Source organism: Streptomyces sp. WAC07094, from assembly GCF_036320405.1.
Classification (GTDB): domain Bacteria; phylum Actinomycetota; class Actinomycetes; order Streptomycetales; family Streptomycetaceae; genus Streptomyces; species Streptomyces lannensis.
Genome location: NZ_JAVMJZ010000004.1, coordinates 286,897 through 329,400 on the forward strand (window position 1 = coordinate 286,897; position 42,504 = coordinate 329,400).

38 protein-coding genes and 2 pseudogenes (1 of these 40 only partly in view) are annotated in these 42,504 nt (G+C 68.0%); 17 read left to right on the forward strand and 23 right to left on the reverse strand.

The window, feature by feature from the left end:
* The 7 genes from RCR19_RS43110 to RCR19_RS43140 all read left to right on the forward strand — a co-directional run.
* Window positions 1-3,845 carry the 3' portion of a HEAT repeat domain-containing protein gene (locus RCR19_RS43110; RefSeq protein WP_331270553.1) on the forward strand. It extends 373 nt beyond the left edge of the window, so the window shows 3,845 of its 4,218 coding nt (coding positions 374-4,218); its start codon lies off the left edge, out of view; it ends in the stop codon at window positions 3,843-3,845.
* Window positions 3,846-3,998: 153 nt separating this feature from the next.
* Window positions 3,999-4,919, forward strand: a complete 921-nt coding sequence (locus tag RCR19_RS43115; protein ID WP_331270554.1) for a hypothetical protein — start codon at window positions 3,999-4,001, stop codon at window positions 4,917-4,919.
* A gap of 205 nt (window positions 4,920-5,124) precedes the next feature.
* Window positions 5,125-5,634, forward strand: a complete 510-nt coding sequence (locus tag RCR19_RS43120; RefSeq protein ID WP_331270555.1) for a hypothetical protein — start codon at window positions 5,125-5,127, stop codon at window positions 5,632-5,634.
* Window positions 5,635-6,223: 589 nt separating this feature from the next.
* Window positions 6,224-7,939, forward strand: coding sequence for a hypothetical protein (locus RCR19_RS43125; protein WP_331270556.1), 1,716 nt, complete (start codon window positions 6,224-6,226; stop codon window positions 7,937-7,939).
* The gene (locus tag RCR19_RS43130) at window positions 7,939-8,340 is read left to right on the forward strand and encodes a hypothetical protein (RefSeq protein ID WP_220297212.1); all 402 of its coding nucleotides are present in this window, start codon (window positions 7,939-7,941) and stop codon (window positions 8,338-8,340) included. Before RCR19_RS43125 ends, RCR19_RS43130 begins: the two co-directional genes overlap by 1 nt.
* A 149-nt stretch (window positions 8,341-8,489) precedes the next feature.
* Window positions 8,490-9,671 (forward strand): bifunctional class I SAM-dependent methyltransferase/NUDIX hydrolase, encoded by a 1,182-nt coding sequence (locus RCR19_RS43135; RefSeq protein ID WP_331270557.1) that lies wholly within the window; start codon window positions 8,490-8,492, stop codon window positions 9,669-9,671.
* A gap of 203 nt (window positions 9,672-9,874) precedes the next feature.
* The gene (locus tag RCR19_RS43140; protein ID WP_331270558.1) at window positions 9,875-10,354 is read left to right on the forward strand and encodes a hypothetical protein; all 480 of its coding nucleotides are present in this window, start codon (window positions 9,875-9,877) and stop codon (window positions 10,352-10,354) included.
* Here the strand turns inward: RCR19_RS43140 and RCR19_RS43145 are convergent, their stop codons facing one another.
* From RCR19_RS43145 to RCR19_RS43165, 5 genes are all read right to left on the reverse strand, one after another.
* Complete coding sequence (locus RCR19_RS43145) at window positions 10,355-12,274, reverse strand: DUF2075 domain-containing protein (protein ID WP_331270559.1); 1,920 nt, start codon at window positions 12,272-12,274, stop codon at window positions 10,355-10,357.
* 275 nt (window positions 12,275-12,549) lie between these two features.
* Complete coding sequence (locus RCR19_RS43150) at window positions 12,550-14,421, reverse strand: TerD family protein (protein ID WP_331270560.1); 1,872 nt, start codon at window positions 14,419-14,421, stop codon at window positions 12,550-12,552.
* 209 nt (window positions 14,422-14,630) lie between these two features.
* Window positions 14,631-15,071 (reverse strand): DUF3761 domain-containing protein, encoded by a 441-nt coding sequence (locus tag RCR19_RS43155; RefSeq protein WP_331270561.1) that lies wholly within the window; start codon window positions 15,069-15,071, stop codon window positions 14,631-14,633.
* Between the two features lie 517 nt (window positions 15,072-15,588).
* A complete protein-coding gene (locus RCR19_RS43160; RefSeq protein ID WP_331270562.1) occupies window positions 15,589-16,257 on the reverse strand; it encodes a hypothetical protein in 669 nt (222 codons plus the stop codon).
* A 657-nt stretch (window positions 16,258-16,914) separates the two neighbouring features.
* Window positions 16,915-17,514: a hypothetical protein gene (locus RCR19_RS43165; protein WP_331270563.1), complete on the reverse strand. Its 600-nt coding sequence runs from the start codon at window positions 17,512-17,514 to the stop codon at window positions 16,915-16,917.
* Window positions 17,515-17,637: 123 nt separating this feature from the next.
* Here RCR19_RS43165 and RCR19_RS43170 point away from each other — a divergent pair, with 123 nt between their 5' ends.
* The gene (locus RCR19_RS43170) at window positions 17,638-18,963 is read left to right on the forward strand and encodes a helix-turn-helix transcriptional regulator (protein WP_331270564.1); all 1,326 of its coding nucleotides are present in this window, start codon (window positions 17,638-17,640) and stop codon (window positions 18,961-18,963) included.
* 13 nt (window positions 18,964-18,976) lie between these two features.
* Here RCR19_RS43170 and RCR19_RS43175 read toward each other — a convergent pair whose 3' ends face one another.
* The 3 genes from RCR19_RS43175 to RCR19_RS43185 all read right to left on the reverse strand — a co-directional run bounded on the left by RCR19_RS43175 (window position 18,977) and on the right by RCR19_RS43185 (window position 20,956).
* Window positions 18,977-19,510, reverse strand: coding sequence for an NUDIX hydrolase (locus RCR19_RS43175; RefSeq protein WP_331270565.1), 534 nt, complete (start codon window positions 19,508-19,510; stop codon window positions 18,977-18,979).
* Window positions 19,511-19,808: 298 nt separating this feature from the next.
* Window positions 19,809-20,501, reverse strand: coding sequence for a hypothetical protein (locus tag RCR19_RS43180; RefSeq protein ID WP_331270566.1), 693 nt, complete (start codon window positions 20,499-20,501; stop codon window positions 19,809-19,811).
* A 113-nt stretch (window positions 20,502-20,614) separates the two neighbouring features.
* On the reverse strand, window positions 20,615-20,956 hold the full coding sequence (locus tag RCR19_RS43185; protein WP_331270567.1) for a hypothetical protein: 342 nt from the start codon (window positions 20,954-20,956) through the stop codon (window positions 20,615-20,617).
* A 667-nt stretch (window positions 20,957-21,623) separates the two neighbouring features.
* Here RCR19_RS43185 and RCR19_RS43190 point away from each other — a divergent pair.
* Together RCR19_RS43190 and RCR19_RS43195 are read left to right on the forward strand one after the other, a co-directional pair.
* Window positions 21,624-22,283, forward strand: a complete 660-nt coding sequence (locus tag RCR19_RS43190; RefSeq protein ID WP_331270568.1) for a hypothetical protein — start codon at window positions 21,624-21,626, stop codon at window positions 22,281-22,283.
* A 524-nt stretch (window positions 22,284-22,807) separates the two neighbouring features.
* A complete protein-coding gene (locus tag RCR19_RS43195) occupies window positions 22,808-23,935 on the forward strand; it encodes an NADAR family protein (RefSeq protein WP_331270569.1) in 1,128 nt (375 codons plus the stop codon).
* A 215-nt stretch (window positions 23,936-24,150) separates the two neighbouring features.
* Here RCR19_RS43195 and RCR19_RS43200 read toward each other — a convergent pair whose 3' ends face one another.
* From RCR19_RS43200 to RCR19_RS43210, 3 genes and pseudogenes are all read right to left on the reverse strand, one after another.
* Window positions 24,151-24,408, reverse strand: coding sequence for a hypothetical protein (locus RCR19_RS43200; RefSeq protein WP_331270570.1), 258 nt, complete (start codon window positions 24,406-24,408; stop codon window positions 24,151-24,153).
* Between the two features lie 446 nt (window positions 24,409-24,854).
* A pseudogene (locus RCR19_RS43205) lies at window positions 24,855-25,682 on the reverse strand (IS5 family transposase).
* A 54-nt stretch (window positions 25,683-25,736) separates the two neighbouring features.
* On the reverse strand, window positions 25,737-26,519 hold the full coding sequence (locus RCR19_RS43210; RefSeq protein WP_331270571.1) for a phosphotransferase: 783 nt from the start codon (window positions 26,517-26,519) through the stop codon (window positions 25,737-25,739).
* Between the two features lie 543 nt (window positions 26,520-27,062).
* Here RCR19_RS43210 and RCR19_RS43215 point away from each other — a divergent pair.
* On the forward strand, window positions 27,063-27,305 hold the full coding sequence (locus RCR19_RS43215) for a hypothetical protein (RefSeq protein WP_331270572.1): 243 nt from the start codon (window positions 27,063-27,065) through the stop codon (window positions 27,303-27,305).
* Window positions 27,306-27,378: 73 nt separating this feature from the next.
* The gene (locus RCR19_RS43220) at window positions 27,379-27,756 is read left to right on the forward strand and encodes a VOC family protein (protein WP_331270573.1); all 378 of its coding nucleotides are present in this window, start codon (window positions 27,379-27,381) and stop codon (window positions 27,754-27,756) included.
* Between the two features lie 400 nt (window positions 27,757-28,156).
* Here the strand turns inward: RCR19_RS43220 and RCR19_RS43225 are convergent, their stop codons facing one another.
* The 3 genes from RCR19_RS43225 to RCR19_RS43235 all read right to left on the reverse strand — a co-directional run bounded on the left by RCR19_RS43225 (window position 28,157) and on the right by RCR19_RS43235 (window position 29,359).
* Complete coding sequence (locus tag RCR19_RS43225; RefSeq protein ID WP_331270574.1) at window positions 28,157-28,468, reverse strand: hypothetical protein; 312 nt, start codon at window positions 28,466-28,468, stop codon at window positions 28,157-28,159.
* Between the two features lie 157 nt (window positions 28,469-28,625).
* Entirely contained in the window at window positions 28,626-28,937 is a 312-nt protein-coding gene (locus RCR19_RS43230; RefSeq protein ID WP_331270575.1) for a beta-Ig-H3/fasciclin, read from the reverse strand.
* Window positions 28,938-29,194: 257 nt separating this feature from the next.
* A complete protein-coding gene (locus tag RCR19_RS43235) occupies window positions 29,195-29,359 on the reverse strand; it encodes a hypothetical protein (protein ID WP_331270576.1) in 165 nt (54 codons plus the stop codon).
* Between the two features lie 799 nt (window positions 29,360-30,158).
* Between RCR19_RS43235 and RCR19_RS43240 the strand changes: the two genes are divergently transcribed.
* The 3 genes from RCR19_RS43240 to RCR19_RS43250 are packed head-to-tail and all read left to right on the forward strand — an operon-like array spanning window position 30,159 to window position 31,685.
* A complete protein-coding gene (locus tag RCR19_RS43240; protein ID WP_331270577.1) occupies window positions 30,159-30,356 on the forward strand; it encodes a hypothetical protein in 198 nt (65 codons plus the stop codon).
* The gene (locus tag RCR19_RS43245) at window positions 30,353-30,964 is read left to right on the forward strand and encodes a sigma factor-like helix-turn-helix DNA-binding protein (protein WP_331270578.1); all 612 of its coding nucleotides are present in this window, start codon (window positions 30,353-30,355) and stop codon (window positions 30,962-30,964) included. The genes RCR19_RS43240 and RCR19_RS43245 overlap by 4 nt, the downstream gene beginning before the upstream one ends.
* Window positions 30,965-30,971: 7 nt before the next feature.
* Entirely contained in the window at window positions 30,972-31,685 is a 714-nt protein-coding gene (locus tag RCR19_RS43250; protein WP_331270579.1) for a hypothetical protein, read from the forward strand.
* Between the two features lie 156 nt (window positions 31,686-31,841).
* Here RCR19_RS43250 and RCR19_RS43255 read toward each other — a convergent pair whose 3' ends face one another.
* The 3 genes from RCR19_RS43255 to RCR19_RS43265 form a co-directional block, all read right to left on the reverse strand.
* On the reverse strand, window positions 31,842-32,507 hold the full coding sequence (locus tag RCR19_RS43255; protein WP_331270580.1) for a hypothetical protein: 666 nt from the start codon (window positions 32,505-32,507) through the stop codon (window positions 31,842-31,844).
* 177 nt (window positions 32,508-32,684) lie between these two features.
* Window positions 32,685-33,170: a DUF6415 family natural product biosynthesis protein gene (locus RCR19_RS43260; protein ID WP_331270581.1), complete on the reverse strand. Its 486-nt coding sequence runs from the start codon at window positions 33,168-33,170 to the stop codon at window positions 32,685-32,687.
* A 291-nt stretch (window positions 33,171-33,461) separates the two neighbouring features.
* Entirely contained in the window at window positions 33,462-33,587 is a 126-nt protein-coding gene (locus RCR19_RS43265; RefSeq protein ID WP_331270582.1) for a hypothetical protein, read from the reverse strand.
* Between the two features lie 146 nt (window positions 33,588-33,733).
* On the opposite strand from RCR19_RS43265, the gene RCR19_RS43270 reads away from it, so the two are divergent.
* Window positions 33,734-34,960 carry a helix-turn-helix transcriptional regulator gene (locus RCR19_RS43270; RefSeq protein ID WP_331270583.1) on the forward strand — a complete coding sequence of 409 codons (1,227 nt, stop codon included), beginning with the start codon at window positions 33,734-33,736 and terminating at the stop codon, window positions 34,958-34,960.
* Here RCR19_RS43270 and RCR19_RS43275 read toward each other — a convergent pair.
* From RCR19_RS43275 to RCR19_RS43300, 6 genes are all read right to left on the reverse strand, one after another.
* Window positions 34,941-35,603 (reverse strand): HAD family hydrolase, encoded by a 663-nt coding sequence (locus RCR19_RS43275; protein WP_331270584.1) that lies wholly within the window; start codon window positions 35,601-35,603, stop codon window positions 34,941-34,943. The two genes, RCR19_RS43270 and RCR19_RS43275, sit on opposite strands and share 20 nt — an antisense overlap.
* 847 nt (window positions 35,604-36,450) lie before the next feature.
* On the reverse strand, window positions 36,451-37,350 hold the full coding sequence (locus tag RCR19_RS43280; RefSeq protein ID WP_331270585.1) for a hypothetical protein: 900 nt from the start codon (window positions 37,348-37,350) through the stop codon (window positions 36,451-36,453).
* Between the two features lie 110 nt (window positions 37,351-37,460).
* The gene (locus RCR19_RS43285) at window positions 37,461-37,814 is read right to left on the reverse strand and encodes a hypothetical protein (RefSeq protein WP_331270586.1); all 354 of its coding nucleotides are present in this window, start codon (window positions 37,812-37,814) and stop codon (window positions 37,461-37,463) included.
* A 964-nt stretch (window positions 37,815-38,778) separates the two neighbouring features.
* Entirely contained in the window at window positions 38,779-39,783 is a 1,005-nt protein-coding gene (locus RCR19_RS43290) for a DUF932 domain-containing protein (protein WP_331270587.1), read from the reverse strand.
* 146 nt (window positions 39,784-39,929) lie between these two features.
* Complete coding sequence (locus RCR19_RS43295) at window positions 39,930-40,082, reverse strand: hypothetical protein (protein ID WP_331270588.1); 153 nt, start codon at window positions 40,080-40,082, stop codon at window positions 39,930-39,932.
* 427 nt (window positions 40,083-40,509) lie between these two features.
* Entirely contained in the window at window positions 40,510-40,734 is a 225-nt protein-coding gene (locus tag RCR19_RS43300; RefSeq protein WP_331270589.1) for a hypothetical protein, read from the reverse strand.
* A gap of 102 nt (window positions 40,735-40,836) precedes the next feature.
* Between RCR19_RS43300 and RCR19_RS43305 the strand changes: the two are divergent.
* Window positions 40,837-41,655: pseudogene (locus RCR19_RS43305) on the forward strand (IS5 family transposase).
* Window positions 41,656-42,504 lie beyond the last annotated feature (849 nt).

Below are 42,504 nucleotides of genomic sequence, written 5' to 3' on the forward strand. Positions count from 1 at the left end.
TGTGCAACCAGGCACGGTCATTGCTGCAGGCCGCATTGGACGCGTCGACTACTACGCACGAGCCTGTGCCAGGCCCTCGCTCCGCTGTCCTGCAGCCGCAGCAGCCCGAGGAAACCGTCGCCGTCCTGCGGCTCGAGCGCGATCTCGCCCGCCATGCTGAGACCTTGGAGCGCGCCCGCCACACCGAGACCCGGCTGCGCTACGCCATGCGGGACGCCGAAATGCTGATGTCGACCTTGCTGCAGATCATCAGTACGCTCCGCGAGATCATCGCGGGTAACGACTTCCGTGAGCTACAGGCCCTGCACACAGCGGATCATGCGCGTCTTGCCCGCGTGCGTGAGGAGACCCGTCAGGCGCTGACACACAAGTCCACGGCACAGCAGGAAGCCGACCGGGTTGCGGCACGCATCGTTGTCCTGGAAGGCCTCTGGGGCCGGGCCCGCGTTGAGGTTCAGCGTTTGGCCGTGCACCCCGATGCGGCCGGGTTCCCCCTCACCGATGTCGGCCCTGAACAGCCCGCTCAGCCTCTCCTTGCCCGCGACCTGCTCACGCAGCCGGTGCTCGACGACATCGCAGTCGCCCTGGCCAAAGCACAGGACGTCAACAGCCGAGCAGAAGACACGGTTCAAGACTTGCACCACGCCATCGCCCAGGGACAGGGATTCCTCCCGCCCGAAGACGAACTTGCCGTGCTGCTGGCGTCAACCCGCCTCACCGACTCAGCCGCCCGTCACGCCGCGGTCACCCGGCTGAGCACCAACTGGTCTCACGTTCTCCAGGCGCAAGAGGCTGTCCTGCGCCTGGTCGACGACCCGGACGCGGACGTCCGCCGCTATGCCGTGGAGGCACTCACGGAGGGTTGGTCGGGCAACGCCGAAGCTCAAGAAGCCGTGCTGCGCTTGGCCGACGATCCCAATGCCAAGGTTCGTCGGGCCGTTCCTTCTGCTCTCAGCCAGGGCTGGCCGGGTGATCGCACAGCTCGTGACGCTGTTGTGCATCTGGCTGCTGACTACGACGCGGATGTTCGCCGTGATGCCGCCAATGCGCTGGCGCAGGGCTGGCCGGGCGATATCCAGGTGCGTGACGCCGTGCTGCACTTGGTCGACGATACTGAGCCGAACGTCCGCTACAGCGCCGTTGATGCGCTGGAAAAGGGTTGGCGGGGCGACCTCGCAGTTCGAGACGTCGTTCTGCGCCTGACGGCTGATCAGAGCGCGGATGTTCGCCGCTACACCGCCTCTGCGCTCGGCTACGGTTGGCCAGGCGACCTGCTCGTACGTGACGCGGCTCTGCGCCTGGTTGCCGATCACGACGCGGACGTGCGCCACTATGCCGCTGACGCGCTGGCGCAGGGCTGGCCGGGCGACCTCAAGGTACGCGAGACCGTCCTGCGTCTGGCCGACGACGTGAACGAGGACGTCCGCCGCTATGCCGCTGACACGCTGAGGCAGGGGTGGCCTGGCGATCCCGCCAGCCGGGACGCGTTCCTGCGCCTGGCCACCGATCACGCCGCAGATGTCCGCGAGTCCGCCAGCTCCGCGCTGGCGCAGGGATGGCCCGGCGATGTTGCCGCCCGGGACGCAATCCTGCGCCTGGCCACCGATCAGAACGCGGAGGTGCGCAGGTCCGTCATCCGTGGGCTGGTACAGGGGTGGCCAGGCGAGCTCGAGGCCCGGGACGCGCTCCTGCGTCTGGCCGGCGATCAGGAATCAGCAGTGCGCCGGTCCGTCGCTGATGGGCTGGCGCGGGGCTGGCCGGGCGATGCTGATGTATATGCCACGGTCGTGCGGCTGGCTGCGGATCAGAGCGTGGACGTCCGTGAGACTGCTGTCGACGGGCTTGCGAACGGCTGGCCAGGCGATCCCATCGCCCGGGACTGGGCTGTGCATCTGGCGGCGGATCAAAGTGCGGAGGTTCGCCGCTCCGCTGCCTCGGCGCTGGCGCAGGGCTGGCCGAGCGATGCCATCGCTCGGGATGCGGTCGTGCGTCTGGCGGCGGATCAAAGTGCGGAGGTTCGCCGCTCCGCTGCCTCGGCGCTGGCGCAGGGCTGGCCGGGCGAAGTCGAGGCTCGGGACGCGGCCACACGTCTGGCCGACGATCGGGAGTCGGCGGTTCGCCGTTCCGTCGCCGAACACCTGGGCCATGGATGGCCGGGCGACGCCATGGCCCGGAACGCGGCCGTGCGCCTGGCCGCGGATCAGAGCGCGGATGTCCGCTACGCCGCCGCCGACGGGCTGGCGCAGGGATGGCGAGGCGACCTTCCAGCCCGGGATGCGGTCATGTCGCTGGCTACGGATCAGAGCGCGGATGTCCGCCGCGCGGCCGCTTCCGCATCGGCGAAGGGGTGGCCGGGCGAGCCCGCGGCCCGGGATACGGTCGTGCGGCTCGCTGACGATCAAGAACCAAAGGTTCGCCGGTCCTCGGCCTCCGCGCTGGCGCAGGGCTGGCCGGGCGATGCCATCGCCCGGGATGCGGTCGTGCGTCTGGCCGCGGATCAGAGCGCGGAAGTCCGGCGCTCTGCTGCCTCCGGGTTGGCCCAGGGCTGGCCGGAGGACCTCACAACACGGGACGTCGTTCGAGGACTGGTCGGCGACGCCAGTGCCACAGTCAGGTCAGACGCAGCCCAAGGCCTATCGCAGGGCTGGCCAGGCGATCCTGCCGCCCGGGATGCGGTCGTGCGTCTGACGGAGGATCAAAGCGCGGACGTCCGCGACACTGCCGTCTACGGACTGGCGAAGGGCTGGCCGGACGATTCCATCGCCTGCGACGCGGTCATGCGCCTGGCAACCGATCAGAACCTGGACGTACGCCGCTCCGTCGTCTACGCCCTGGCGCACGGATGGCCGGGGCCCTTTGCCACACGGGACATCGCCCGTGGACTGCCCAACGCAGCCAGGACCGCACCCAAGGATGTGGCCCAGAGCCGGCCAGACCACGTTGAGGTACGTGAGGCGCTCGTGCGGCTGGCTGCGGATCAGAGTGCTGACGTCCGCGAGGTTGCTGTCGGGCAACTGGCGACGGGATGGCCGCGTGATTCCGTGGCTCGGGACGCAGTCGTACATGCGGCTACGGATCAGAGCGCAGACGTCCGTCGCTACGCGGCCTCCGCATTGCCGCAGGGCTGGCCGGGCGATGCCATCGCCCGGGATGCGCTCCTGCGTCTGGCAGCGGATCAGAGCGCGGACGTTCGCGACACCGCCGTCGACGGGCTGGCGAAGGGGTGGCCGGGCGATCCCGGCGCCCGCGATGCGGTCGTGCGGCTGGCTGCGGATCAGAGCACGGACATCCGCAACTCCGTTGCCTCCGCATTGGCGCAGGGGTGGCCGGGCGATTCCACGGCCCTGGAAGTTGTCCTCCGTCTGGCGGGTGCTCCGGCGATCCGGGGGGCTGCCGCCTCCGCCCTGGCACAGGGGTGGCCTGGTGATTCCGTGGCACAGGAGGCTGTCTTGCGGTTGACCGAAGCTCTGGACGCGGACGTACGAGGCAAGGCGGCTGCCGGGCTCGCGAGCGGTTGGCCGGGCCCTTTTGAGGTACGGGACGCTGTGCTGCGTCTTGCTACCGACCACAACGCGGACGTCCGCTGGGCCGTCGCCGGTGCGCTGGAGCGAGGTTGGGCCGACGACCTCGATATCCGTGGCGCCGTATTGCGCCTGGCTGCCGATCAGAACGCGGACGTCCGACGGGCTGCCGCCTCCGCCCTGGCGCGGGTGTGGCCGGGCGATCGCGTAGCTCGCGACGCGCTCGTACGTCTGACCGACGATCAATACGGCGTAGTCCGCCAGCATGCAGCGGAACTACTTGACCCCATGCCCGCACCGGAAACCGAGGCGCCACTGCGATAGCGCTTTTCTTGCCTTCTTGCCGTCTGTTGTGATGCTTGAAGCTGTGGTTCCGCATGTAGATGCCTCGTGCAGGTCACAGCTTCAGCAAGCGCCGAGCACGCCGGGGAGGTTGGGGCCACACTGTGGTCTCTGCAGGCTCATGGGGGGTTGAGGATGGCGGAGACGACGTCGGACAGCGCGGATCAGTCCGAGGGGGAGGACAGCGGGGAGCAGGCGCAGGCCGGGCATGCCCGGCGGATGAAGACGTGGGTGGCTGCCGCGGTGGCCGCTGGATTGGCGGCGGGCGTCAGCGGCGAGGCACAAGGCGTCTTCTCTGCGGTCGTGGACGAGGTAAAGAGCTGGTTCATCTCGCCGGCACCGGACGAGGACATGCCCCTGACCGCCGATGCATCGGTTGCGGATGCGTGGGATCCCTGTGAGGGCGGCTCGGGGATGGTCTTTCTGAAGCCTCCCACGCTGTCGGCCGTGAAACAGGAGTTCGGCAAGCGGTGGAGCGGAAGCGACCCCGACTACTACAAGAAGTCCACCTTCGACGCCCGCTATGAAGCGAAGCCGGCCAACTACACGATCGTGAACCTGCTGATCCAGGGCAAGTCATCGCAGGCGGTCGTCATCGAACGGGTCACCGTGAAGCCGGTCTCGGTCCAGGAAGCCCCGAAGGGGTTACGCCTTCGGACAGAAGGAGGATGCGGCGGCACTAACATGAGCCGTTTCCTCGTGGACCTGGACGCCCGGCAACCGCGGCTGAAGTTCAAGGACGGGACGGACGAGGACGGCAAACGACGCGTCAGCGGCTTTCCGTACCAGGTCACCAGCAGCGACCCGGAGACAGCAGTCATCGTCCCGGTAACCAACGAGCACTATGCCCGCTTCAAGCTCGTCGTTGAGTGGAAGAGCGGCAAGCAGTCAGGTGAACTGGAAGTCGGCGACAGCAACCGGGACAACGCCCCGTTCGAGGTCGCTTCCGGCTCCGCATCACGGAAATACCTGATCGACCAGAACCTTTCACCGCAGCCCATGGAAGAGCCGAAGGTCACTGACCCGCTCGCCGAGATCGATGCACAAGGACAGTAGGGGATCGGGGGCAGCAGTGAGCGCAGCACCGCTGAGGCAAGGCTTCTTGGTCTTATTGGCCGGGATACTGGCGGTCGCAGTTGGAGCCTTCGGCTACCGATGGCTCCATGACCGATTCCATACGCCCTCGACCGGAGTGGCTCCCCTCCCGGCCGCCTCACGGACGCCGCCACCGCGTACCGAGGCGCCGTCCTCGGCAGCCCCGATGGACCTGCATGCTCTGGACTGGGCCTCTTTCGCGATCCCGGGGTCGCTGTGCAGGTCGGACAAGCCGATCCGCCTGCATGACGGCACAGCCATCAACGTGCCGTCCGACTTCGACGGGCCGGAGGAGAACATGGCACAGGACGTGAGGGCCTCCACAGACAAGATCGTCTATGGCGATGTCACGGGCGACGGCCGCGACGAAGCTGCACTCCCGGTCCTGTGCGCGAACCACGACTCGACGGCCGCCGGGCAAACAGCCATGGGCATCATGGTCTTCGACGGCTCCAGTGGTCAGGCCGCGCTGCTTGCCACACTCACGAGCCGGCAGCCCCGGGTCGGCGAACCACCGAACTTCGTGGCCATCACAGAGATGGGCGCGGGCAAGGTCGCCGCAGTTGACATCTATTACCGGCAGGACGACCCCAACTGCTGCCCCTCCGGCAATGCCACAGAAACCTGGTCCTACCGCAACGGCACGCTGACGCCGGACCCTCCTGCAGCAGGCTGACGGCCTGAAAGCGCGGCGGGCGGCCGCCGCAACAGGGTTGGCGTCGGAGTCAGGGGGCCGGTTTCGGGTAATGAGCTTTCGATCGTGGACTTTCCGATGGTGATTCCGCGCTGGATTGGTATCCGCCCGGGTTGTGACGTTTGTCGGCCGGCTTGGAGCCAGGCCAGCAGTTGGCGCAGGCGTAGTCGCCGAGGGGCTGACGTTTTCGGAGCGTTGATGAGTGTTTCGAGGTGGTCTGCGGCCTCGGCGTCCAGTCCGGCGGCTTGCATGCCGATGAGTAGGGCGAGTTCCGAGCCCTCCGGGGGGTTTGGAAAACCAAGAGCATGTTTCCAGAGGCGTAGGGCCAACGCATCCCCGCTGGCCAGAAAACTGAACGCGCCACCCGCGAGGTACGGAGCTAGGGGTGGTATTCGGCCAAACCTTGCGTTACCCGGACTGTTGAGCGCATTGTCGCGTTTGCGCTCTGGTGGTTCTGCGAGTTCACCGTGAGGATGCCGGCCGTGTCTGCGAACGGGGGGCGGGGATGGGCTTCGGCCGGGGGCTGCGTGTTCGAGAACATGCTGCGGAAGGGATGGTCGAAGGGCCAGCCGTGCCGGTTCAGACCGGCCCTGCCGCCTCTGACGACGGCCGCACTGGCGAGGTCCAGTCGGCTTCGTCAGAGGTGACCAGGCTGCTGTGCGAAGCCGTCTATGCGCGCCCTGACCAGGTTCAAGCCGTCAAGGTGTGGTGGCGCAAGATCCGAGGTAAGGACAAGAAACCGAACAAGCTCCGGCGCAGCACCCGCAGACGCATCTACCTGGAGGGCAGCGACGACTGCCCGCCCCTGGGCGAGCCTATGGCGCAGTGGATTGTGGATCACGTCTTGCACGGACCGCCGGTGCCCGTCCCGTCGTACGGATTCGACCTCCTGCCCGTGGTCGCGCACAGTCTGCGCGCGCGGCGACGGCGGTGGTTGCGCCGGGTGCTGGTGCTGCTCTTGGCCGCTGCTGTGGCGTACATGGTGCCTTGGGCCGCCGTCGTGTGGGGCGGGATTGTCGTGCTGGCTCTCCTGATGCGGTGGGCCGCGCTGCGGGCGTCTCGCAAAGGGAAGACGTCAAAGCTGGCACCCTCACCCCGCGTGCCGTATCTCGTTCTGTCTGTGCCATGGCTGCTCGCCGTAGTGCCGTACGAGCCGGTACACGGCGAGGCGGTTTCCTTGCGTGTCGGGCTGGTTGTGTTGCCGTTCGCCCTGTTGGTCGCAGCGACACTGGTCTGCATGGGCGACCGGCTTACAGCGCGAGCAGCGCTGTCCCGGATTACCAGGGAAGGTATTGCGAGCGACCGCCTGCCGTGGGTGGCGGCTACGGCCGGGCACCGGATGGCGCGGATCAGCAGCGGACAGACGTGGCGGGAGCTGCCCTACGACCAACCGGAATGCTTCGTCGGAGCCGGGCGTGACGTATGGGGTGTGGCCGACATTGGCATCCCGCTCAAACCCAAGGACCCGGAGGAGTCGGTCAAGACCTTCGGCGAGGAGGAACTGCTACGGCGGCTGGGTACCGCCCTCAGGGAACTGGGGCGTGGCGCACGAGAGATCACCGATCCGTTGCCCGGCTTTTCCGTTGTGCAGGTCCATGGCCTGCCGTCCGCGTTGTGGCTGCAACGCACCCGCGCGGCGAAGCTGGAGACGCCGGACTTGCGTGGTCGAGGCCGCCGATCGCCGTCCAGCGTGCCCGTCCGGCTGTATCTGCGCGCGCAGTGCATCAGCTGGGACGGCCAAGTCGTGGTCAACGTGTTCGTGCACGCCGCTCTAGAGGCCCGTGAGCTGCGGCTGACCGTGCGCCCCCATGTGATGACGCCTCTCCACAACGAACTGCGGGTAACCGACACACCCGTCGCCAAGCGTGGGACGCGATTGCTGGGCTGGGTGGCGGTGCAGGCGCTGCTGGATGCCGTCAACGCACCGCTTACGTTGTGGCGGTTGGCGACCCGACTTGGACTCGGTGAGCAGGCAGACGACGGTCGTACTGAGGAAAAGGATCCCGTCAGCCTTCGCGACCGGTATTCCACCGAAGAGGTCACCGACATGCACCAGAGCGACGACGCCAAGCGACACGTCGTGTTGATGGAGACCTGCATCTTCCGGACGGTCTCCGAGTACCTCGACGAGAGGGGCGTCGACACCGCTCCGTACGAGCGCCAGGTGGCCGCGGTCATCACCAATATCCAGGTCTACGGCGACAACAACGCGCCCATCCAGAACATCTCCGGCCACGGCATCAGCAATGTTGGGCAGAGCAACACATCAGAAAAGGGAGCAAGTTGATGGTCGTGGGACGACGCCGCCCCGAACCGGAGCAGGGGCACGGCTCCGGTATCAGCATCGGCGGTAACAATAACGCTCCCGTGCATAACGTGGTGGGACAGAACATCTCACACGTCCACCAGTCCTCCTTTGTCGAGGGCTCCACCGTCGACCTCGAAACCGTGCGAGACCTCCTTGCCGCGTTCCGAACCGAGGTGGATCGCAACGGGGCGGGCCTGCAGGACGCACAGGTGCTTCGCGCCATGGCAGACTCCATCGACACCTCGCTGACGGCGCCCGACGCGCAGGCGGAGGGGACACTGCGCCGGGCCGTACAAGCACTCCCGGCCCTGGTGGCGGGAACCGTGGTGCAGCAAGGAGGCCAGGCGCTCGCCCACGCCCTTGCCGGATGGCTGGGTTAAGGCGCCGGCTGCACCGCGGGACCACCAGAGGCGCCCGGTCCGCGTCCGCCGCCTTTGAAGATTCCGGCCCAAACACCCAACGCGGCCACGACTGCCCGATGCAGCCTGAACCTGCCTGCTGCACAGCCGTGACGTCCTCAGGAGACCACGTGAGCGCGGAATCGATCAATGCCGAGGTGTGGTCGGCCTACGGCAGGCACCACATCCAGCGCGCCACCCCCCTGGCGGAGGTGGACCGGATCGACTGGGGGCCGGGCGGCACCGGGCCGGGAGACGCCGTCCTCGGTGACCTGGCGGGCCGCCGCGTGTTGGATCTCGGCTGCGGTCCGGGCCGGCATGCGGCTCACCTCGCACGCTGCTACGGGGCGATGGTGGATGCGGTCGACGCCTCGCCCAGCCAGATCGAACGCGCCCGCGCCCGCTACGCCGATGTGCCCGGCCTCCAATTGGTGGCGGCCGATGCCGTCGAGCACCTGCACACGGCCGCACCCTACGACGTGATCTACTCCCTCCACGCCTTCCCCTACCTCGACCCCAACCGGCTGCTGCCCGCTCTGGCTGCGGCACTGAAGCCCGGCGGAAGGCTGTGCTTCACCACATTGCACACCAACTCCCACGGCGACGGCCCCGCCATGGCCATCAAACCGCGGCCGGAGACCCTGCACCTGGCCGGCGGCGGGGAACTGACCGTGCAGATGTGGGTGCTCACCCCCAACCTGTGGCAGGGCCTGCTCGAACGGTACGGGCTGCATGTGGAGGACATCAGCGCCCTTGACGCGCCCGAGAAGGCCAACCACGCCTCCTACCGACTCTTCCAGGTCAAGCGGCCCGCACGCATCCCCTCCCGCCCGCGGACCACGACGCCGCCCGCCCCGCACGCGGCACTCGGCGTCGGCGCCCTCCTCCACGGCCCGCGCGGCCTGCTACTGGGTCGCCACCGCCGGGGCACATGGGAACTGCCCGGCGGGACCGTGGAGCCGGGCGAGTCCCTGCCCGAGGCGGTCGTGCGCGAACTGCGCGAGGAAACCGGCCTGATGGCCCGCCCGGCCGACGTGCGCCTGCTGGGCGCGCTCCACGACCATGTCGGCGAGGTCGTCCGCATCACCATCGCCGCCCACGTCACCGCCTGGAGCGGCGAGCCGGCCGACCAGAGCGGCGAGAGCGTGGGCGCCTGGCGCTACTGGCCCCTGGAATCCCTACCACCGGGCCTCTTCGAGTGCAGCGCGCAGGTCCTGACCGCCTGGCGTCCCGACCTGCCCATCGACCACCCGGCAGCCGGCTTCATCCCTTTCGCTGGCCCGCAGGCACCCCTGCTCAGCAGTCCTGCGTGACGGGGATCAAGGCTTGGCTGACGCCTGACACGACCGCAGTGCCCCTGCACCGCCCCGCTGTCAGCTGCTCGGGTTGCAGCGTTCGCTGACAGCAGCCCACCCGCCGATATCGCCCGCCGCACTCACCGACGGGCCTCCCACCGTGAATGGATCTCGGCCCGCCGAAGGCCGAGCTGTTCAAGAATCCGCACCAGGAGACTCGAGTGGACAACGTCCTTTCTCTGATCGTGACAGGCGTGGCTCTGCTGATATCGATCTTCAGTTCGTATGTGGCGTGGGCAAGCCTGAAGACCGCCAAGTCCGCCGGCCGGGCCGCGATCATGCAGAATCTCTTCACCGCCAACCAAGCAGCCCTCCAGTACCCGGAGCTGCTCATCGACGTACACGGCATCGACCCCGCCACGGACATCAGGGAAGCACGAGCACTGGTCTACATGAGCATCCTTCTCGATGGGTTCCAAGAGGTTCACGGACGCATTCACCGCGGGGATTTCGCAAGCATGGCTCGCCACATGAAGATTCACGGCGACTCGCTCCGCCGGTTCCTGGCCGTCCCTGCCAACAGGGCCCGTTGGCAGACTGTCAGGGGTCATTCCTACGGGGACTTCGAGCCAGGTTTCGTCGCCGCCGTGGACGACCTCATTGCCTTCGAGGAGAACCTGAGAACCAACCCGCATGAGTAGCTACCGTCGACCCGGGGCTCCTGCCGGGCCTACGACGGTGGCGGGCTCTGCGTCCAGGTGAGCGCCGACCAGTTGGCGCAGCCTTTCCTGGGTTTGGGGGTCAGTGGAGCACACGACGGTGCCGACCATGCCCCGGGTCAGCAGCACCTTGTAGGTGTTGCGGATCAGGCGGTCGACGTCGGCGTCCGGCGTCGCCTTCTTGAACACGGGGTCCTTGGACGCGGTGCGGTCGGTGGTCCAGCGGCCGTCGCGCCACAGGAGGTCGGGGCCGATGATGACGCCGGACCAGTCGTACTCGAAGCCCTGGGCGGTGTAGACGCAGCCGATTTGCCCGAAGCCGGCCGGGTCGGTGGCCCACAGTGCGGCCGGGGGAGCGCCAGAGACCGAGCGCTCTCCGCGCAGGTTCCACGGCCGGGCCCAGTCGCCGATCACGACATCAGCCGCAAGCGGCTCGCCCGGTTTGGGCTCCGGTGACCAGCGCCAGCAGTATCCGGCCGACATGCGCGCGCCGTAGCCCTCGGCGCGGCGCGCCTGGAGGAACGCCTCCATCTCCTGCGGGCTGTCGGCAACCAGCAGCCGCATCCGGTCGTCGGGCTCCCACACGAGAGGCCCCCCGGGCTCGAGGCCCAGCAGGCGCACTACCCAGCGCAGGTATGCGTCGCTGCCGCCGCAGCGGAACTGGCTCTCCAGCGGCACCACGTGGCAGTCGAGGCCCTTGGCTGCTGCGGCTGCCTTGATTTCCTCAACGGTGCCCATCTCGCCGGGCCGAACGACCTGGTGCTCGTCCAGCAGGAAGACGGGGACGCGGGCGACATCGATGAGCTCGTCGATCTGCCGCCTGCCAGTGCGACGGTTGGCCGGCGTGTAGCGGTTGGCGGAGGTCTCGCGGATGCGGTGGGCCTCATCGCAGATCAGGACGTCGAGCGTGTTCTTCTCTGCCGTCATGAAGCTGTTGAAGTACTTGAACAGGTCCTGCACCTGGCGCTTGCGGCTGCCGGCTACCTTGCGCATCGTCTTGGTGAACGACTGAGATCCGGTGGCGTGCAGGGCCGGCACCCCCTGCCGGTACAGCTCGCCGAGCAGGGACAGCGCGATCACGCTCTTGCCGGTCCCGGGGCCACCGGTGACGACCACGACCTCCTTATGGTCGGAGGCCTTCGCCCGGCGCACCGCGTTCAGCACCATGCGGTAGGCGACCTGCTGCTCGTCCAGCAGCACGAATTGCTCGCGCTCCCGCACCTCTTGCGCCGCGACCGCCATCAGCTGCTTCGACGGCACCGTCTTCGCGGCCAGCAGTTGGTCGGCGGCACGGGCGCCCGGCTGCCGACTGCTGAGCCGGGCCCGCAGGTAGTCGAGGAACTCGCCGCGCCCCTCAGCGGTGAACAACTGCCCGCGCTCGCCGGTCTCGACGGCGCGCAGACCGCTCACGCCGAACTCGGTGGCGTTGTGCAGATAGGCCACACCGTGGACTCGCTCGGGATGCCCGGCCACCGCACCGTTGAAGTTCACGAGGTACTCGCAGTAGCGGCGTACCTGCTCAATCGGATTAAGGACCGCGTGCGCATAGGCGTCAACCCTGCACAACTCCGGGTCATCCTCGTCCGGCTCGGCCTGGCTCCACTGCTTCAATTCGACCACGACGTAGGACGGGTCGCCCGTGACCGGGTGCACCCCGGCCAAGATGGCGTCGGCCCGCTTGCTGTTCAATGGGAGCGCGTACTCCAGCATGACCTCTACCGCCCCGAGGCCCGCGTCGTTGAGCGCGTTGGCCAAAGCGGGGATGCTGCGCTCCCAGGAGCGAGCCTCCGAGGTGCTGGGCCGATAGCCGTGCATGTGGACGAACTGCTCAGTCAGGTGGAGGTAGAGCGAACCGTCGAACCCCATGGCGGCGACCGATTGAGCAGACGCGCGGAACAGCAAGGACTTCCCCCAGGCAGCACGAAGTGACTCGTGCGGGTGGGGGCGTGTCCTTCAAAGACTCCACCGGGGTGGAGCGGAAGCCCGTCGGGCCGCGTTTGACGAGGTGTTCGAGAGTACCTGGCGCCGCGCCCAGGTGGCTGCTGTGGCCGACAACAAAGCACGGTGCCGATGTCACACTGCCAGCGCCGGTTGCGATGCTGCCCACACGATGCTGGCGAGCTCATCGTCCGGGAACGGCTGTTGGTGCAGCTCACCACGCCGGTTTTGTCGGCGGGTCATTCGACGTTGACGCCGTGGGCTCGGGCGAGTCCGTCGAGGCCGTCGGCCCAGCCTTGGCCGATGGCGCGGAGTTTCCAGATGGGCAGGCCGTTGGTGGTGTGCCGGTACAGCTCGGCGATGACCATGGCGCGGATGTCGGGGTCGGTGGGCGGGTTAAAGGTCCAGGCGGCCCCGGCGGCGCAGTCCATGTACAGGGCTGCGTGGGTGAGGGCGCCGCAGGTCAGGCCGGTGTCGACGTCCATGTTGATGGCGATCGTGACGCGCTGGACGTGGGCGGGCAGGGCGGCTGGGTGGAGGGCTGCGCGTTCGACGGTGTGCGGGCCGTCGGTCTGCTTGCCCAGCAGGCGAGCGGCGCCCTGGGCGGTGGAGGGCTGGTGGTAGAAGACGAAGTCCTCATCGCAGGTGACCTGGCCGTGGGTGTCGGTCAGGAAGAGGGTGAGGTCGGCGTCGGCGCCGGCGAAACTGAAGGCGATGAGCAGCCCCTGCCAGGCTTCTTCGGGCAGGACCAGGTTCTGCCCCGGCGCAAGCGCGGTCGCAGCAGCACGGCTCGGCGGCGCGGGAGCGTGGGTGGGCGCTGTGGGAGCGGACGGCGGCGTCCTGGGAGTGGTCTGGCTCTTCCACTCGGCAAAGGGGCGGATCCGGTAGTGATCCGGCGGGGGAGTAGAGGGTGCGGTGGGGGCGTTGGCGCGCAGGTCTGCGTCGAGGTCGGCCAGGGTCGCATCGTCGGATCCAGTGTCGTCCTGGGCGTGGTCGAGGAGGCTTTGCAGGCCGGGCAGTCGGCTGGTGTCCAGGGGTTTGATGGTGCTGGATAGGTTTCCGGAGGCGGTTGTGGTGACCGAGCAGGCGACGTCCTGCCCGATGTCGAGGAACCGCAGTGCGTCGGCCGTCTCCCGCCAGGGGCTGGCTTCGATGGCCTGGCGGGTCCAGCGGCCGTAGGCCACGAACCCCAGACGCTGGGTGTCCGGCAAGCGCGTGAGCACGGCCAGGTCGATGGCGGTGATCCCGGGCGCGACGGCGAATGCCTCCTTGAGTGTGGCAATGATGTTCGACCCCATGGAGGTGAGCCACCACAGGGTGCGGTCCCGCTTGCTGAGGGCCTTGAGCGTGGGCCGCCCGCTGGAGGTGATTCCGGGGATCTGGTCGGGCAGCGTGTCGATGTCCTGTTGCCGCATCACCACGGACAGCACCGGCCCGTCCACTCCTACTGCGCAGCCCGCGGCGGGGTTGTCGGAGAAGGCGTAGTTGACCGCCTCGCACACGGTGTCCTCGTCGTTGGTGAGCAGGGCCTGCCACCACTGATCGGCCTCGGTGGCCAACCGGCTGTGGACGGCGTGCAGGCGGGCCTGTTCGGCAGCCAGGTAGGCCGGGGCGTCTTCCTCGGCTCTGCGCTTGGCGCCCGCCCGTTCGGTGCGGGCGAAGACCCCCAGTCCTGCCAGGTGGTGGGCCTGGCCTTCTGCCAGGGCCCAGGCCAGGCCCAGTTGTGGAGGCCCGGGCACCACCGGGGGCCGGGCAGGCGTGAAGGACTGCAGGTGGACACTGGTCGTCTGCCGCCGCAGCTCCTGCAACTGGCTGATTGCCGCATCGCGTTCCGCCTCCTGCTGCGCCCGCTGGGCCTGCCTTCGGGCACGCTCCAGCTGCGCCGCTGACGGGGCGACGGACCGTGAGCGGGTCGTACGGCTCGTGCTGGTGCGCCGGCGCCCTTGGCCCAGGGAACTGGAGGCGTAGAACGGGCCCACTCCGGAGGTCAGCCGGGTGCCGCCGCTGCCCATGCTGATGCGCGCCGCGCGGGGTCCCATGGAAGCGCGCACGCCGCGGGTTGAGACCCGCACGCTCATCCCGGGCACACCCACACGAAATCCGAAAGCCATGTCTTCTCTCCGTCCTTGCCTTTCCCGAGCGAGCGACACTGTCCTCGGCGACGATGAGGCTCCGCAGCCGCGCTCCTGCCGGCCCGCACCATGCTCGACCGACGCAACCCGAGATGACGTGCGAGCCGACGCGTCTTCCCCCAGCGTTGCACCATGTCGCCCGACCACAGCCGCAGCGCCGTTGCCCGGCAGTTGCGCCGCGGCGTCGGCTACCTGTAGAAGACGGCGACACCGCCGTGATGGGAGCAGGCTCCCTGGTGATGGGCGGCGTAGCTGTACGTGCCGTCGTTGCACAAGGCAGTGGCCCCGGCCGGGTGGGACGTCCCGCCGCCGGAGCTCGACGAGCCACCCGACGTCGAATCGCTACTGCCCCCCGAGGAGCCTGCACTTGACCGGTGCGTGGGCGACGGCGCGGGCTTGGCCGTCTTGGTCACAGTGATGGTCGGGGCAGGTGCTGGCGACTTCGTTACGGTGACCGTCGGAGCCGGTGCCGGGGTCTTCGTGGCGGTCGCGGTCATGGTGACCGTAGGACGCGGGGCGGGACTGGCCGCGCTGGGATCACTACTCCCGAACGCGGCACCGACTGCCAGCAGTACGAAGGCGCCGCCCCACACGCGCTTGCGCTTGTACAACGGGCGGATATCGGGCATACGGACAGGCTCAGGCGGACGGACAGCCCACGGTCCGGGCTGATGTTGACTCACGCGACGATCCCCCCACAACGATGCATCCGGACGCACCACGGTCCGGGCAGGTTGAACACTTTACAAATCCTCCCCGCAGACTGCGCAAGCCCCTTACGTGTTCGGGATGGCAGTCAGCCCTGGAGTCAGCGAGGACGGCTCCGAGACCGACGAGGAAGCATGGCGAGGGATGACTTGACTGGTGCACGCGACCTGCGTGGGGGGCGGGCAGGGGCTCGGTGCCCCGGCGATCGCGGGCGACATGTTGTCGTATATGCGTGGTGTGGGAAGCCATACCGGTCGGCGAACTGCCGCATCGCATCGGGTTCGTGCGTGTTGCCGGCCGACGGATGGGAGAGTCCCGGTGCTGGGCCGGGCCGGGTGGGGGAGTGGGACTGGCCCGGCACCGGGGTTGGGGCCCGCTCCCTGTGTCCTGCCGGTGGCTGCCAGGGCAACGGTGCGGGGGCTCGAGGCAGTTGCGCGGTCAGTGGTCGGGGAGGTCGTCGAGGGTGATGACGGTGTAGGCGCGGAGCCTGCGCACCATCTGTGATGCGAGGAACCAGCGTAGGTCGGGATGTCCGTAGGGGAGTGCCTCGTCGGTGGCGGATATCGCCTGGAGCCCGTCGTCGCTGTATTGGTAGGGGGTGCCGATCACTCCGTACAGCGGTGCGCTCTGTGCGAGGAACACGGTCGGCCTGCCGTCGAGGTGCGGGCACTGCTCCGCCGACGTACGGGCGTGCCGGAGGCAGACCGGGGGCTGCGCAGTACGCACCACCGCCTCCTGAGGCCGCGCCTCGTCTGGTCCGGCGAGGAAGATGATGCCGTGGCGGGTGCGGGCACTGAGGGCGCAGACTTGGCAGCGCAGCTGCTGCATGCATTCGCGTTGGCGGGAGGGGTGGACCATCCGCCAGCTCGGCCGCCCGGTGGGTAGGCCGTCGGCGCCGATCGTCTGGGAGCAGCGGCCCCACAGCACGTCGCGCAGGTCGCGGTCCTCGGTGAGTTCGTCCCAGTAGCCCAGCTGCAGGTGCCCGTGGGGGCCGCGTTGGACGCGCAGGGAGAGCAGCAGGTCGGGGTGTTCGCTGACGCGGCTGGTGATGTAGGGCACGAGCCGGCTCGTGGCCGGGTTGGCTGCGCTGGCTGTGCTGGCGCTCATGGGGCGGTTCCTATCGTGGTGAGGGTGTGTGAAGGGTGCGGGGTGCCCGCCTCAGGCTCGACCTGCCCGGGAGGAGGCCTGAGGCGGGCGTGTGGGGGGCCGTGGGGACAGCGCCGCCCCGCAGCAGCGCGTCCGGGGGTTCTGGGCTGTGTTCTCCGGGGTGCGGGGGTTTTCGTCAGCGGTGGCGCAGCACGTGGGCGCACCGGGTGTGGACGCGGCCCGCGCAGGCGGCTCCACCGGAGGCACTGACGTGCCCGTAGGGCATCGAGTCCTCACGGTCTCGGATCGGCTGGTCGCAGGCGAGACACATCTCCACACCGGTCAGCGCCTCGTACGCTCCTAGTTTCCGGTGGCGAGCTGCCAGAGCAAGGCTGCGAACGCGATTACGACGCCACCGATCAGCACGGGGATGGCGGCGATCTCGATGATGCGGGAGCGGTTGGGTCGGCGGGCTCGCCATCGCTCGAATCGGGTGGGCTGTGTTGTTTTCGATGTTTTCGCCACAGGTGTGTCCTCGGATGTGGGGGAGGGCGGGCCCCGCGCCCTTAGGGGCCGCGGTGAGGATGCGCGGGTGGGTGCGGGGCCACCCCGCTTGAATCCCTGGGCACGCTGGGCGGCCAGGGGGAGGTAGGTCGAAAGTGCAGGAGTGTCGATGGGCTACCAGCTGGTTTCGAGGTTGTGGTGCAGTAGCCGGCAGGCTCCCGCCAGGAGGTGGAGTCGTGCGGTGGGGTTGGTCAGTTCGCCGCCTTCTTCGGCCAGGTGCACCGATCTGGCGTGCCTGACGGTGTCGGCCAGGACCTCACGCGCCCGCGAGGCGGCCGGGGTGCCGCTCCTCATGCGGCTCAGCCGGTGTTCCGCCGCTGCAAGCAAGGCCAGCAGATAGCCGTTCAGCTCGGCGGCAACGGCCCGGGCCGGACTGGATGTGGGGTCTGTGGTCGCGAGTTGCTCCGCCCGATGTGCTGCGCCGATCACCTTGGCGATGTCCACCGGCTCGCAGGTGTCCCCGCTGTGCTGGGCGTGGGAGCGTTCGGTGGTGACGGCCGTCGCCTCCCGACCCCGGCAGGGATGGAGGCGATCGTGTTGCGCGCTGCTCTCGGCGTTGGGCTCCAGAGCGTCGGTGTGTACGGCCGGGAGGACCGCGCCGGCCCGCTCGACCGTGTAGACCGGGGCCTGCATCCCTTCACGGTGAGCGCGCACCGGTCCCGAACCGCCGGGCGACACCTCGTCGGCAGCAGCAGTCATCTGTTCGTTCGCCATGCTCAGAGCATTGCGATCGCGGGATCCCGGCAGAAAGGTCCGACTGGGTACCCAACGTGGGTAACCTCACCCGTAAGTGACCGTAAGCGACGTTGGGTAGCCTTCAGCCATGGGAGCATCGCCATGACCGAGCCGTCCCGACCGCCGGAGCTCCCGGCCAGGCTGCTCACCGACCCGGAGATGCTCGACGCATGCCGTGTCCGTGATTTCGCGCGCGTATTCCGCCTGATCAAGGTCCACGCGGGGATCTACCCCTCGATGATCGCCCGGCGGTGTGACCTGACGCCCAGCCGGGTCGGCGAAGTGATGGCAGGCAGACGTCAGTTGGTGCACATCGATGTCATCGAGCGAGTGGCCGACGGACTGCGGATCCCCGGCCACATGCTCGGACTGGCACGACGTTCCTGGGAGACACCCGTGGCTCTGGCCACGGCTGAGCGCCGACCGTCCGCTGCACAAGAGCCGGTACTCGAGGCCGAACCTCCAGCCGTCCTCCCGGGGGCGGAGGTGGAGAGCTTTCTCGCGCAGGCCACCCGGACCAGCCCAAGCCCCTCCACTCTCCAGGCGCTGCGCGCTTCGATCGAGGATTACTGGCGTCGGGACGACCAGCACGGCGGCGAAGCGTTACGGCCGGCGGTGGTCGGCCAACTCCGCTACGTCATCGGCCTCCTGAAAGAGACCCGCTCGGAGCCCGTCCAGAAGGAGCTGTACGCGGTGGCAGCCGAGTTGGCACGCCTCACGGGCTGGACGCACTTCGACGCCCGACAGTACAGCCAGGCCCGTTCGTACTTCGGTGAGGCCCTGCAGCTGGCCAAACAGATCAACGACCGGCAGTTCATGGCCAACGTGCTGGCGTGCATGAGCCTGCAGGCCACCTACCAGGACAAACCCGCAGACGCCCTCGCCTACGTCAGCGCCGCCCAGGACGAGACCCATACAACGCCAGGGACCACCCCACGCGTACGGTCGATGCTGGCCATGAGGGAAGCGTTCGCCCAAGCCGCGCTCGGCAACCGGACCGCCACGCATGCCGCGATCACCGAGGCACACCACCAATTCGAGCGCATCCAGCCGGGCGACGCCGATCCGCCCTGGGTAGCCTACTTCGACGAGCCCAAACTGATCGTGGACACAGGCATCGCACACGGCCGCCTCGGCGAGGCAGCCACAGCCGAGCCGCTGATCGCCGACGCCCTGCGCAGGGAAAACAGCACCAACCAGCGAGGCCACGCATTCCACGCGTTCTGGCTGGCACGCACCCAGCTTCAGCAAGGAAAGCTGGACCAGGCCTGCCGCACCGCCACACAAGCCCTGGACAAGGCTTCAGCAGTCGCATCCCAGCGAGTGACGGGCCACCTCCGGGAGTTCTACGACCAGTTGGAGCCGCACAGAAGAGAACCCGCAGCTGCCGTGTTCGAAGCGCGCCTGCGAGAACTGCTCACCGTGTGAGGCGAACGGCACCTCAGCGGATCGCCTCGTCCATGAGCACATACAACAACCCGACGAGCGACCCACTGCTCACGATCTCGCGGCGGTCGATCATGCCCCGCACGTCAGCCAGCGGGATCCACTCGACCCGATCCGACTCGTTCTTCTCCGTCGGCTCACCGACGTACGTCGCCCCGTCGGCGCGGAAGAGGTGATGCTGCGAGTCCGTGATCCCGTTGGCCGGCTCGGCGTAGATCAACGGCTTGAGCGGCCCCGGACGCCAGCCCGTCTCCTCGAGAACCTCCCGAGACGCGGCCTGTTCAGGGCTCTCCCCGTCCTCGATCAGCCCCATCGGCAGCTCCCACGCCCACGCATCCGTGATGAAGCGATGCCGCCACATCATCAGCACCTCACGGCGATCATTTACCACGGCTGCTACAGCCAGATGCCGCAGACGTACCACATGGTGCTCCCAACGACGCCCGTCTGGCTGCTGGACGTCGACCAGACACAGGTTCACCCACTGGTTCGTATAGATCTGCCGTTCGCCATGGGTCTTCCACTGCATGAACGCGGCCCCTTCCGTCTCCTGGCTCCAGGATCGCAGAGCAACTGGAGCATCGGGCCGTTGCATCGAACGCTGTTGCCAGCGCACAGCACCTCGTTCGACAGGTACACGCGAAGGGCGGAACCGGCGGAAGTTCAGTGATGGCCGGTCCGCAGCAGCCGGAGCTGCTGCGGGGCGTGGTGGCGAGCCACGCCATGCCAGCCATCGTGCGACATCCGGTCCGCAGGGGATCAACAACCCATAATCGGACGCCGCGTCTGTGGGGGCGGCGGGCCGATACCGCCGTCCGCCGGTTGTGTTACCTGGCTTTGCGCTGCGCGGCTTGCTCGAGGATGCGCCGGCGAGTCCACCGGCGGCGCCCGGCCTTCTCGGACGTGGCGTCCACGGTCTTCAGTAGGGGCAGATTGCCCTGGCCCAGACTGCTGCTGAAGGAGTTCACGCTCTTGAATCCGAGCAGGGCCGCCGCCTGCGATGCGCCCAGCAGCTCATCCGGATCACCGTCGACGAGTACGTCAGGCAGGGTGGGCGCTGCGCGTTCGATGCTGCGCTTCCCGCTGCCCGGGCGCGAGTCTTTCCACTCCAGGAGCGTACGCACGCGCCACTTCGGTCGGCGGTAAGGGCGCTCCGCAGTGCCCAGCTCCTCGACCACGTCGGGATCGGGAAAGTAGCCGGGGTGGTCCCGTACGTAAGTGTTGACCTGTTGAGGGTTCTTGTAGCCGAGGAACCTGGAGGCCTGTGCTCCGGTGAGCAGCTCGTCGGGATCGAGCTTCGGCGGCTTGTGCTCCCGCAGACGGGGCGGCTTGCGCTGGTCGAACCACGCGTCGACGTCGCTCTTGTCCCACTGACGGGCGCGGCCGCGGTGACCGACGACCTCAGGGAAACCGCTGGTCTCCCGCTCGAGGTACAGCGCACTGATACGCGCCGGCGTCAGCCCGCGCTCCGCGGCGATCTCCGCAGCCTCGACGATCTGTGGCGTGGATCGGGCAGTCATGACCGGAACCGTCCCATCGTCACGGAGCCGGCCTGCCCGACTCGCAACACATATAATGGCGTATGTTTCGGAGGGGTGTCCAGCCTCTGAGCCGTCCCGGCCCGTTTCTGGCGTCATTCCTCCGGGATGAGGCTGACGCCGCGGCGGGCAGCGTCCCCTGCCATCTCTGAATAGGCCATGGCCGCCGGAGTCATCTCCCACTCGGCCAGGGCGAGCAGCAGGAGCAGCTCGGCGCGGTCCTGCGAGACGTCGCAGGGCATGCCGGCCGCGTTCGCGGCCGCCACGAGCTCCCCGGCGGACAGCCCGGCGAAGCGTCCCGCCACGGTGCGACGCAAGACCTCGAAGCCCTCCTGGTACAGCTCGTTCGCTTCGCGAAGGAGCAGCAACAGGTCCTCGCCGTCTCTGGCCGGTGCGGCCGCGGCCAGGTCGAGAATCCTCTGGGTGTTCGTCGTCATCATGAGAAGTATGCCTTTCAGGAAAGATCAGAGGTGCTCGGATTAGTGCGGAGCGGCACAGCCCTCGCACAGCACGCGCCGGTCACGGCATGCCGTGACCGGCGCGTTGCGGGGCTCCCGGGTAGGCCGAGATCCGTGAGGAGATGCTCGACGGCGTACGTCTGGCCTTCCCGCCGACGGTCTGGCCGGCGAGGTCGCGGCGCTCGCGCGGGGGAGCAGGGGCTGCTCCGCCTTCTTCGACTTCACCCGGCACGTGACCCCGACCGCGCTCCAGCCGGAGGTGCGGGCACCCGAGTCCGCCGTCAGCATGCTGGCTGACCTCCACCAACTCGTAAAGCGCTGCCGAGGATGGCGTGCGGACGCCGCGGTGGCGGATGCCGGTCCATTAGCCAAGCCTGCTTTGCACAGTTCGACAAGGAGTGCCGTGTGCACTCGGGGCCAGACGCCGCCTTCGGTTCAGTCCCGCAGGCGGCGCCAGGCGGTCACGCCCGATGAGCGGTTCGAGCCTCCTTTTCTGGACGGTCGCCCAGTCCAGTAAGCCAGATCAGCCCAGGTCTTCAGCGCGCGACGTACGGGGAGAAGGGGCCTCGCAGCTGTCTCAACCGATGTCACAGGCCACGTCGGGCCAGGTGGACAACTGCAGCTGCTACAGACACAGTTGGTGGCCATGGCGGAGTTCGTGTTTGGCGTCATCGGCGCCACGGTTGGCGTGGTCGGACTCGTGCTGACGTTCGCCGGGTACCGGCACCAGCAACGTCAGACACGGGAGTTGGACGCGCGGGAGACACAGCTCCGGACACGAGAACGGGAGGCGGAGCGCCGAGAGGCGTCCACGCATGCATCGATGCTTCGCGTAGAGGTGAGTAAGCACTCATCCGCCCTCGACCCGTCGGTCTCCCTCTGGCGAATCACTGTGAGGAACGCCAGCTCGCAGCCATTCGTCGGCGTGGTCCTCCGGTATGACGATCAGGCGCTGGAGTCGCCGACACTCAGCGGCCACCTGAACCCGGGAGCCTCGACGACGGACACGCTTCCGGTAGCCGAGGGAGAGCCGGATCCCACGCGGTGCGTCGTGGAGTTCACCGATGTTGCCGGCCGACTGTGGCGGCGCCGGGCGACAGGTGACCTTCGCCTCGGCCACCGCGGCCCCGATGGGCAGATCTACTGGGATGGTGAGCCGTATGTCATCCACGCCCATGGCCTCGCGGGCGGCATGGCTAGGCGCCTAGCGCCGCAGAGTTCGATCCGGCCGGGGTGCTTGCTCCCCGAGACCGTCCTGATCTTGGCCGTCGTGGGTTACGTCGTCTGGCACTTCGCCCTTCGCTAGGCCAAAATCTCCCGGCACGGGAACGCGGCCTCGCCGCGTCAGCCGACATAGCCGACGTCGATACCGTCCAAGTAAGCCGAGAACGCCATCCACGACCGCGGCGCGAACGACCGCGCTGCTTCCCAGCCGCCGGCCGTGGCCACGCATCTCGCCGGACTAGCACCGCGGCGATTGTCTCCAAGATCTCCGGCCGTCCCTCGGGCGGCATCTCAGTCAATGCGTCTTCCACCCGGATGATAGTTGCGTCACGGCCACGACCGCATGGCGAGTGGTGCCCGCCAGGACCTCCACGGCGAGCTCTGGCACCGTCAGCGAGTAGGTCTCGTCGGCGTTGGTGAGGCCAACAGCTGGCTCGCAACGCCGAGGAGCGAGGCTGGGGCCGTGAGGTCGAACGACACCAACGCCTTGTCGAGCGCATTTGCAACCTGCTGGACGAACTCGGCGAACCCTACGCCGAGCTGCCAGGATAACCCGAGCCCGAATATCCCGATCTTGTGGGAGTGCGAACAGCTACCCTGTCGCGCGTGGCGATACGAAAGCGGACGTGGCGGAACGTGGACGGCGAGCGCATTGAGGGCACCTGGCGGCACGCCTTCATCCGCAACGGTGGCAAGTACTTCCTCACCGACCTGCTGATCTACGCCGACGGAATGGTCGACTGCTGGGGTCTGGAGACCCTGGGGGGCTTCGCCGACAAGCTCGCCTCCGGATGGGTCGCCACCGACCTGTCCGAAGGCGCCCAGGCATCCGCCCACCACCTCGCCTCGTGGAAGTTCGCCGAGCCAAAGACCTGGCTGACCCCCGAGATGCTGCTCGGCGAGGTCCGCGATGACATCGACAACCTCAACGGCCGTCCAGACTCCACCGGCCGCTGCCTCAGCGCCGTCGACGTCTTCCGAGACGAGCCGACCGAGACCAACCGGACCGCCGTTCGAGAAGCCTACGAAGCCATCCCGGAACATCTGCGGAGATACGCCCTGGGCGACATGGACCGCAAAGACTCCCCCCTCCGGGTGATCGTGGCCGGCCCAGGGAACCAGATCGAGCTCTGGAACGGAAACACCGTCGATGTCACTGACGAGATGCACGCCTCCGCCATGGAGTACTTCGCGGAGCGCGAGCATCTGCGGACGCAGTACGAGACGAAGACGCCCGCCGACGGCCCGACTGAACCGGTCGAGAGCAGCGTCCATCTAAACCAGGCCGTCTTCCCGCGCGGCTGGCCCGAGAACCCGGGCACCCTCGTGCTGCGCAATGAGTTCCCCGCGCCGATCGTCATGGGCAACCGGACCTACCCCACGGTTGCGCACGCCTACTGGGCGCTGGCGGTCGCTGACGAACACCGACAGGAAGAGATCCTCGGCGCGGAAAGGCCGTACGACGCGCAGAAGCTCGCCGAGGAAGCCACCCTGCGCGACGACTGGCCCCAGGTTCGGGTCGCCGTCATGACGCGCCTGCTGCGCGCGAAGTTCCAGCAACACCCCGAGTTCGCCGAGACGCTGATGGCCACTGGCGCCACCCGATTGATCTACACCGAGGTCGGATCGACCTTCTGGGGGCAACGCGGCCTCGAAGGACGGAACTGGATGGGCCGACTGCTGGAGCTGACCCGCTCCGAACTCGTCGCAGCCAAGCTGAACATTCTGCAATGACCGACCGGAGTGGCCAGGCGCAGATCGCCTCGATCGAGTGACACACGACCAGTGAGCCGGGGAACGAGCAAGGTTCCCCGGCCTCACCGCTCTTCTAGCGTGCCCACCGGCCGCAGCCCAACCCACCCCCGACCCCGCTTCGCCAGGACGTCACACGATGACGTAGGCCGGCCAGCCGTCGTTTTCCGGCTCTCGTGCGCCTGCCGGACCCATGATCACGGGAACTTGGGGTCTGGGAAGCCCCAGTCCATCGCCATGGTGACCAGCGCCTCGCGCACGGCCTCGTTCCAGTGCGGTGGGTTCACCAGGCTGCGCAGCAGCGTCTCACTACCCTCGGAGATGCTCCGAGCGCCTACTCGTTCCCCCAGCGCGCTTAACGACACGAGCGACGTCAGATAGTTGTGCGTCACGTCGCCGTAAGGGCTGCGCGTGCTTCCGGATGCCATGTGGATCTCGGTCAGCGGAACCGGCATTGCCTTGAGACCAACGGTCGCCTCGGCAACGAGTGGCAGGACGTGTTTGCCACGATCGGCACGCTCTCGTAGAACACCTGAAGGAAGAGGCCCAACCCGAGGGGGACGGTGCGCGGCAGCCAGACGGCGGTGTCGAACAGGACCTCAAGCTCGGATGCTGGCTCAGAACCGTCTAGCCGTACCGTGCAGGTCATCTGCGCGCCTGGGCGTGAGGGCTTAGCATCGCTGGACATCTCTAGCTTCAACCGTCGGCCGCTGCGAGCTGCCACGGCGACGTGGCGACCTGGCCGCCGCCCGCCAAGTCGAGTCCCAGTCGACTGAGCAGCGGCTGGGCGTGCGTGCCCTGCAGGGCATCGACGACTCTCCCAGCGAGACCGCTTGGAAAGCGCGTCCGTTCCCGCCCCTCCCATATCTGCACGACACTCACCGCACGTATTCTTCAAATGTCACGCCCACATCAGGAGCGATGCGAGGGTGACTGCCGCCTGGTAGGACTCGGCGGTCTTGTCGTAGCGGGTAGCGATGCCGCGCCACTGCTTCAGGCGGGTGAAGCACCGTTCCACCACGTTGCGACGCTTGTAGAGCTGCTTGTCAAAGGCTGGCGGGCGCCCGCCTCGGCTGCCGCCTCGGAGCCGGTTGCGGACCTGGTCGGCCCGCTCGGGGATGGTGTGGCCGATACCGTGCCGTCGCAGCCAGGTACGGATGGCCCGGGAGCTGTAGCCCTTGTCGCCCAACACGTGGGCGGGCCGTGTGCGGGGCCGTCCCGGGCCGATGCGGGGCACTCGCATCGCTTCCATCACGGCGGTGAACTGGGAGCAGTCGTTGGTGTTGCCGCCCGTGAGCGTGAAGGCGAGCGGGCGGCCGACACTGTCGCATGCCGGGTGGATTTTGCTGGTCAGGCCGCCTCGGGAGCGTCCGAGGCCGGGCTGCGGGCCCCCTTTTTCGGGCCCTGGCGGCATGCTGGTGGGCGCGGACGATGGTGGAGTCGACCGACGCCAACCAGTCGATGTCCCCAGCCGCGTCGGCGTGCGCCTGGGCGGCCCGGAGCATGCGCTCGAAGGTGCCGTCCAGCGGCCCACCGCCGAAAGGGTGTGCAGCGTGGCCTACGGGCCGTACCGCTCCGGCACGTCCCGCTAGGCCGTCCCGGTGCGGAACTTCCATACGATCCCGTTGAGCAGCTTGCGGTCGTCCAGCCGCTTCCGGCCACGCAGTGACACCGGCAGCAGCGGTTCGACGAACTCCCACTCGGCATCTGACAGTTCACGGCGACGTATCACCTGACCGTGATCTGCCAAGCGCGATCGTTTGATGGCAGGGTCGGGGTCGTGTCAGGCGTGGCGGAGGAGTTCCTCGCGTCGTGCTAGCGCCCACGCACGTTCCTCCTCGATGTCCGGGATGAAGTTCTGCCGCAGGAATGCCGCCCAGGGGTCTGCGCCGACGGGGCCCAGGCGCGCTATCCGTTCGGTCTCGTCGCGTTGCAACCGCGCCAGTGCGTTCAGCACGTCGGCCGGGTCTGCGCTGTAGGCGTCGCACAGCAGCCGCAGCCGTCGCGTCAACGGTGCGCCGGCTGCGCCGTAGCCGACCCTGCGTTGACGGTCGGGGAGCCGCAACGGCACGCTGTACCAGGCCAGTTGCGCGAGGTCGTCCAAGGCGTGGCCGGGGATGGCCAGGTCCCAGTCAATGAAGCCCACCAGGCGGTCGTTCGCCCAGACCGAATTCCAGCTCGTGAGGTCGCCGTGGCGCATGATCAGCCCGGGACGCCAGCGGGCGTCTGGGTCGCACCAGACGGCTTGCGACGAGGGCCGGAAGTCGCGTACGGCCTCGTGGTAGTCGCGCAGCCACCGCCCGAGCGCGGTGACGCCCTCGTCTGCGAGGAGCGCCCGTGGCCACGGGTACAGCCCGACTTCGCCGCGCAGCAGCGACACCGCCTCGTGGCCGTCCACGGGACCATCACCCAGGGCGCGCGGCACGCCGGCGAATCCCACCTGCTCCAGGTGGCGCAGTAGTTCCCGCACCGCGGGGGTCCACACGCGCCAGGGCCTGAGAATGGTCTCGCCCACGCGGCGTACCGTCGACAGGCCGCCGCGCATCGATTCACCGTCCTGGATCATGGTGGAATCGTAGTGAGCAGCCAAATCCTGGGCCCGGGTTCGGTGCCACTTCCGGCAGGCTCCGGGGCGCTGGCACTGGGCCCACGCCGGACCGCGGGATAGGTGGCCAGTAGTACGCCCAGGGAGGGTGCAGCCGCCGACCTTGTCGCAGCCGGTGACCGTGGGGTCCTTCGCAGCAGCACGGAGCTGACTTCCTGGGCGGCGCGACGCCGAGGACGAACTCTGCCCGGTTCGGGGTCACGCCGAGGGACAGGGGCCGCAGGAAGTCGGCGCGCGCGGTCCGGGCGCGTACCCCTCGAGCCGTCCCACCGCCGTGTCAGGGCGGTTCACGTCGCCACAGGTCAGGGAGCGGAACATCCCGCGATGTGCTCAGCTGCCCGCATCCTCTGGACCGCCTCGTACCGCGGATTCACGGTGATGCGACGGCGGGGGTTGCGTTAAAGCAAGCCCTCGCGACCTACATCACAAGAATCAGGGGGCCACATGCGCAAAGCACCTCGCAGGACAGCGGTAGCCATCGTAGGAGCCGCGGCAGCAGTCACGTTGTCGCTTGGATCGAGCCCAGCGAGTGCATCAGCCGCGAGCGGTACCTACCTTCCCGGATCGAGCCTGGTCAGCCCGAACGGCCAGTGCAAGATCTGGGAGAACTACACCGGCAGCGGCAGTACCTACAAGGTCCAAGGGCTGGTCGTCACTTGGGGTGACGACTGTCAGATGGGCGTGTACCGAAAGCACGGCCGAGTCGAGGAGTACCCCTGGGATCTCGCCCTCGACAACTTGGACTGAAGAGCAGCAGCACCACCTCGGTGCTGCCGGGAAATAGATCGTCACGGCGGACCAAACCTCCTACCGTTCCGCCATGCAGATCGTTGTGACGCTGGACTGTCTTGACACTGAAACGCAAGCGGGCTTTTGGCTCGCCGCGCTCGCCCCGCTGGACTACCGGCGCGGCTTCCACGGACCGCCCTACCTCAGCTTGGTCGGGCCCGCTCCCGCACCAACTCTTCTCCTGCAGCACGTCCCAGAACCCAAGCAGGGCAAGAATCGCATGCACCTTGACCTCGACTTTGGCACCGCGGACCTGGTCTCCGAGGTCGATCGCCTGGAACAGCTCGGCGCTGAGAGGCTCTCTGGAGAACTCAGCGAACACGGCTTTCGCTGGATCGTCGTTGCCGACCCTGAGGGCAACGAGTTCTGCGTATTCAATCCCCCGAACAGCACCGCCGCTCTGCAGTAGTTACAAGGCCGGGCTGAAGGCCCCACATCGCCTGGGAATCCGCTTTCTGTGGTCCTGATGCGGCAGGACAAAGGGCCGTAATGTCGAACGCGTGAGCGGCTCCGCGTCATTTGGGCTTGACGCCTGGATTGCACGGGTTCATTGGACGGGCCGCCGCCTTGTCGTCAAACGATCATTTGAGGACAGGGAGAGGGTTGGTGGTCTTGCTTCGTTGCGGCGCCCCGCGCCCCCCCCGTGCCCTCTCTCGGAGGGCACGGGGGGGGCGCGGTGGGCTGCGGTCCGGTGGGGTGTCCGTGCAGGGTCGTGGGGAGCAGGGCCGGCTACCGGACGGCGGCCGTGCAGCGCTCAGGACGACCAGGTGCTGCGCTGATTAGGCTTGGACGAATCCGGCTGCCAGGCGTCAGCAGGTAATGGTCTTGCCGTAGGACCCGTAATAGTTGTGACGGCGTTCTTGCCCCGGCGTTAGCGTCCAGCAGGAGGAGTCGGGTCCGAAATCGATGATGACCTTGACTCGCATTGTATTCCCGCAGTTGTTTGATACGTACACGAAACCTCCCAGGTCGGACGCGGCGCGGCCGATGCAGGCGGGCGCAGTACCGCCAGCGCTTGCCTGATGGGTGACAGTGTCCGCAGACGCGGCGGTGGCGCTGGTGAAGAGAAGACACGCTCCGATGGCAGTGCTGATAGCCGTTCGGGCCAGCAGAGAGTTCACCAGGTCCTCCTCGTAGTGGTGGTGGGGGGCGGCGCGGGGTGGACTACGCCGCCCGACGTGTATCACCGGCGAGGCGGTGCGGGAGCCGGCGCCGCGAGTGACTTTCCTTCTGCGATGCCGGCCGACCTGTGGTCGCCTTGTGATCCGGCCACTGTTCTCAGCAGGTGACGGTTCGCCCGTACCGTCCGAAGACGCCCGTGTAGTACCACAACCGGCTGGAACCGGCCGACATCGTGAAGCACGGACTGTCGCCACCGGAGTCCACGATCACCTTCACCCGCATGGTTTTGCCGCAGTTGTTGTCGAGGTAGACGGAGAAGCCGTCAGACGTACCGTTCACCACGCGAGTGATGCAGGCGGGCGCGGTGCCACCGGCTGCTTCGGCAGCCGGTGCGCCGATGATGAAGCCGCCGATGGCTGCCGTCGCGGCCGCGCTCACCACGGCCAGTTGCTTGCGCAGAAGGTTCATGGGGTGTGCCTCGTCTCGTAGAGGTGAGGGCGGCGCGGGGTGGACCGCATCGCCCGGCTTGCACCATTGAGATTGCGGGGGATTGGTGTCCGGCTGCCAGGAACGGCATTGAATTGAGGGCTTCATGGGACGTCCCACGTGCTGACCTGCTGGGATGCCGCTCTGTGTGAGACGTGCCGGGACACGGTGGCCCGGCCCTGCGCTCTCCTCGTCGGTGTCGGGCAGGGGCAGGACCGGGGCGGTGTGGACCTCGCGCTCTACGGCGGGGACACCGGGCAGGGGATGACGGCCTGCCGGAGCTCGGCCGTGTCCATGGGGTGCAGCCACCCGCTCCGCGCGGTCCAGTCGTACGCACGGGGGTGGGGCTCGGCGGCCGTGGTGGCGACCATGACGGCACTCCGCACGGTGCTGCCCTCCAGCACGAACACCACAGTGTGGGCAGGTAGGCAGTAGATGGGAGAACGGTGGTCATGACAGCGCGGATCAGCTTCGAGGCCCTGGTGGAGATGTTGCCTCCACGGCCAGGCAGTGCCCTGGCGGTGGACTGGGCGGTAGTCGAGGCGGCCTGGGGGCTGGCGTTTCCCTCCGACTACAAGAACGTCATTGTCCGCTACGGTGATGTGCGCCTTGGGGACCCGCACCGCCGTCGAGGACGCTGTCGATCCCCAAGGGATCGACACGCTCGTGATCGCCCGCCACCGGGTACGGCGCTGACTGGCTCAGCCGCATGACGATCTCGGCCGCTCGCCGTCGAACTCCACGAGTGCCGCCCCACCTGGCTCCGCTGTCCCGGCACTGCGGCTGCTGCCGCCGGAGGCCCCACCCGGGGTGACCGTTGGTGAGGTGTCGGCGCCGTGCGTACGGAAGTGGTGCAGGTCCGGGTTCAGTCACAAGGAAGTGACGTGGGTCACCTGTTATGCACATTCGGCTGCATAGCAGATTTGCGCAAATCATGACGGATGGCTGGGCGGGTTCGAGGTGTGCAGGTGGCCGGGGTGGCGTGAGGGGTGGCGCGCGGCGGCGGAGAGGGGTGCGTACAGGCGTGCGAGGTTTGCTGTAACTGGAAAGCTACTCTCCGTTAAAAAGTGGTGGTGAGAGTGCTGCACGAACCAGCACAGGCTCGGTGTTTCCTGGCGTCCAGGAGCAACCAGGCTCCAGGCATCGGCAGTTGAGCGGCGGCGAGGCCCGGTCGGTGCTGCGCGAGATGCAAAGGGAAACACCGTGACACTGGACGACGCTGCCAGCTTCGTGCTGGCCTCGGCCGCCGCGGCGCGGGCGTTCGCGCCCGATGTCCGCAGCGGAGTGCGGCGCCTGCTGGGCGCCGGGGTCCGCCTCGGTGCGGAAAGCCTCATCGCACAGCAGAGGCCTCTCGCCCGCCCCGAGACCTCCCGTTTGGACGAAGCCGGAGGCAGCCGGTGACCGGGCAGCCCCCCGACGAGCATGGCGAGCGCGCCCTGCGTGAGCCCAGCGACGTCATGCCGCCAGCCTTCTGGGCCTTCCACGACCTGTACCACCAGGCCTACTTCGAATACGCCTACGTGCAGTTGGGCCACCAGGTCACCGCAGACAAACTGGTCGACCAGACCTTCGTCTTCCTGGCCGTGATCTGGCAGCAGGTTACCGCACGAGAGAACCCCGAGGCCTTCGCCTGGAGGCTTTTGAAGGAACGGGTGGCCGGTGAGCTGGAAGCCCAGGGCCGGGATGCGGCCGCTTCGGAGACACTGGCCTTTGAACGCGCCATACGCGCGGCCTGCAACCCGATCCTGGACGGCTTCCGCGACGAGTTCCGTGCACAGGTTACCGAACTCGAAGACGGCCTGGGCCTATATGCGGCAATGGCCCGCCTGCCGGAGCGCCAGTTTGATGTCATGGTGCTGCAGTTCGCCCTGGGATTCACAACTAAGCGGACCGCCCTGGTGATGGGCGTGTGCGAGGCAACGGTCCGCTCCACCCGACGCGCCGCCAAGCGCCGCCTGGCTGCAGACCTCGGGCTTCAGGCCGGCGAGGACATCCACGATGAGGAGTGACACCCCCATGCGCCCCCACCAGCCGCGCACCCTAGACGACGTCCTGGCCCGAGCCCGCATCAATGGCGACTACACTCCTGGCCACCGTACGGCCTCCCGCCGCCGTATCACCGAGCAGCTCCTCGAACTGCGCTGGATCAACACTCTCACCGTGTCCGCCGGCACACCACCAGGCCCGGCGCTGGGCATGCTGCTGCACGAGCAGGCCGAGGACGAGCTGCGGGCCGTCTGCCAAGGCGTCATCCACCAAGACGACGCCGCCCACCGCATCGCCCGCTTTGACACGGTCCGCGACCCCGGTGGCGCCCTCGCCTTCGCATGCCTGCTCATGCTTGCCGACCGAGAGGAGGGCGCCCAGTTCTGGCTTCAGTATGCCGCCGGCGGCGGCCAGGCCACCGGTGCCATCTGCCTCTACCTCATGCACGTACGCCGCGGCGAATGGCGCGACGCCCGCTACTGGGCCAAGCAGGTCGAGGCCCTCGAGGACGAACCCTGCCAGTACGCGCCGGTGCCCCATGAGGTCGTCAACGCCACACCCGGGCCCGGCGCAGTGGGGGTCCGCCTTGCCCTGCCAGTTGCGGCTGCGGCCGTGCCGGAGGACGCCGTCAGGGAGGCAGTCGAGGACCTGGATGTCGACCAGGTCGACGGTCTTGGCACCATCTTGCAGCCCAGTGCGGAGCTCGCCCGCCAGCTCGAAGACCTTGTCACCGCCGACCACTGAAAGCACCCCTGCAGCCCGGCGTCGGATGGGGGAGTCCCCGGTGCCGGGCCGGCTGGGGGAAGGGTTGGTGGCCCGGCACCGGGGTTGGGCCCGCCCCCTGCCCTACGTCGGGGGAGCGTTGAAGCAGGGGACGGGGGCTCGAGGAAGCTGCGGGGCTCAGGGGTCGGGGAGGTCGTCGAGGGTGGTTACGGTGTAGGCGCGGAGTCGGCGGACCATCTGTGAGGCGAGGAACCAGCGCAGGTCGGGATGCCCGTAGGGGAGCGCTTCGTCGGCGGCGGATAACGCTTGGAGCCCGTCGTTGCTGTATTGGTAGGGGGTGCCGATCACTCCGTACAGCGGTGCGCTCTGTGCGAGGAATACGGTCGGCCTGCCGTCGAGGTGCGGGCACTGCTGGGCCGCGATTCGGGCGTGTTGGGGGCAGACGGGGGGTTGTGCGGTACGCACCACCGGCTCCTGCGGCCGCGCCTCGTCTGGCCTGGCGAGGAAGATGATGCCGTGGCGGGTGCGGGCACTGTGGGCGCAGACTTGGCAGCGCAGTTGCTGCATGCATTCGCGTTGGCGGGAGGGGTGGACCATCCGCCAGCTCGGCCGCCCAGTGGGCAGGCCGTTGGCGCCGATCGTCTGGGAGCAGCGGCCCCACAGCACGTCGCGCAGGTCGCGGTCCTCGGTGAGTTCGTCCCAGTAGCCCAGCTGCAGGTGCCCGTGGGGGCCGCGCTGGATGCGCAGGGACAGCAGCAGGTCGGGGTGTTCGCCGGCGCGGCTGGTGATGTAGGGCACGAGCCGGGTCGTGGCCGGGTTGGCTGCGCTGGCTGTGGCGCTCATCGGGCGTTTCCTATCGAGGTGAGGGTGAGCGAAGGGTGTGAAGTGCCCGCCCCGGGGCTCGATCTGCCCGGGGCGTGGAGGCCTGAGGCGGGCGTGGGGGGCGTGGGGACAGCGCCGCCCCGCAGCAGCGCGCCCGGGGGGTTCTGGGCTGTGTTCTCCGGGGTGCGGGGGTTTTCGTCAGCGGTGGCGTAGCACGTGGGCGCACCGGGTGTGGACGCGGCCCGCGCAGGCGGCTCCACCGGTGGCACTGACGTGCCCGTAGGGCGTCGAGTCCTCACGGTCTCGGATCGGCTGGTCGCAGGCGAGACACATCTCCACACCCGTCAGCGCCTCGTAGTGGTCACACAGGGCTGCCAGGGAGCGCGCGAGCCTCCGGGCGTAGGCCGCCGCCCGGTCCGGCCCGTCGCCGGCAGTGGCCCGCAGTTTGGCGCGGGCCTCGCCGATGCAGGCGAGGGCGCAGTACCGGGGCACGTCATCCCTGGGCAGGTTCCCGGCCGCCTGCTCAATTTCGGGAATGATCAACTGCATGTGGCCGCGCAGCAGACCGGTCAACCCGGCCAGTTCCGGGCCCTTGGGTGATACGGTGTCCGGTCCGATCAGGCGGCTGATGCTGTGGCGCATGGTGTCGATGTCGACGGGCTGCGTGAGGGCTGCTGTGGTCACCGGGACTTCTCCGATCCCCAGCACGGTCCGGGCGCGCGGTGGACGGCTTGTGCCGAGGCTGCCGGTGGCACCAGCCGTGCGCCCTGGCGCGGGTGGAGACGGCGGTGGCGCTCAGCTTTCTCCCCAGACAGTCGGGGAGGCAGACGTGCTGCAAGAGTGCGGATGCCGTTGGTTTTCCGGGCGGTGGCGCCTGCGGCCGACGTGGATAAGAGTCCGGCCCTCGTGGTGTGCTGTGCTGGTGGGACAGGGCGTGCACCACGATGTGGCATCGAGTCGGATTCCCATCTGTGCCTACCACGCGGAGGCACGCGCCGGTGGCAGCTGGGTGTCACTGCGCGCGGGGCAGCGGTCGGGAATCGTGTGGTCGGCATAGTCCGGCTCCTCGGCACCAACGATGATCAGGGCGAATACCACCATGGCCCCCTACGAGAGCTGATCCGAGGACTTCAATAGGTCTTTTGCTGCGTAGAAGCGGACTTTCTATGGCTTCTCATGGTGACGGCTGGTCAAATAGAGGGCCTTGGCCGACACTTGTGTCAGCGCTCGAGACGGAGGTGAGACCAGTGGCACGTCCCGCAGGAAATACACGGCTCAAGTCGGCGCGTATGGCGGCCGGTTATCACTCGCAGCAGGCCCTCGCCGACGCCCTCAAGGTGGGTGTCCGGCAGGTCCGCAGGTGGGAATCCGACACCCCGCCGTGGCCGCAGCCAGACGTTGCCCAGGCGCTCACCCGGCTGCTGGGCCAAGACCTTGAATCCCTGGGGTTCGCGGCATCGGACGGGCCGCGGTCCGACCGTGTGCGCCGTGCGGTCCTTGCCGATACGGCAGCCGGCGCGGGTCTGCCGTCCGTCCCCACGCAGGCTGTACCGGTGCAACCCGCCTCGGTCGCACAGGACTTCGCGGCTGTTACCCGCTCCCACCGCCGCCTGTACTGGTCGGTCGCTCCCGCCACGCTCCATCCGGCTGCACTGTCCCACGCCGCATTGGGGTGCGCCCTGCTCCTGGAGACGGCAGGCCAGACCCGAGAGCGCACCGCGGCCGCCCTGGCCGAAACATGGCTGCTGGCCGCACGCATCGAATTCTTCGACCTCCGCGACGCCGACCGTGCGCAGCAGACCCTCGTCCGCGCCCTCCAGGCAGCAGGCGAAGCCAACGCATCCCTGCTCGGTGCCACCATCCTCGCTCATTCCGCGTTCATCCCCGCGTGGGCGGGCGAGCGCGAGGCGGCCCTCGAGCGGATGACCGCTGCCCGCACTTACGCCCGCCGCGGCCCGGCCTGCGCGAACCTGCTGGCATGGCTGGACGCCGTCGAAGCCGAATGCGAGACACGCTGCGGCAGCACCCGCAAAGCACTCCAGCTGATCCAGCACGCCGAAGACGTCCTCGCCGCGGGCAGCGACCACCCCAGCCCCGAATGGCTCGACTGGTTCAACCCCGTCCGGCTCGCCGCCTTCAAAGGCAACACCCAACTCAAAGCAGGACACCTGCCCCAGGCCCGCGAGACGCTGCAGAACGCCTTCGACGCCCTCAGCCCCAGCGACGACAAACAACGCACCGTCGTCCTCGGCGACCTCGCCGCCGTCGAGGCCGCAGCCGGCAACCCAGACGAAGCCTGCCGGCAGGCTCTGCGCGCGCTGGACTGCCTGGAACGCGCCTGGTACGCGATGGGCATGGACCGGGTACGAGAAGTCCGCCGCGCCCTGGTCCCGCACCAGCACGAGCCGTGCGTGCGCGAGCTGGACGACCGCCTGTACGACTGGTCGACGGCGATCAGCGCGCTGAGCCGTTGAACTGCGAGATCAGCCCCGACAGCTCCAGGAGACTCCCGACCCTGAACGTCGGAAGCTTCTCCGCTTCCTCGGTCCGCCACTGGATCGTCGCCCACGGCCCGCGCCGCACCAGCGCCGTGTGCAGCCCCGCCTGATGAGCCGGACGGATGTCGTTGTCCACCCGATCCCCGACATACAGCATCTCCTCGACATCCACCGGCACCACCTCGGCGACACGCTCGAAGAACTCAGGCGCCGGCTTCGCGGCCCCCCAGTCGTCAGAGGTTCCGATCAGGTCCACATCCTCGCTGAACAGCTCCCGCAAGATCCGGCCAGCCCGCACAGTCTGATTCCCGGCGATCCCCAGCCACAGACCATCGGCACGCAGAGCAGCGAGAGCGTCACGTACGTCGGGGTACACATCGACCTCCCCGAAGGTCTCCGGCTGCCCCGCTTGTGCACGCCGCTCACGCTCCGCATACAGGTCGAAGCCGGGCCGGAACTCCTGGAACGTATCGCGGTAATCGCGGCCCTGGGCGATGACGGCGCCAAACATCGCATGGAAAGTGTGGCGCGGTACGCCGAGCCAGTCGGCCCACGTGCCGTACTCCGTGGTCTCGTCCACGAGGCACTCGCCGACATCAAAGATCACAGCGCGAATCATGCTGGCAGCGTAACCATGTCACTCTCTCATCGGACATCGAGTGGCGGCCATGGGCTCCGTCTACCTCGCGGCGGCCCCTGCACCAAGACGGCCGCGCCGACCACGCCACCGATGCACCCCGTTTTCGCCGGGCACGTACAGCAGCACGCCCTGCTGTCCCCTGCGGCTGGGTCCGAGGTAACCCGCCCACTCCGACCTGACCCTCGACCAGACCCGACCACGATTACGGTCGGGATACGAGCCTGTGGTCGGGTCTGTGGTCGGGCCCGACCACGAGTTGGGATAGGTCGGACGCGACCAAACGCATCACCGTAGTGAGGGCCTGGGGTACGGGTAGCCTCAGCGGCAGCGTTTCCGGGACGGCACAGACGGAGCATCCCCAGCGCTGTCGTGGCGCCAGCGGAGGAACCGGATTGCGCACGCTCGCCCGGGTGCGCAGCCCTACGGGTGATGTTGCGCAACGGGCCGTACACGCCGACTGCGCAGGATCCCGGGGTCCAGTGCGCAGCCACATGCGCAACGGGTCCTTGGACTGCGCAGCTACGATTGCGCACCCGTCCGCCGCACGGGCCGAACACCGGGGCGACTGCCCGACCCTCCGAGCACGCTACGGAGCCGGGGTCCCGTAGGGGCTCCGCCGAGCACGAAAGACATGAGGCGGAAGTAGCGGCAGGGCACATAGCGATGGCCGGCTCCGCGGAGCCGTGCGGCTTCGCGGGGGAGGGGTGGCTGGCCTCTCCGTACCGGCCATCGTGCGTTCCTCTGGCTCACCGGGTGTTCGTCGAACCCATAACCAGAGGTTGCGGTCTTACGGTATCCCGTCTGCGACGCGGGGTCTGTGCTGCCGTCAGGACGGTGGGGAGCGGCGGGCCGCAAGGTCCTCGATCCGGGTGCGTTTCCATCGCTGCTGCCGGGGACGGCCGGCACTGCCCCGTCGGTACTCGTGCCCGTCGGGTTGCTCGAGTTCGGGGAAGGCACCGTGGCCGATTGCGCTGATGAAGTTGTCGGCGCTCTTGTATCCGAGGATTAGGGCTGCCTCTGCGGCACCGACCAGGTCCTCGGACGGGTCCTGGTCGGCGGGCGGCAGAACGCCGCGTTCGCGTGCGGCGGCAATCACTGTGCCGCGGCGCCACTTCTTGCGGGCGCGGCCGCGGCCTTCCTGCACGAGGGAGTCCGGCTCCGGCAGCTCGGGGATGCCTCCCTGGTACAGGACGCTGGAGAACGAGGCGACGCTGCCGTACCCGAGGAGTGCAGCGACCTGGGTTGTGCCCAGCAGTTCGTCGGGATCCCCCTCGACCGGAACCTCGGGCAGTGCGGCACCCGGAGCCGACCTGCGTCGGCCCTTGCCGGGCCGGTTGGTGGCCCACTCGACGATCGTGCCGCGGCGCCACCTCGGTCCTTCGACGTCCTCGTCGGGCTCGGGGAAGTACCCGGGCCGGTCACGGAAGTAGGCATCGATGGTCGACGTGCGGGCGTAGCCGAGAAGCTGGGCCACCTCCCGCTTAGTCAGCAACTCGTCTTGGTCGGCGCCGAGCACGGCGGCCGGCAATGCGCGCTGCTTTGGGGCACGCTGCGCGAAGAACGCCGCGACCTCGCTGTGGCGCCAGAACCGCTTGCGGCCTTCGGTGTGTGCCACCGCGGGGAATCCGCTGCTCACATCGTTGCTCCACGCGCTGACCCGGGACTTGCTCGTGCCGAAATCCGCCATGATCTGCGCGGTGTCGATGAGCCGCTCGGCGGAAGACATCAGGTCCCCTTCGAAACGATGAGCAAGAAGATGCCGGCACCCAGGCGAATGCGACAAGTTCCACAATGCCAAAAGGGTTGCTTTGTTGTCCAGCCTGACGCCAAGACGGCCTACACCACGTCCTCGTCCAGCAGACACACCCCGAAGCGCGCCGCACGCTCCTCCAACTCCGTGTACGCCAAGGCCGCTGGCACGCCCTCCCACATCACGAACCCAAAAGCAGAGACCGCCTCGCTGCGCGTCATCCCCTCCTCCCACGGCGCGCCCGCAGCGGCGCACCGCTCGGCGAGCAGAGCATCAGACAGGCTCGCGGTGTCCCGCTCCACGCCGGCCCGAACGTCGGCGAGACCCTCGCACCAGGCGCGGTGGCCCTTGGACAGCAAGTCGTGCAGCGTGTCCGGGTCGGTCACGCTCTGCGCTTGGGCTGCAAGATCAAGCAGCAGGGCGGTGGGATTCATGGTCATGGTCATCTCCTCCATCCAATGTAGTAGGGGCTCGCTGCCTGGAGTGCTCGGCAGGGTGCCGGGCGGTGGCCTTGTCCCGCTGGGGCGCGGGCGAGGCTGGGCGGTCACCGTGATGGGCTCGACAGTCACGGCCTGCTCGGGCAGTGCCGCGGTGATGGCGATCCGGGTCCGGGGACGGCTCGGAGATGAGTTCGAGGGCGCGGCCGTCGGCATAGAGGATCCGCATCCGTATAGGGGGCGGTGCGCTTGAGGCACTGGGGCTGGACATCGGGGCAGTCGGCGTAGCGCACGGCGTCGGCGCGGTAGTCGTCCGCGGTGTATCCGGCGCTGCACGAGGGCTGCAGTCCTCGGGGCTGAGCGGCGGCAGACTCATGGGGTGTCCTTGATCTGCCCGGCCACCTTGCGGGCGGACCTGACCGGGGTGGTCGTCGCCAACCGGAGCGTACATGCTGATCACTTGGCGGACGTAGGCGTCGTGCTGGTCCCGCCCGGCCCGGGCGGCGCGCGGTGTCGGTTACCTTGCCCTGCGTCCATCCCAGCGCGAAGGCAGAGCACGACCTGCCGCAGTACGCGACCTCCTTGGCGGCGCCGTCCTCGTCCCCGTCGGCGCCCAGCGGCATAAGAGCGACGGTGCGCTTGAGTCCGCGGCTGCCGTACTCGTCGAAGTCGTCGACGGTGCCCTTGATCTCCCGCGTCGGAATGCTCATGAATGGACTCCCCGGGGGGCGGTGGGTGGTGTGGGCGCTCCCCTCGCCCGCGCAGCGTGGGCGAGGTCTGTGTGGCGCGCTCTGCTCCGCAGACGCGACGTGCTGCCGCTACGCGGCAGTGGCCGGCGGGGCGCGCTCCGCTCCTGATGAGGTTGAGCGCTCCGCGCTCGGGGCCGCGTGTGTGGCCGCTGCCGTCCGGTGAGGGCCGGGCGGGCACCCGAAGGGGGATTTCTGGTGCCCGCCCGGCGGCCGGGGGGTCAGACTGTGGTGAGGGCGAAGGCCTTCTCCATCAGGTCGTTGGCGGCTCCGCTGATAACCCGCTCGGCGCGGGCGGCGGCCTTGTCGGCGTCCGTCTTGCCCCGGGCAGGGGCGACGTGGTTGGCGTACTCGGTCAGGGCGTTGTATGCAGCCCACCGCGTGCCCCGGATACCGGCCTGGGTATCGGCGTGCTCGAACAGGTTCGAGATCGCTCCCCAGCGCTGGCGCTGGTTGGTCTTGGTGCGGGCATGGTCGCTGGCCTTAACCGGCCACAGCTCGTCGACCACCGTCTTCAGCTCGCTGAGCGTCATCTCGGCTTCGATCATGCGCTGAGCGGCCTTATCGAACTCCTCGGCGTAGCGGAACGTCAGACCGAGCGCGGAACGGGCCTGCGCGATACGGGCCTTGGCGCCAGCCGTGTGCCGGACCACGAACGAGGAACGAGCCCCCTGGACGGCCGCGCGCATGGTGTTCGCGCACACCACCCGGACCGGCGTCACCACGATACGGAACGCGCTGCCCCCGTCGTGGCTGTTGAACGCCGCGATATACAGGTCAACGCCGTCGTCTCGGCCGATCGTAAGGCTCTGCGGCATCTTCATCGTCAGGAACACCTGACGGCCGTCCTTGAGCGACCCGGCGGTCTCGAAGTGCGCGCCGGACTCATCGGCCAGCAGGTTGAGAAACTCGGCGTGCTCCTCGTTCTGCACCGGGTGGTAGTCGCTGCCGACCACTCCGAGCGTCTGCGTGCGGCCAGTCTTCGGGTGCGTCCGCGCAGTCGCAAAGTGCTGCGCGACCTCCACCGGCGTGGTGCCGTCGGCCGTGATCTCGGTCGCAGTCAGGGGCAGCAGACGCACATTCCACCCGGACAGGGACGCGAGGCGCATGGCCTCCTCGGCGGTCACCGCACCCTCAGTGACGGTGCCCAGCTTGTGCCACGCGCTCTCGTTGGCGGAGACGAACGCGGCGGTGCCATCGGTGAACTGCTCAATTTCGTGGGCCACTTGGGCTTCCTCTCGTGATGAACTTTTGGTGGTTCAGGAGGGGGCCACCCTCCTGAACGAGTTCCACAATACCTGAATCCGAGGGTGGAGCAACCGAATAAATCTCCGGCGCGCCCCACCCTCGAAGGCCGCATCCTGACCTACGGCTACGGCATCTGGAAGTGCTGCGGCAGGGCCGTCACGCTCTCCGCGTGCACTCCGCGGAGCGCGGTCCGCAGCTCGCCCCGCGTGTAGTCACCGAGGCGGAACCTCACGGACTCCCGCCCCTGGGCGTCGAGTTGCCGGTCGACTTGCGTCACCCAGTACCGCCCGTGGCAGCAATCCTGCGACCCGTGATAGCTGACCAACTGCCCAATGCAAGGACCGCTCTCATCCTCCAGGGCCACAGCCACGTTGGACAGCGCCGTCCCGAACATATGAGGCGGCAACGGCACATCGGCCAGCGCGGGCCCCGTATGACCAGTCCGCACACCCCAGACCCAACCCACCTCGAACAAGGCTCGAGCCAGCTGCCGCACAACGTACGTGATACCAGCATTGGCGGGGAGCTGCTCCAACGCGGCCCGGAAAGCGGCCTCCATCTGCTCTCGCTCACCCTCGCTCGCCGGAACCGCGCGGCGGACGGGCTCAATACTCGTCATACTCACGGTGACTTCCCTCCGATTGGTGTGAATTCTGGAGCTGTTCTCCGGAGGTGCCCGACGTCCGGCACCTCCGCAGAGAGGGCTACTTCAGTCCGCGTGTCCGCAGGAATTCACTGATGCGGAATGCGATAGCACGCACCGAGAGGGAATCACCCCGGAAGGAGCCGAGAATACGCGGCCCGGTGTCGCTGTCGTGGATGACGTTGAACTCGAACCCTTCAGCAACCGGTAGGAGAATGCGAACGAGACCGGCCGTGGTGCCGAAGCGAATTGACGTCGTGTTGTCGTCTCGATTGTGCTCGATCACAGCATCCCGAAGTAATTCCGGACGCGGGAGGTAGTTCGCGATTCGGCGAGCCTTAGAGCTTGTCTCACGTGGCGTCAGGTTGATGCGGCATGATGCTTTGTCATGGGTGTTGGGCTGTCACAGCGGTTGGTTCCTGACGGACTCTGGTCGCTGGTTGATCCGTTGCTGCCGTCGTTCTCCGCGCGTCCGCAGGGAGGAGGGACAGCTCCGTTCGACGAGCGGGCCGTGTTCACGGCCGTGGTCTACGTGCTGACCAGTGGTTGCGCATGGCGGCATCTACCCGAGACTTTCGGCGTATCGCCGGCCACCGCGCATCGCCGGTTCTCTGCGTGGACCGAAGCGGGACTGTGGCGGCGACTGCACCTGGCCGTGCTGGACGAGCTCGGCAGTCGAGGTGAGTTGGACTGGACCTCCGCCATCGTGGACGCGGCCTCCGTCCGCGCAAAAAGGGGGGATCGCTGACCGGGCGCAATCCGGTCGACCGCGGCAAGAAGGGCAGCAAACTGCACGTCCTGGCCGATGCCCAGGGCTTACCCCTCGCGCTCGGTGTCTCCGCCGCCAACGTCCACGACAGCCAGGCGCTACTGCCGCTGGTCCTGGGCATCCCCGCCATTCGTTCACGACGCGGCCCACGAAGGCGCCGACCTGGCAGGATCCGCGCAGACAAGGCCTACCACTCAGCCGATCGACTGGCCTGGCTGCGCAGCCGCGGCATCGTCCCGCGTGATCGCCAGGCCCGGCATCGAATCCAGCGAGCACCTCGGCCGGCATCGCTGGAAGATCGAACGATCAATCTCCTGGCTCTTCGGCTACCGCCGACTCACCGTCCGATACGAGCGAAAGGGAAGCCACTTCCTGGCCTTCCTCGGTCTCGCAGCGGCCCTGACCTGCTACAAGAAACTCGCGAAACTCACCACGTGAGACAAGCTCTTAGTGGCCTGCGGAGTCTTGAACTCCTCCGCCCCGGAAGTCACCTTGCCTGCGCTGACGACGATTTCCACGTAAACGCCTTTCTGTCGACGAACGTTGATGATGGGGGAGGGAGCCACCCTCCTCGCAAGTTCCACAATACTTCATTGGGATCTGCTGCACCACCCCAAGCACAAACTCCTGCGCCATCCCTTGCCCTATCCCCTGACCTCGACCAGCGGCCGGCCTGCGAACACCCCAGGTCAACAAGCCTGTTGCGCATGGTCGGGGGAGCTGACATCCCCTCTGCTGCCACTTACCCCACGCCGGTCGAAAGAGAGTGAGGAACGGAGGCGGGCGTGGCTGAGCGGCGGCCTCGGGGATCAAGGGCGGCCGGATGGCTGCTGCGCGTCGACTCCGCCGCCGCGCTGGGTTGAGGGCGGGGACGGGCCTGCTGGAGGGCCGGTGAACTGTGGAGCTGGGATGTTCCGCCGCTCGGCGTGGGCCCTGGCCTGGTGGGGAAAATGAACCTGAGGGGAAATCAGTTCAATTGCTACGCAGGGGATTTGGAGAATTTTCGGATCAATAATTTCTCTACTGAAGATGTGTCAGTTCCTTTCGGAACTGGCACAGAGAATTGCGGGAATAAAAAAGGGATCCAGCGGAGTGGCGACACTTCGGTAAGGGCAGGGGCACCCTCTCGGTGCGCTTTTAGGAATTCGCGGAGCGAATTCCTTGGGCCGAATCGCGGAGCGATTCGAGCCGTCGTCACGGAGTGACGAAATTCAATTCCCTTGCGGAGCAAGGGAATTGATCCGCCGCGTAGCGGCGGCGCGTCGTGTCTGCGGAGCAGACCGCGCG

Excerpts from the sequence above, each read along its gene's own strand:
- RCR19_RS43180 (WP_331270566.1), bottom strand. The coding sequence starts at position 20,501 with ATGACTGCCCGATCCACGCCACAGATCGTCGAGGCTGCGGAGATCGCC.
- RCR19_RS43285 (WP_331270586.1), bottom strand. The coding sequence starts at position 37,814 with ATGACCATGAATCCCACCGCCCTGCTGCTTGATCTTGCAGCCCAAGCG.
- RCR19_RS43220 (WP_331270573.1), top strand. The coding sequence starts at position 27,379 with ATGCAGATCGTTGTGACGCTGGACTGTCTTGACACTGAAACGCAAGCG.
- RCR19_RS43255 (WP_331270580.1), bottom strand. The coding sequence starts at position 32,507 with ATGAGCGCCACAGCCAGCGCAGCCAACCCGGCCACGACCCGGCTCGTG.
- RCR19_RS43190 (WP_331270568.1), top strand. The coding sequence starts at position 21,624 with ATGGCGGAGTTCGTGTTTGGCGTCATCGGCGCCACGGTTGGCGTGGTC.
- RCR19_RS43265 (WP_331270582.1), bottom strand. The coding sequence starts at position 33,587 with ATGGTGGTATTCGCCCTGATCATCGTTGGTGCCGAGGAGCCGGACTAT.
- RCR19_RS43150 (WP_331270560.1), bottom strand. The coding sequence starts at position 14,421 with ATGGCTTTCGGATTTCGTGTGGGTGTGCCCGGGATGAGCGTGCGGGTC.
- RCR19_RS43230 (WP_331270575.1), bottom strand. The coding sequence starts at position 28,937 with ATGAACCTTCTGCGCAAGCAACTGGCCGTGGTGAGCGCGGCCGCGACG.
- RCR19_RS43275 (WP_331270584.1), bottom strand. The coding sequence starts at position 35,603 with ATGATTCGCGCTGTGATCTTTGATGTCGGCGAGTGCCTCGTGGACGAG.
- RCR19_RS43165 (WP_331270563.1), bottom strand. The coding sequence starts at position 17,514 with ATGGCGAACGAACAGATGACTGCTGCTGCCGACGAGGTGTCGCCCGGC.
- RCR19_RS43155 (WP_331270561.1), bottom strand. The coding sequence starts at position 15,071 with ATGCCCGATATCCGCCCGTTGTACAAGCGCAAGCGCGTGTGGGGCGGC.
- RCR19_RS43160 (WP_331270562.1), bottom strand. The coding sequence starts at position 16,257 with ATGAGCGCCAGCACAGCCAGCGCAGCCAACCCGGCCACGAGCCGGCTC.
- RCR19_RS43130 (WP_220297212.1), top strand. The coding sequence starts at position 7,939 with ATGGTCGTGGGACGACGCCGCCCCGAACCGGAGCAGGGGCACGGCTCC.
- RCR19_RS43120 (WP_331270555.1), top strand. The coding sequence starts at position 5,125 with ATGGACCTGCATGCTCTGGACTGGGCCTCTTTCGCGATCCCGGGGTCG.
- RCR19_RS43175 (WP_331270565.1), bottom strand. The coding sequence starts at position 19,510 with ATGCAGTGGAAGACCCATGGCGAACGGCAGATCTATACGAACCAGTGG.
- RCR19_RS43170 (WP_331270564.1), top strand. The coding sequence starts at position 17,638 with ATGACCGAGCCGTCCCGACCGCCGGAGCTCCCGGCCAGGCTGCTCACC.
- RCR19_RS43280 (WP_331270585.1), bottom strand. The coding sequence starts at position 37,350 with ATGTCTTCCGCCGAGCGGCTCATCGACACCGCGCAGATCATGGCGGAT.
- RCR19_RS43200 (WP_331270570.1), bottom strand. The coding sequence starts at position 24,408 with ATGCCGGTTCCGCTGACCGAGATCCACATGGCATCCGGAAGCACGCGC.
- RCR19_RS43185 (WP_331270567.1), bottom strand. The coding sequence starts at position 20,956 with ATGACGACGAACACCCAGAGGATTCTCGACCTGGCCGCGGCCGCACCG.
- RCR19_RS43115 (WP_331270554.1), top strand. The coding sequence starts at position 3,999 with ATGGCGGAGACGACGTCGGACAGCGCGGATCAGTCCGAGGGGGAGGAC.
- RCR19_RS43250 (WP_331270579.1), top strand. The coding sequence starts at position 30,972 with ATGCGCCCCCACCAGCCGCGCACCCTAGACGACGTCCTGGCCCGAGCC.
- RCR19_RS43210 (WP_331270571.1), bottom strand. The coding sequence starts at position 26,519 with ATGATCCAGGACGGTGAATCGATGCGCGGCGGCCTGTCGACGGTACGC.